At 62.0% G+C, this 55998-nt stretch carries 56 protein-coding genes, 1 tRNA gene, 1 pseudogene and 3 riboswitches; of the genes and pseudogenes, 31 read left to right on the top strand and 27 right to left on the bottom strand.

Translation table 11 applies throughout. The features are described from left to right. The first annotated feature begins 61 nt into the window (after window positions 1-61). Both GVL52_RS30320 and GVL52_RS30315 read left to right on the top strand, forming a co-directional pair. Entirely contained in the window at window positions 62-238 is a 177-nt protein-coding gene (locus tag GVL52_RS30320; protein WP_200847764.1) for a hypothetical protein, read from the top strand. 158 nt (window positions 239-396) lie between these two features. Continuing rightward, on the top strand, window positions 397-552 hold the full coding sequence (locus GVL52_RS30315; RefSeq protein ID WP_200847763.1) for a hypothetical protein: 156 nt from the start codon (window positions 397-399) through the stop codon (window positions 550-552). Window positions 553-822: 270 nt separating this feature from the next. Here GVL52_RS30315 and GVL52_RS03700 read toward each other — a convergent pair whose 3' ends face one another. Genes GVL52_RS03700 through GVL52_RS03680 form a run of 5 tightly spaced genes read right to left on the bottom strand, consistent with a single transcriptional unit; the run spans window position 823 to window position 5397 of the window. Next, entirely contained in the window at window positions 823-1311 is a 489-nt protein-coding gene (locus GVL52_RS03700; protein ID WP_160004052.1) for a GNAT family N-acetyltransferase, read from the bottom strand. A 47-nt stretch (window positions 1312-1358) separates the two neighbouring features. Then, window positions 1359-1973 carry an ABC-type transport auxiliary lipoprotein family protein gene (locus GVL52_RS03695; protein WP_160004051.1) on the bottom strand — a complete coding sequence of 205 codons (615 nt, stop codon included), beginning with the start codon at window positions 1971-1973 and terminating at the stop codon, window positions 1359-1361. A gap of 16 nt (window positions 1974-1989) precedes the next feature. Next, window positions 1990-3360 (bottom strand): MlaD family protein, encoded by a 1371-nt coding sequence (locus GVL52_RS03690; protein WP_160004050.1) that lies wholly within the window; start codon window positions 3358-3360, stop codon window positions 1990-1992. A 9-nt stretch (window positions 3361-3369) separates the two neighbouring features. After that, the gene (locus GVL52_RS03685; protein ID WP_160004049.1) at window positions 3370-4218 is read right to left on the bottom strand and encodes an ABC transporter ATP-binding protein; all 849 of its coding nucleotides are present in this window, start codon (window positions 4216-4218) and stop codon (window positions 3370-3372) included. A gap of 9 nt (window positions 4219-4227) precedes the next feature. Beyond that, a complete protein-coding gene (locus GVL52_RS03680; protein WP_200847762.1) occupies window positions 4228-5397 on the bottom strand; it encodes an MlaE family lipid ABC transporter permease subunit in 1170 nt (389 codons plus the stop codon). A gap of 98 nt (window positions 5398-5495) precedes the next feature. Here GVL52_RS03680 and dgcA point away from each other — a divergent pair, with 98 nt between their 5' ends. Next, a complete protein-coding gene (gene dgcA, locus GVL52_RS03675; protein ID WP_160004047.1) occupies window positions 5496-6479 on the top strand; it encodes an N-acetyl-D-Glu racemase DgcA in 984 nt (327 codons plus the stop codon). Here the strand turns inward: dgcA and GVL52_RS03670 are convergent. After that, window positions 6431-7651, bottom strand: coding sequence for an MFS transporter (locus tag GVL52_RS03670; protein ID WP_160004046.1), 1221 nt, complete (start codon window positions 7649-7651; stop codon window positions 6431-6433). The genes dgcA and GVL52_RS03670 overlap by 49 nt on opposite strands. A gap of 160 nt (window positions 7652-7811) precedes the next feature. Beyond that, window positions 7812-8627, bottom strand: coding sequence for a UDP-2,3-diacylglucosamine diphosphatase (locus GVL52_RS03665; protein ID WP_160004045.1), 816 nt, complete (start codon window positions 8625-8627; stop codon window positions 7812-7814). A 262-nt stretch (window positions 8628-8889) separates the two neighbouring features. On the opposite strand from GVL52_RS03665, the gene GVL52_RS03660 reads away from it, so the two are divergent. After that, complete coding sequence (locus tag GVL52_RS03660) at window positions 8890-11202, top strand: NADP-dependent malic enzyme (RefSeq protein WP_160004044.1); 2313 nt, start codon at window positions 8890-8892, stop codon at window positions 11200-11202. A 127-nt stretch (window positions 11203-11329) separates the two neighbouring features. Further along, on the top strand, window positions 11330-12436 hold the full coding sequence (locus tag GVL52_RS03655; RefSeq protein WP_160004043.1) for a DUF2865 domain-containing protein: 1107 nt from the start codon (window positions 11330-11332) through the stop codon (window positions 12434-12436). A 9-nt stretch (window positions 12437-12445) separates the two neighbouring features. Here GVL52_RS03655 and bluB read toward each other — a convergent pair whose 3' ends face one another. After that, entirely contained in the window at window positions 12446-13132 is a 687-nt protein-coding gene (gene bluB, locus GVL52_RS03650) for a 5,6-dimethylbenzimidazole synthase (protein WP_160004042.1), read from the bottom strand. A 39-nt stretch (window positions 13133-13171) separates the two neighbouring features. Continuing rightward, a riboswitch (cobalamin riboswitch) is annotated at window positions 13172-13355 on the bottom strand. A 63-nt stretch (window positions 13356-13418) separates the two neighbouring features. Beyond that, complete coding sequence (locus tag GVL52_RS03645) at window positions 13419-14252, bottom strand: PD40 domain-containing protein (protein WP_160004041.1); 834 nt, start codon at window positions 14250-14252, stop codon at window positions 13419-13421. A gap of 287 nt (window positions 14253-14539) precedes the next feature. On the opposite strand from GVL52_RS03645, the gene GVL52_RS03640 reads away from it, so the two are divergent. The 4 genes from GVL52_RS03640 (at window position 14540) to GVL52_RS03625 (ending at window position 19471) form a co-directional block, all read left to right on the top strand. After that, the gene (locus tag GVL52_RS03640; RefSeq protein ID WP_244619090.1) at window positions 14540-16435 is read left to right on the top strand and encodes an LTA synthase family protein; all 1896 of its coding nucleotides are present in this window, start codon (window positions 14540-14542) and stop codon (window positions 16433-16435) included. A 98-nt stretch (window positions 16436-16533) separates the two neighbouring features. Further along, a complete protein-coding gene (locus GVL52_RS03635; RefSeq protein ID WP_160004039.1) occupies window positions 16534-17058 on the top strand; it encodes a DUF1003 domain-containing protein in 525 nt (174 codons plus the stop codon). A gap of 254 nt (window positions 17059-17312) precedes the next feature. Then, entirely contained in the window at window positions 17313-17735 is a 423-nt protein-coding gene (locus GVL52_RS03630) for a TadE/TadG family type IV pilus assembly protein (protein ID WP_160004038.1), read from the top strand. Between the two features lie 8 nt (window positions 17736-17743). Further along, entirely contained in the window at window positions 17744-19471 is a 1728-nt protein-coding gene (locus GVL52_RS03625; protein WP_160004037.1) for a pilus assembly protein TadG-related protein, read from the top strand. Window positions 19472-19608: 137 nt separating this feature from the next. Here GVL52_RS03625 and GVL52_RS03620 read toward each other — a convergent pair whose 3' ends face one another. Further along, window positions 19609-20982 carry a class II 3-deoxy-7-phosphoheptulonate synthase gene (locus GVL52_RS03620; protein WP_160004036.1) on the bottom strand — a complete coding sequence of 458 codons (1374 nt, stop codon included), beginning with the start codon at window positions 20980-20982 and terminating at the stop codon, window positions 19609-19611. A 322-nt stretch (window positions 20983-21304) separates the two neighbouring features. Between GVL52_RS03620 and GVL52_RS03615 the strand changes: the two genes are divergently transcribed. Continuing rightward, complete coding sequence (locus tag GVL52_RS03615) at window positions 21305-22633, top strand: TadE/TadG family type IV pilus assembly protein (RefSeq protein ID WP_160004884.1); 1329 nt, start codon at window positions 21305-21307, stop codon at window positions 22631-22633. Between the two features lie 42 nt (window positions 22634-22675). On the opposite strand, the gene gor is transcribed toward GVL52_RS03615, so the two are convergent. From gor to rpiA, 3 genes are all read right to left on the bottom strand, one after another. Next, the gene (gor, locus tag GVL52_RS03610; protein WP_160004035.1) at window positions 22676-24061 is read right to left on the bottom strand and encodes a glutathione-disulfide reductase; all 1386 of its coding nucleotides are present in this window, start codon (window positions 24059-24061) and stop codon (window positions 22676-22678) included. A gap of 110 nt (window positions 24062-24171) precedes the next feature. Continuing rightward, window positions 24172-24738, bottom strand: a complete 567-nt coding sequence (locus tag GVL52_RS03605; protein ID WP_160004034.1) for a DUF2059 domain-containing protein — start codon at window positions 24736-24738, stop codon at window positions 24172-24174. A 16-nt stretch (window positions 24739-24754) separates the two neighbouring features. Next, complete coding sequence (gene rpiA / locus GVL52_RS03600; RefSeq protein WP_160004033.1) at window positions 24755-25453, bottom strand: ribose-5-phosphate isomerase RpiA; 699 nt, start codon at window positions 25451-25453, stop codon at window positions 24755-24757. 194 nt (window positions 25454-25647) lie between these two features. On the opposite strand from rpiA, the gene GVL52_RS03595 reads away from it, so the two are divergent. From GVL52_RS03595 to GVL52_RS03585, 3 genes are all read left to right on the top strand, one after another. After that, window positions 25648-26343, top strand: coding sequence for an HAD family hydrolase (locus tag GVL52_RS03595; RefSeq protein ID WP_160004032.1), 696 nt, complete (start codon window positions 25648-25650; stop codon window positions 26341-26343). A 272-nt stretch (window positions 26344-26615) separates the two neighbouring features. Then, a complete protein-coding gene (locus tag GVL52_RS03590) occupies window positions 26616-26993 on the top strand; it encodes a hypothetical protein (RefSeq protein ID WP_160004031.1) in 378 nt (125 codons plus the stop codon). 197 nt (window positions 26994-27190) lie between these two features. Next, the gene (locus GVL52_RS03585; protein ID WP_160004030.1) at window positions 27191-27370 is read left to right on the top strand and encodes a hypothetical protein; all 180 of its coding nucleotides are present in this window, start codon (window positions 27191-27193) and stop codon (window positions 27368-27370) included. Window positions 27371-27392: 22 nt separating this feature from the next. Here the strand turns inward: GVL52_RS03585 and GVL52_RS03580 are convergent, their stop codons facing one another. From GVL52_RS03580 to lipB, 3 genes are all read right to left on the bottom strand, one after another. Then, window positions 27393-29039 (bottom strand): penicillin-binding protein 2, encoded by a 1647-nt coding sequence (locus tag GVL52_RS03580; protein ID WP_244619089.1) that lies wholly within the window; start codon window positions 29037-29039, stop codon window positions 27393-27395. A gap of 257 nt (window positions 29040-29296) precedes the next feature. Then, window positions 29297-29914, bottom strand: a complete 618-nt coding sequence (locus GVL52_RS03575; RefSeq protein WP_160004028.1) for a TetR-like C-terminal domain-containing protein — start codon at window positions 29912-29914, stop codon at window positions 29297-29299. 102 nt (window positions 29915-30016) lie between these two features. Continuing rightward, window positions 30017-30730: a lipoyl(octanoyl) transferase LipB gene (gene lipB, locus GVL52_RS03570; protein ID WP_160004027.1), complete on the bottom strand. Its 714-nt coding sequence runs from the start codon at window positions 30728-30730 to the stop codon at window positions 30017-30019. Between the two features lie 183 nt (window positions 30731-30913). Here lipB and GVL52_RS03565 point away from each other — a divergent pair. Next, window positions 30914-30998: transfer RNA gene (locus GVL52_RS03565), tRNA-Leu, on the top strand. A 323-nt stretch (window positions 30999-31321) separates the two neighbouring features. On the opposite strand, the gene GVL52_RS03560 is transcribed toward GVL52_RS03565, so the two are convergent. Further along, window positions 31322-31840, bottom strand: a complete 519-nt coding sequence (locus GVL52_RS03560; protein WP_160004026.1) for a DUF992 domain-containing protein — start codon at window positions 31838-31840, stop codon at window positions 31322-31324. A 326-nt stretch (window positions 31841-32166) separates the two neighbouring features. Between GVL52_RS03560 and GVL52_RS03555 the strand changes: the two genes are divergently transcribed. The 10 genes from GVL52_RS03555 to fghA all read left to right on the top strand — a co-directional run bounded on the left by GVL52_RS03555 (window position 32167) and on the right by fghA (window position 42619). Continuing rightward, window positions 32167-33273 carry a hypothetical protein gene (locus GVL52_RS03555; RefSeq protein ID WP_160004025.1) on the top strand — a complete coding sequence of 369 codons (1107 nt, stop codon included), beginning with the start codon at window positions 32167-32169 and terminating at the stop codon, window positions 33271-33273. Between the two features lie 184 nt (window positions 33274-33457). Further along, window positions 33458-34384 (top strand): DMT family transporter, encoded by a 927-nt coding sequence (locus tag GVL52_RS03550; protein ID WP_160004024.1) that lies wholly within the window; start codon window positions 33458-33460, stop codon window positions 34382-34384. Window positions 34385-34481: 97 nt separating this feature from the next. Further along, a complete protein-coding gene (locus GVL52_RS03545; protein ID WP_160004023.1) occupies window positions 34482-35189 on the top strand; it encodes a hypothetical protein in 708 nt (235 codons plus the stop codon). A 138-nt stretch (window positions 35190-35327) separates the two neighbouring features. Then, on the top strand, window positions 35328-37337 hold the full coding sequence (locus GVL52_RS03540; protein WP_160004022.1) for an acetyl/propionyl/methylcrotonyl-CoA carboxylase subunit alpha: 2010 nt from the start codon (window positions 35328-35330) through the stop codon (window positions 37335-37337). A 122-nt stretch (window positions 37338-37459) separates the two neighbouring features. Beyond that, window positions 37460-38728 carry a hypothetical protein gene (locus GVL52_RS03535; protein ID WP_160004021.1) on the top strand — a complete coding sequence of 423 codons (1269 nt, stop codon included), beginning with the start codon at window positions 37460-37462 and terminating at the stop codon, window positions 38726-38728. A 135-nt stretch (window positions 38729-38863) separates the two neighbouring features. Then, the gene (locus tag GVL52_RS03530; protein WP_160004020.1) at window positions 38864-39991 is read left to right on the top strand and encodes an S-(hydroxymethyl)glutathione dehydrogenase/class III alcohol dehydrogenase; all 1128 of its coding nucleotides are present in this window, start codon (window positions 38864-38866) and stop codon (window positions 39989-39991) included. Beyond that, the gene (locus GVL52_RS03525; RefSeq protein WP_160004882.1) at window positions 39991-40455 is read left to right on the top strand and encodes a GNAT family N-acetyltransferase; all 465 of its coding nucleotides are present in this window, start codon (window positions 39991-39993) and stop codon (window positions 40453-40455) included. The genes GVL52_RS03530 and GVL52_RS03525 overlap by 1 nt, the downstream gene beginning before the upstream one ends. A gap of 189 nt (window positions 40456-40644) precedes the next feature. Continuing rightward, the gene (gfa, locus tag GVL52_RS03520) at window positions 40645-41223 is read left to right on the top strand and encodes an S-(hydroxymethyl)glutathione synthase (RefSeq protein WP_160004019.1); all 579 of its coding nucleotides are present in this window, start codon (window positions 40645-40647) and stop codon (window positions 41221-41223) included. A gap of 99 nt (window positions 41224-41322) precedes the next feature. Next, window positions 41323-41784: a YaiI/YqxD family protein gene (locus GVL52_RS03515; protein ID WP_160004018.1), complete on the top strand. Its 462-nt coding sequence runs from the start codon at window positions 41323-41325 to the stop codon at window positions 41782-41784. A 1-nt stretch (window position 41785) separates the two neighbouring features. Further along, a complete protein-coding gene (fghA, locus tag GVL52_RS03510) occupies window positions 41786-42619 on the top strand; it encodes an S-formylglutathione hydrolase (protein ID WP_160004017.1) in 834 nt (277 codons plus the stop codon). 106 nt (window positions 42620-42725) lie between these two features. Here the strand turns inward: fghA and GVL52_RS03505 are convergent, their stop codons facing one another. The 7 genes from GVL52_RS03505 to crcB form a co-directional block, all read right to left on the bottom strand. Beyond that, the gene (locus tag GVL52_RS03505) at window positions 42726-43121 is read right to left on the bottom strand and encodes a DoxX family protein (RefSeq protein WP_160004016.1); all 396 of its coding nucleotides are present in this window, start codon (window positions 43119-43121) and stop codon (window positions 42726-42728) included. A 127-nt stretch (window positions 43122-43248) separates the two neighbouring features. Beyond that, a complete protein-coding gene (locus GVL52_RS03500) occupies window positions 43249-44781 on the bottom strand; it encodes an acyl-CoA carboxylase subunit beta (protein ID WP_160004015.1) in 1533 nt (510 codons plus the stop codon). A gap of 33 nt (window positions 44782-44814) precedes the next feature. Continuing rightward, window positions 44815-45291, bottom strand: coding sequence for a hypothetical protein (locus tag GVL52_RS03495; RefSeq protein WP_160004014.1), 477 nt, complete (start codon window positions 45289-45291; stop codon window positions 44815-44817). Window positions 45292-45359: 68 nt separating this feature from the next. Beyond that, window positions 45360-46145, bottom strand: coding sequence for an ATP12 family chaperone protein (locus GVL52_RS03490; protein WP_160004013.1), 786 nt, complete (start codon window positions 46143-46145; stop codon window positions 45360-45362). A gap of 8 nt (window positions 46146-46153) precedes the next feature. Then, on the bottom strand, window positions 46154-46807 hold the full coding sequence (locus GVL52_RS03485) for an HAD-IA family hydrolase (RefSeq protein WP_160004012.1): 654 nt from the start codon (window positions 46805-46807) through the stop codon (window positions 46154-46156). Then, window positions 46804-47799 carry an RluA family pseudouridine synthase gene (locus GVL52_RS03480; RefSeq protein WP_160004011.1) on the bottom strand — a complete coding sequence of 332 codons (996 nt, stop codon included), beginning with the start codon at window positions 47797-47799 and terminating at the stop codon, window positions 46804-46806. The genes GVL52_RS03485 and GVL52_RS03480 overlap by 4 nt, the downstream gene beginning before the upstream one ends. An 89-nt stretch (window positions 47800-47888) precedes the next feature. After that, entirely contained in the window at window positions 47889-48266 is a 378-nt protein-coding gene (crcB, locus tag GVL52_RS03475; RefSeq protein ID WP_160004010.1) for a fluoride efflux transporter CrcB, read from the bottom strand. 232 nt (window positions 48267-48498) lie between these two features. On the opposite strand from crcB, the gene GVL52_RS03470 reads away from it, so the two are divergent. Next, entirely contained in the window at window positions 48499-48879 is a 381-nt protein-coding gene (locus GVL52_RS03470; RefSeq protein ID WP_160004009.1) for a hypothetical protein, read from the top strand. A 26-nt stretch (window positions 48880-48905) separates the two neighbouring features. Here the strand turns inward: GVL52_RS03470 and GVL52_RS30310 are convergent, their stop codons facing one another. After that, window positions 48906-49064, bottom strand: a complete 159-nt coding sequence (locus GVL52_RS30310) for a hypothetical protein (protein WP_200847761.1) — start codon at window positions 49062-49064, stop codon at window positions 48906-48908. Window positions 49065-49329: 265 nt separating this feature from the next. On the opposite strand from GVL52_RS30310, the gene GVL52_RS03465 reads away from it, so the two are divergent. From GVL52_RS03465 to GVL52_RS03440, 6 genes are all read left to right on the top strand, one after another. Beyond that, the gene (locus tag GVL52_RS03465) at window positions 49330-49599 is read left to right on the top strand and encodes a hypothetical protein (RefSeq protein ID WP_160004008.1); all 270 of its coding nucleotides are present in this window, start codon (window positions 49330-49332) and stop codon (window positions 49597-49599) included. Between the two features lie 103 nt (window positions 49600-49702). Further along, window positions 49703-49790: riboswitch (glycine riboswitch) on the top strand. A 3-nt stretch (window positions 49791-49793) separates the two neighbouring features. Then, a riboswitch (glycine riboswitch) is annotated at window positions 49794-49875 on the top strand. Between the two features lie 73 nt (window positions 49876-49948). After that, the gene (gcvT, locus tag GVL52_RS03460) at window positions 49949-51085 is read left to right on the top strand and encodes a glycine cleavage system aminomethyltransferase GcvT (RefSeq protein WP_160004007.1); all 1137 of its coding nucleotides are present in this window, start codon (window positions 49949-49951) and stop codon (window positions 51083-51085) included. Between the two features lie 256 nt (window positions 51086-51341). Further along, complete coding sequence (gcvH, locus tag GVL52_RS03455; protein WP_160004006.1) at window positions 51342-51704, top strand: glycine cleavage system protein GcvH; 363 nt, start codon at window positions 51342-51344, stop codon at window positions 51702-51704. Further along, window positions 51704-54583, top strand: coding sequence for an aminomethyl-transferring glycine dehydrogenase (gene gcvP, locus GVL52_RS03450; protein WP_160004005.1), 2880 nt, complete (start codon window positions 51704-51706; stop codon window positions 54581-54583). The genes gcvH and gcvP overlap by 1 nt, the downstream gene beginning before the upstream one ends. A gap of 331 nt (window positions 54584-54914) precedes the next feature. Next, entirely contained in the window at window positions 54915-55097 is a 183-nt protein-coding gene (locus GVL52_RS03445) for a hypothetical protein (RefSeq protein ID WP_160004004.1), read from the top strand. A 40-nt stretch (window positions 55098-55137) separates the two neighbouring features. Beyond that, complete coding sequence (locus GVL52_RS03440) at window positions 55138-55410, top strand: DUF982 domain-containing protein (protein WP_160004003.1); 273 nt, start codon at window positions 55138-55140, stop codon at window positions 55408-55410. Between the two features lie 25 nt (window positions 55411-55435). Here the strand turns inward: GVL52_RS03440 and GVL52_RS30770 are convergent, their stop codons facing one another. Together GVL52_RS30770 and GVL52_RS30765 are read right to left on the bottom strand one after the other, a co-directional pair. After that, window positions 55436-55735, bottom strand: coding sequence for a cupin domain-containing protein (locus GVL52_RS30770; protein ID WP_244619088.1), 300 nt, complete (start codon window positions 55733-55735; stop codon window positions 55436-55438). Further along, window positions 55723-55998: pseudogene (locus GVL52_RS30765) on the bottom strand (hypothetical protein); the annotation flags it as partial. The pseudogene GVL52_RS30765 and the gene GVL52_RS30770, both read right to left, overlap by 13 nt.

Here is a 55998-nt window from a genome sequence, read left to right as displayed (position 1 = left end):
TATCAGGATGCATCAACGCCGCCGATGCCATCCCGGTATCGGTTCACCCCTGGAAACCTCGATGCTGATCCTTCTCGTCATCACTGCCGTCGCTGTCTCGCTCGCTGGCGAGTTTCTCTACGCCTACATCGCCGAACTTCGCGACGGCACATGGGTACGGTCCGACGTGAAGGAGCATCATGAGATCGTCCGCGTTATGGGTCGTGTGTCGTTTAAACCGATTAGAGACGACGCATAAACCGATTTAGATAAATGAACGCCAGATGAACGAGGCATTCAAACAGGCTTCAGATCGGCGTTGGTAAACGAGTAGTCAATGTCCTGCGGAACCATTTCCAACCGGACGCGTTCTTTCAATCGAAGCGTTGCGCAAATAGGCGCTACAAGGAAGATGATATGCCAAACAAGATTACCATGATTAATGCAGTATGGATGGTAATGATGACGGGTATGCTTGCAGCAACTATCGCGCTTTACGACCAGAAAGTTGATGCGTCCAAAGTATATGGCCCTTATGCGTCGGCCCGCGCGGCTGTTATGAGCCAATACTGAGGGACGTGAAAGCAAAATCCTGGAGGATTGCTTATGTTCACGATCTTGACTGTGCTTACCGCCCTTATCAGCATCATGTTTATCGTATCTGTGGCGTCAACCGTGACCGCTCTGCGGCGCGAGAACGAAGAAGATAAGAGATTGCAGGGAAAGCATAGCGTCTTTTGATCAGGGCCAATCAGCTCCGCCAGTTACACTGCTGGAAATCGCACTGGAAGAAGAAAGCCGGAGGTCTCGCATCGTCCGGCTTTTTTCATGGGATAAAGGCCATCAGGCAATTCGTCTGACCATGATCAGATCATCGATCTCCCGACCTCCGTCAATGACGCCCGCCGGGATCAGCCCGACGTCCGCAAATCCGGCATTGCGATAGAATTGGATCGCCCTGGTGTTTTCAACACTGGCGGTCAGCTCAAGCTGCCTGATGCCATTTTCCCGCGCATAATCGACAACAAAATCCAGCAGGCTGCCTGCAACGCCGGTGCCACGCATCTCTTTGCGGACATAGACCATGATGATCGTCGCGCGGTGCACCATCTTGCTGGCACGCTGCCTCAGCAACCCCATGATCGCCACCGGCTCGCCGCCATCGAACGATACGAACACCGGATCATCGAGCAGTCGCTGCCGCCAGGCGTCTTCGGACATCTGCTGCCAGTCGGATGTACTGCTGGCAAATGCGGCGGGCTCGGCGCTCAGGGCCTCCATACGGATCTGCCGGAACACATCCACATCGTCTGTGCCAAGCAACCGGATCATCGCACCTCCACGCTGCCGATATTTGTTATCTCAGGCGACGAAGGCGATCAGATCGACTTCAGCGTCCAGTCGACGATCTCGCCGGTCACGCCGGCAAAAGCGCGGTCGAGCGCCTTTACGAAGGCTTCGTTGGAGCCGCCACCGGTAGGAACCGTCTGCGAAAACACCTTTTGCGCCCGCACCGAGCCGTTGCGATCGTTGAGGATCTTGGCTGAAATCTCGACCACCGCCTGGCTGCCGCCACCGGCGCGGATTTCGAAGGCCCTGATATCGGTGACGACCTGATAGTCGATTGCCAGCCCCTGCCCCGGAATGCCGACGCCGCCGAGCTTGCCGGAGTTCTCGAAGGCTTCGACCAGCTTTGCCTGAACCATGCGCGGAAGCTTGTCGCTCCACTGCGCCTTGGCCAGATACTGGATCTCCGACGAAGAGACCTTGATGACGATCTGGTCGCTGCTCAGCGCCTGCAGGGCGGTCGGCTGCTGCACCAGGATCTGCCGACCCTTCATCTGTGGTCCGCTGCCGCTGACCGGCGCGGAAAGATCAAACGTATCGTTCTTGGCTGCCGTTCCGCAGCCGGAAAGCGCCACCGCAAGCAAGGGCATGGCAATCATGGTCTTCAGCAGCCACGAACGACGCACCAACAAATCCGACACAGCCATATGCTGACTTCTCCCGTTAACGCCTGGTCCGGCCGTCATATTGTTTCACTGTGTCCCCGCCGAAGATCAATCGCTGCGGGTCCTTGTCGAAATTGCTGATCGCATCGTTGAGGTTCTGCACGGTCGTGCGCGCATCGTTGATCAGCGCCTGCACGTTCTGCAGGCCACCGCTGGAGAACTTCTGCAGATTGTCGGCAATCGGCCCGATGCGGGCGTTCAGATTGTCGGCGACCTTCTTGAAGGAATCGAGCGTATCGCGCGCCTGGCTGAACATCGATTGCGTGCTGTCGTCGCCGAGCAGCGTGTCGAGCTTGGCGAGGATGCCATCGACGCGGGTCGAGGCGGCATTCAGCTTGTTGGCCATCTGCGTCACGTTCTGGATCGTCGAATCGATGTCCTTCTGATGCGCATTCACCGTGTTGGCCACGTCCTTGATGGAGGCCACGGCCGTACGGGCATCCTTGGTCGCCTGCGAGATGTCCTCGACAGAACCCTTGACCTTGGCCGGATCGATCTGCGCCACCAGCGTATCGACCTTGTCGAGCGTCGCCTGCGCCTTCTTGCCGAAGTCGTTGTAGGTGGCCGCGGTTTCCTCGAATTTCTGGATGGCGCTCTTCAGGCCACCGGAGGCATCGGCAACATTCTTGCTCACCGTCTCGGCATTGGTCAGGATCGTGTCGACCTTCTTGGCATCCACCGCCTTGACCAGCGCCTCGACCGCCTCAAGCGTCGAGTTGACCCGACCGGACACGTTGCGAACGGTCTCGGACAGTTGCCCGACGCTCTGCAGGAACGCATCGATATTGCCGGAATTCTTCGCCAGCGCGTCCGAGAAGGTCTCGGCATTCTGCAATGTCTTGGTCAGCGGCCCGCGGGCGTCCTTGACGAAGCCCTGCACCTGGCCGACCGCATCATTGGCGCGGTCGAGGATCTTGTCGGCGGTCGCCAGCAGGTTGGTGACGCTCGACTGGTCGGCGACGATCACCGCCCGTTTGCCTGAGTCCATCGCCTCCTGCAGGATATTCTTCTCGCCCACACGGCCACCCGACAGTTCGATATAGGCAGCGCCCGTCAGGCCCTGGATCTCGAGGATGGCTTTGGTGGTCGGATAGATCGGCGAATCCACCCGCACCTCGGTAAAGGCCAGCGAGAATTGCGGATCGTCGGCGTCGATCGATAGCGATTGCACCGCGCCGACCTGAATGCCGTTGAAGCGCACCGGCGAGCCGACGCTGAGGCCGTTAGCCGAGCCCGGAATGCGGACGATCAGCTCGGCCATCGGGCCGCCACGACCATACTCGGCCATCCAGTAAACGAAGCCGAATGCAGCCGCGATGACCAGGACCGTGAAGAAGCCGACGATTGTGTAGTTCGCTTTGGTTTCCATCTTATCCGCTCACTTCCCGCGGCTATCTTGCGCCAGCCTGTAGTCGGCTGTGGCGTGGCTATGCTGCGGCACGATCGAACGTGCCCGCTTGCCCTTGAAATAAGCCTGAACCCAAGGGTCGTCATAGGCCAGCATGTCTTCGATCGTCCCCTCGACCATCACCTTCTTCTTGCCCAGCACCGCAATGCGGTCGCAGACGGAAAACAGGCTGTCGAGGTCGTGTGTCACCATGTAGACCGTCAATCCCAGCGTATCGCGGAGCTTGGCGATCAGGTCGTCGAATTCGGCGGCGCCGATCGGGTCGAGGCCCGATGTCGGCTCGTCGAGGAACACCAGTTCCGGATCGAGCGCCAGGGCGCGGGCCAGTGCCGCGCGCTTGATCATGCCGCCCGAGAGCTCCGAAGGATACTTGTCGGCAGCATCCGCTGCCAGTCCCACCAGCCGGATCTTCAGATGCGCCAGTTCGTCCATCAGCGACGTCGGCAGATCGAGATACTCGCGCATCGGAACCTGGATGTTTTCCTTGACGGTCAGCGACGAAAACAGCGCGCCCTGCTGGAACAGAACCCCGAGCCGCATATCCAGCGCGTTGCGCTGCGGCTCGTCGAGTTCGTCGAAATCCTGGCCGAGGATCTTGATCTGGCCGGAGCGGCGCGGCAGCAGGCGCAGCACGGTGCGCATCAGCACCGACTTGCCGGTGCCCGATGCGCCGACGAAGCCGAGGATCTCGCCCTTGTAGATATCGAGGTTGAGATTATCGAGAACGATCTTCGACCCAAAGCCAACGGTGACGTCGCGCGCCGAAAGCACGATGTCTCGCCCTGCCTCATCCCTGGTCGTTGTCTGCTGTTCGTCCACGCAAAATCCCTAAAAATTAATAGCGGCATAGAACATGGCGAAGAGCCCGTCCATGAGAATGACGACGAAGATCGCCTTCACCACCGCCGACGTCACATGCTGTCCCAGCGATTCGGCGCTGCCACCTACCTTTAAGCCTTCGACGGCCGCGACGATACCGATAACCAGCGCCATGAACGGCGCCTTGATCATCCCGGAGAGTACCGTCGACAGCGTGATGGCTTCATGCAGGCGGGCGATGAAGTTGGCGAAGGTGATGCCCGAATAGCCCCAGGCGACGACGGCTGCGCCAAACAGCGAGGCGAAGTTCGCCAGCACCGTCAGCAGCGGCAGGGCCACGGTCAGCGCCACCAGGCGCGGGAAGATCAGCACGCCGATCGGGTTCAGACCCATCACCTTCAGCGCATCGACCTCTTCGCGCATCTTCATCGAGCCGATTTCGGCGGTGATGGCGCTGCCGGAGCGGCCGGCGATCATGATGGCGGTCAGGAGCACGCCGATTTCGCGCAATTGCAGGATGCCGACCAGATCGACGACAAACACTTCGGCGCCGAAGTAGCGCAGCTGGAACGCCCCCTGCTGCGCGATGATCGCGCCGATCAGGAACGACATCAGCAGAATGATCGGCACGGCGCGAACGCCCATATGGTCGATCTGGTTGATGATCGAGGCCGGCGACACGCCGCTGCCCCGACCGAATTTCATCTGCGCGCCGCGCACGGCAGAGCCGAGAATATACATCGCCGCCGAGATGTTGTCCCAGAGGTCGTAGATCAGCTTGCCGATCGGCGCGAACAGCCTTTCCTGCAACGAGCGCGCCCGCGCCGGCTCGACCTCCGGCTTGGCAGGCTCTTCGGAAAACGTTTCGATCAGCTCGTCGATATGCGGATTGCTGCCCTCGATCTTCACCGCGCCGCCGGCATCCTCGACCTGCTTCTTCAGCCGGCACAGCAGCCAGACGCCAGCGGTGTCGATATCCGTGATGCTGGAGAGATCGAGCGTCAGGTCGCTGCCGCTGTGCGCGGAAAGCTTGTCGAAATCCTTGAGGACGAGATGGATGTTGGCGCTTCGCCAGTTTCCCTCGAGATGCACGCGCGTATCCGAGCCATTTGCCTGGTCGTCCACATGCAGTGAGGCGGCGTTACGGTTTTCGGACTTCAAAATGCTTGTGTCTCTCAAGGCTTACGGCGACATTGCCGACTCGCGAACCAAGGTTCGCCGCTCGCAACCAATATAACGATACCGCGCCAGATTTCCATGCGTGGAGGATTGCAATTATGCCACGGTCGCTCGAAATTCAGACGGACTCATTTCCGATTGCAGGCACATTCACGATTTCGCGCGGCACCAAGACCAGCGCCGAGGTGATCGTCTGCGTCATCCACGAGGCTGGTTTCACCGGCCGCGGCGAATGCGTGCCCTATCGTCGCTACGGCGAAACCATGGAAAGCGTCGGCGCCCAGATCGAGGCTGCCCGTCCGCTGATCGAAGCCGGGCTCTCCCGGCTCGATCTCCTGCACGCCATGCCACCGGGCGCCGCCCGCAATGCCGTCGATTGTGCATTGTGGGATCTCGAAGCCAAGCGCGCCGGCACCTCGGTCGCCGCCCTGCTCGGTCTCGACACGCTGCATGCGCTGACCACCGCCTTCACGATTTCGCTGGGCGAACCCGCGGTGATGGCCGAACAGGCCCGTGCCAATGCCGGCCGCGCGCTGCTCAAGGTGAAGGTCGGTACCGGCGACGACGAGAGCCGGATCCGCGCCGTGCGCGCCGCCGCCCCCGACACATCGATCATACTCGACGCCAACGAAGGCTGGCCCGAGGAAACGCTGGCGCATCACCTGCGCGTTGCGGCCGACGCCGGCATTGCCCTGGTGGAACAGCCGCTCCCGGCAGGCAAGGACGAGATGCTCGCCGAGATCGAACGCCCGATCCTGGTCTGCGCCGACGAAAGCGTCCACCACACCGGCGATCTCGCCAGTCTGCGTGATCGCTACGACGCCATCAACATCAAGCTCGACAAGACGGGCGGCTTGACCGAAGCGCTGGCGATGAAGCTGGAAGCGCAGCGGCTCGGCTTCCAGATCATGCTCGGCTGCATGGTCGGCACCTCGCTCGCCATGGCGCCGGCGGTTCTCCTGGCCCAGGATGTGGAATTCGTCGATCTCGATGGCCCGTTGCTGCTGGCGCGTGATCGCCAGCCCGGCCTGCGCTATGCCGGCTCGCTCGTCTGGCCGCCGGAAGCGACGCTCTGGGGCTGAAGATAGTAGGCGACGATGATCAGCCCCAGGCCGACCACGGCAGCCAGCGCCATGACGTAATAGCTCGCCATGCCGAGGAAGGCATAGAGATAGCCCGATGCAATGGTCATCAGGCCCATGAACATGCCGTTGTAGAAGAAATAGGCCCCCTGCGCCGACGATTCCTGTGTCGCCTGCACCGAGGCAATGATCCGGCGCTGCACGCCGGTGTGCACGAAGGCGAAGCTGAAGGCATGCAGACATTGCAGCAGGAAGAAGCCGGCAAAGCCCCAATGCATCGGAAACAACAGCCAGCGGCAGACGCAGACACCGGCGCCGAAGCGGATCAGCGTCCACGCATCGAAGTGCCGGCTGATCCGTTTCGACAGGAAGAACACCGTCACCTCGGCCGCAACGCCCGCACTCCACAGCACCGCAATCTGCGTCCCCGAGAAGCCGAGCTCGTGCCAGTAGATCGACGCGAAGGCATAGAGCAGGCCATGGCTCGATTGCTGGATGGCGACACCGATCAGGAGCACCAACAGATGCGGCTGCCGGAGCGAACTCCCGGTTGCCTGCTGCAGATCTACAGGCGTGCCGCGCCGCCGCGTCGGGCCGATGCGCGGACAGTAGATCGCCATCACCATGGTCATGACGAAGCCGAAGATCATCACCGGCAGCACCATCTGCCCGCCCCAGCGGCCGATCAGCTGTCCGCCAACGAGCGTCGAGGCGATGAAGGCGACGGAGCCCCAGACGCGCATCGATCCGTAATCGAGGCCCCAGCGCCGAACACCTGAAATGACGATCGATTCGACCACCGGAATATAGGGAGAAAAAGTGGCGCCCTGGATGGTGTAGACGATCAGCACCGGCCAGAACGTGTGGGTCCAGTAGAGCGCAATGGCGGTCAGCAGCGACAGACCACCGGAGAACACAAGCACATCCGCCCGCTCCTTCATCCGGTCGGCATACATGGCAACGATAGGCGCCACCAGCACCCGCACCACCATCGGCACAGCAAGGAGGATGCCGATCTCGTGGTCGTTGAACCTGTGCATCGCCAGCCAGACCGGGAAGAACGGCAGCACAACGCCGTTGACCAGCAGCGGCGCACAATAGGAGAGCGCACTGAGCAGCCTGAAATGCGCGGGCGCGGCCTCGGAAAAGGAGGCATTCTGGGCGGGAATCATCGGTGTGACCTGAAGGAAACTTGCGTGTTGCCTAACATGTCGCCCGAAGGCCGACTATGGCGAGATATAGCCTTCCAAACCGATTTCAAAAATAAACGAAAACTGTCGCGCTAGGGCAACGACAGCAGGCGCAACATCGATCTCGCACCCGCGAGATCGATCAGGCGGCCTGCTGTGCAAGCTCCCGCTTCGGATGATGCTCGAGGGCCAGAGGCGCCTGCTGTTCGACCACACCGCCGATGGTGCGCCATTCGATCAGTTCGAAGGTGCCGTCCTCATGCTCGGCAATCGCCGTGCAGCTTTCGACCCAGTCGCCGGTATTGATGTAGCGGATGCCTTCCATGTCCTCCATGACGGCATGGTGGATATGGCCGCAGATGACGCCGTCGGCGCCGTGCTTGCGGGCTTCTTCGGCAACGATCTTCTGGAACTCGCCGATGAAGTTGACGGCATGCTTGACCTGCAGCTTGGCCCAGGCGGAGAACGACCAGTACGGCATGCCGAGCTTGCGGCGGACCGCTGCCAGGCCGATATTGATCACGATCGCCATGTCGTAGGCCCAGTCGCCGAGATAGGCGAGCAGCCGGGCATTGCGCACCACGACGTCGAATTCGTCGCCATGCAGCACCAGGTATTTCTTGCCGTCGGCGGCTTCGTGCATCATCCGCTCGGCCACTTCGATGCCGCCGAAATGCATGCCGGGAAAGTCGCGCAGGAATTCGTCGTGATTGCCGGGGATATAGACGATCCGCGTTCCCTTGCGCGCCTTGCGCAGCAGCTTCTGGATCACGTCGTTGCAGTCCTGTGGCCAGTACCAGCTGCGCTTCAGGCGCCAGCCATCGACGATATCCCCGACCAGAAACATCGTGTCGGCCTCATGATACTTCAGGAAGTCGAGCAGGAAATCGGCCTTCGCGGCTTTGGAGCCGAGATGCACGTCGGAAATGAAGAGCGTCCGGAAGTGGCGGGTATCCATATTATCCTTCACAGGCATTTCGCCCGTGCCCCATGCTTCATCTATGCCCCTGAAAACCAGACTCGTGTTTCAGGAAGATGACATGGCCGTGATCACCGGAGATTCTGTCACAAATGCCGGGCGCGCGCCGCTCCCCGGCAGCAGTCGCGTCACATTCGCACTGATTTTGCAAATGTAACCGAAATTCTCACTGTTACCGCCTTTCGATTGATGTATTGAAAGCGCTCCGAAGACAGCATGTGCGGCAGCCCGGAGGCTTATGATGGATCACAGCGACAAACCGAAGACGGACAACAACGCGGCAGGCGGAAGCCTCGATGAGCAGGCGCTGTTCTTCCACCGCTATCCCCGTCCCGGCAAGATCGAGATCCAGGCAACCAAGCCGCTCGGCAACCAGCGCGATCTGGCACTGGCCTATTCGCCCGGCGTCGCCGCCCCCTGTCTCGCCATCCGCGACAACCCGGAAACGGCAGCCGACTACACGTCGCGCGCCAATCTGGTGGCCGTGATTTCCAACGGCACGGCCGTTCTCGGCCTCGGGAATATCGGCCCGCTGGCCTCCAAGCCTGTCATGGAAGGCAAGGCGGTCCTCTTCAAGAAATTCGCCAACATCGACGTCTTCGACATCGAAGTGGATGCATCGACGGTCGAGCAGATGGTGTCCACCGTCGCCTCGCTGGAACCCACCTTCGGCGGCATCAACCTTGAGGATATCAAGGCGCCGGAATGTTTCGAGATCGAGCGCCAGCTGCGCGAGAAGATGAAGATCCCGGTCTTCCACGACGACCAGCACGGCACCGCGATCATCGTCGCCGCCGCGATCCTGAACGGCCTCGAACTGGCCGGCAAGAAGATCGAAGACGTCAAGATCGTTGCCTCTGGCGCTGGCGCCGCGGCACTCGCCTGCCTCAACCTCCTCGTCACGCTGGGCGCCCAGCGCAAGAACATCTGGGTCCACGACCTCGAAGGCCTGGTCTATGAAGGCCGCGTCGAGCTGATGGACGAGTGGAAGAGCGTCTACGCCCAGAAGAGCGACAACCGCGCGCTGGCCGACAATATCGGCGGTGCCGACGTCTTCCTCGGCCTGTCTGCCGCCGGCGTCCTGAAGCCGGAACTTCTGGCGCAGATGGCCGAAAAGCCGCTGATCATGGCGCTCGCCAATCCGAACCCAGAAATCATGCCGGATCTCGCCCGCGCCGCCCGCCCGGACGCGATGATCTGCACCGGCCGCTCGGACTTCCCGAACCAGGTCAACAACGTCCTCTGCTTCCCGTTCATCTTCCGCGGCGCGCTCGATTGCGGAGCCGTGACGATCAACGAGGAAATGAAGATGGCGGCCGTGCGCGCCATCGCATCGCTCGCCCGCGAGGAACCATCGGACGTTGCCGCCCGCGCCTATTCCGGCGAGACGCCGATCTTCGGACCCAACTACCTGATCCCCTCGCCGTTCGATCCGCGCCTGATCCTGCGGATCGCCCCGGCTGTTGCCAAGGCCGCTGCAGAGAGCGGCGTCGCGCTTCGCCCGATCGCCGATTTCGACGCTTATCTCGATGAGTTGAACCGCTTCGTCTTCCGCTCAGGCTTCGTCATGAAGCCGATCTTTGCGGCAGCCAAGAATGCCGAGAACAAGCGCGTGGTCTTCTCCGAAGGCGAAGACGAGCGCGTGCTGCGCGCCGCCCAGGTGCTGCTCGAAGAAGGCATCGCCAAGCCGATCCTGATCGGCCGCCCGCAGGTCATCGAGACCCGCCTGAAGCGCTACGGTCTGCGCATCCGGCCGCTCGCCGATTTCGACGTGATCAACCCGGAAGACGATCCGCGCTTCCGCGAATATGTCGATCTCTATCTGTCGCTGGTCGGTCGCCGCGGCGTCATCCCGGAAGCGGCCCGCACCATCGTCCGCACCAATGCCACCGTCATCGGCGCGCTGGCGCTGAAGCGCGGCGAAGCCGATGCGCTGATCTGCGGTCTCGAAGGCCGTTATGAAAAGCACCTGCGCGACGTTCGACAGATCATCGGCAAGCGCAAGGACGTCCGCGATTTCTCGGCTCTCAGCCTGCTGATCTCGCAGCGCGGCGCGACCTTCTTCACCGATACCTATGTCACCTTCAACCCGACCGCGGAGGAAGTGGCGGAGTCCGCTGTTCTGGCGGCGGAAGAAATCAAGCGCTTCGGCATCACGCCGCGCGCCGCCCTCGTCTCGCATTCGAATTTCGGTTCGCGCGAATCGGAAAGCGCCACCAAGATGCGCAACGCCCTGCAGCTGGTTCGCGACGCGGCGCCCGATCTGGAGGTCGATGGCGAAATGCACGGTGAAAGCGCCATCTCCGACGCCCTGCGCAAGCGCGTCATGCCGAACACCACGCTGCACGACGAAGCCAACCTGCTGGTGTTCCCGAACCTCGATGCGGCGAACATCACGCTCGGCGTCGTCAAGTCGATGACCGATGGCCTGCATGTCGGCCCGATCCTGCTGGGTGCAGCGATGCCGGCCCATATCCTGGCCCCGTCGGTCACGTCGCGCGGCGTCGTCAACATGGCAGCGCTGGCGGTGGTCGAGGCATCACAGCCGGCGTGATTTGCCAGAAACGCTGAGAATGCGTTAGGCTTTCAGCGGCAGCTTGTTAAGACAAGCAGGTTATATCAAGGGGCGGGCCACGGTCCGCCCTGATCCATTGGTATTTGCTCATCCGCGGGACGATGCCTTGAAACGCCGGAATTTGGCCGCAGCACTCCTGATTGCCCTATCGGCCCCTGCCTATGCGCAGGTCGCGCCGATCTGCGGCGACCTGCGCGCCCGGTTGGCGACGATGCCGGAAACAATCGGCAGCACCCCCGAAGTCCGCAAATTCGCCGGCGCCATCACCGAACAGAACCTCGAGCTTCGCAAGCTCCGCAGCGACATGCGCCGCAACGGCTGCACCAGCGGCAGCATGGTGGTGATCGGCGGCGACAATGCGGGCTACTGCGGCGAACTGGAGCAGGCCGAATCGCGGATGCTCGACAACATCACCGATCTGCAGATGCGCCGCGACCAGATGCGCTCCGACAGCGCCGATGCAAGGGTGCGCAACCAGCTGCTCGCAGCCCTCGACGAGAACAACTGCAACGCACCGGTCCAGTATGACGACCCGCAATATGCCGAGCCACCCAGCATCAACGACCAGGCGATGCGCGACGACACCTTCATTCCGCTCGACGGCGGCGAGGGTCGCCGCTCCTATTATGCAGCACCCGGTTACGCAGCGCCGGGCGGCCAGACCCTGTCGCACCTCAATACCGTCTGCGTGCGCACCTGCGACGGCGGCTTCTTTCCGATCCGCTCGAATGCCACCTCGTTCGACTTCGCCCGCGACGCCAGCACCTGCCAGCAGATGTGCCCTGGGATCGAGACCGAGCTGTTCTATCACGACGTCTCCAGCGGCGAGACGGAGAGCATGACTTCGGCATCGACCGGTGCGCCCTACAGCGCCATGCCGAACGCCTTTGCCTACAAGAACCGCAAGCCCGGAGAAAAGACCTCCTGCAGCTGCAACCTGCCCGCCTATTACGAACAGATGCGCAGGAACCAGTCGGCAAGCGCGCCGCCGCCACAGGGGTCGATCACCACGATCGAAACCAGCAAGCCCGACACACCGGTCGCGACACCCGAACCGGCGCCACAGGCGCAGGTCCCCGATCGCCCCTATGACCCAGCGGCCGGCAAGGTGCGCCAGGTCGGGCCGCAATTCCTCGCCGGCGAGCAGGGCGCCATCGACCTGAAGAACCCCGCCACGCAGGGCGCCCAGCCGCAGCAGCCGCAAAAGCAGTAGTTTTCCGCGCTATTCGCCATTGCCCCAGCGATCGGCAAACACCAGTTCCTCCAGCGGCAACCGTTGCCGCCAGCCTTTGACGGCGAGTTCAGGCTGATCGTAAAGCTGGTCGACATAGCCGATGCACAACCACGCAACGATCTCGATCCGCTCGGGTACGCCAAGCACCCGCTTCAGGTCTGCCTCGTGGAAGATGCTGACCCAGCCGACGCCGATGCCCTCGGCCCGGGCTGCCAGCCACAGGTTCTGCACCGCGCAGACGGTCGAGTAGGAATCCATCCGCGGATTGTGCGTTCGCCCCAGAACCACATCGCCGCAGCGATCCGGATCGCAGGTGACGCAGATGCCGACAGGTGCGGTGCGGATGCCCTCGAGCTTCAGCGATCGATAGGTTTGTTGCTGGTCGCCGGAAAACATCTCCGTTGCCTCGGCATTGGCACGGCTGAACGCCTCCCATACCTGCGACCGCACAGCAGCATCTCGCACCACGATGAAATTCCACGGCTGCATGAAGCCGACGGACGGCGCGTGATGCGCGGCCTCCAGCAACCGGCCGACGACATCGTCGGGCACGGGATCGGAGAGAAATTCCGAGCGCACGTCGCGCCGGGTTTCGATGGCTCGGTAAACGGCTTCGCGTTCGCTGACCGAAAAGGCACCGGCTCTCGTCAGAAAGCCAGATTGGTCTGGTCGCATCGTCAATCCCCAACAACACAACCGGCCGCTGTCCAGGCGGTCAGTCTATGAGTGTCGGGCCGGTCTTCTGACTTGGCGTCGTCCGTCTGCCGCACCTTCCCGGCAAAAAGCCAGTGGCATCAAGCGGCAGTCGTCAGCCTTACAGCGTTGGGCACGTTTCGGTCTTGCACCGAATTCCCGATTCTCCCGCAAGCCTGCGGGCACCCGACGCGCCACCTATGCCGCCAAAAGCGATGAGATGCAATCACTCAGCCAAGGACGAGGTGCTCAGCCAAGGACGGGGTACTCAGGTCTCCACCGGAAAATAGCGGACATAGGCGAACTCGTCACCATCAGGTGACCAGTTGGGCACATTGATCGACCCCTGCCCGCCGAACAGCTCGAACAGCGTCCTGATATTGCCGCCGTCCATGTCCATCATCCGCATAAGGACGTGCTTGTCGCGCGGATGATCGAACACATCGGGATCATAGGAGATCAGCAGCACCTTGTCGTTGTCGGGCGACGGATGCGCAAACCAGTTGCCGTGATTGTCGTGGGTCACCTGCTCCAGCCCGGTGCCGTCAGGATGAATGCGCCAGATCTGCATCAGGCCGGTGCGGCTGGAATTGAAGTAGATCCACTGCCCGTCGAACGAGTAGTCCGGCCCGTCATTGCGCCCCTCGCCATGCGTCAACCGCCGCTCTTCGCCGCCTGTCACATCGATCGTGTAGAGGTCGAAGAGGTCGCCGCGGATGCCGCAATAGGCGAGTTCCTGGCCGTCGGGCGACCAGCCGTGCCAATAGGACGGGTGGTTGGTGGTGACCAACTTGGGCGTGCCGCCGTCGATCGGCAGCGTATAGATCGCCGACTTGCCGAACTCGACCTTGTCGGAGATGACAATCTGCGTTCCGTCAGGCGAGATGCCGTGGTCGTTGTTGCAGGCCGTTGCAAAACCGGTCTCGACCTTCTCCACCGCCGTCGAGCCATCCAGCGCCAGCCGGTAGAGAAGCCCTTCGTCGTTCAGCAGCAGATAACTGCCATCAGGCGCGAAATTCGGCGCTTCGACCAGCCTTTCGGTCTGCCAGATGATCCGGGCCTCGCCTGTCCTGATGTTGTAGATCTCGACGGAACTGCGCATGCAAACCCTCCTGAAACGCGGACGCGGTCCCTGACCTACGCCACCCGGCAGGAGCGTGCAAGGATGCGCAGTCATCTCGTCGCGCGGTCGGTTTTGGCGGGCGCGGTGCGATGCCCGGCCGCCGCAGACAACCTGACGCTGAAAACAGTGTGATCAAAAAAGCGTTAACGGCACGAAACAACTGTGGTTCATCTGGCGTTCATGACGGAGATGTGACAGTTCGGTGACGTTATGATGACACTGGAGTTCCGCCGTTGATCGCGCAAGTTTTGAGGTCCGGAGCGGCAATGCGCGTCGCGGCGCTGTATGGCGGCGCCGGTGCGGATGCACGCCCATCCATCCTGCGTGGCGCAACCGCCATTGGGCTGACCGTTGCAATGGCGCTGCTTGCAACCTTCTCGGTCGAAGTGATCGCCCGCGGCGGCGTGGCCGATGTCGGCGACTTCCTGACATCGACGGCACGCCCGGGGATGACAACGGTGTTGATGCTGACGGTGCTCATGCTCTGCGTCGATGCGGCGCTTGGCCGCCGTTTCCTGTCGGCCCTGATCGTCGTGCCGCTGGTGCTGGTTCCGGCGCTGGTCTCCAACCAGAAACAGCACTATCTCTCCGATCCGCTCTATCCCTCCGACATGCTGTTCGGCCGCCAGATCCTCGAACTGCTGCCGGTGATGGTGCGCGATCGGCCGTTCACCGCCGTTGCGGTCGCAGCAGGCATTGTGCTCTCCGTCGCCGGTCTGGTGCTGGCATGGCGCTATGCCTGGCGCCGCCTGCCTGCAATGGCAACCCGCAATCGCCTGCGCAATCTCTGCCTGACGCTGCCTATCATTGCCGCCTTCGGCTCGCTGATGGATTACTCGCAGTATTCCTATATCCGCGACCGCCTGCAGGTGGTGCCGATGATGTGGGACCAGAAGGAAAACTACCGCAGCAACGGCTTCATCCTGGCCTTCATCTTCAACGTGCCGATGGCCGATGTCGCCTCGCCGGCCGGTCTGAATGCGCAGGCCCTCGACGCCATCCCGTCGCGCAATTACGGCTATCTCACGGGCCCAAGCGAAAAGCCTGACGTCATCATGCTGATGAGCGAATCCTTCTGGGATCCGACCCGTCTGAAGACGCTCAAATTCTCCGAAGATCCAATGCCGAATATCCGCGCGGCCCAATCCGGCCATGTCTTCTCACCGGAATTCGGCGGCATGACCGCCAATGTCGAGTTCGAGGCGCTGACCGGCTTCTCCAACGCCTTCCTGCCCTACGGCAGCATTCCCTACCAGCAGTATATCCGCAACGACGTGCCGTCGCTTGCCACCTTCTTCCGTGGCGAAGGCTATGCGGCCCGCGCGCTGCATCCCTTCAGCGGCTGGTTCTGGAACCGCAACGAGGTCTACAAGGATTTCGGCTTCGAGGAGTTCCGCACCGAAGAGACCATGCCGACCATGGAAAAGCGCGGCATCTTCGCCTCCGACGACAGCCTGATGAAGGAGATCATGCAGGAGGCTGACGGCATGGATCGGCCGTTCTTCTTCTTCGCGGTCACCCTGCAGGGACACGGCCCCTACGAGGCCAACCGCTACGCCAACAACTCGATCGACATCAAGGGCAATCTGACCGATGCCGATCGCGCCACGCTCGCGACCTACACCCAGGGCGTCAAGGAAGCCGACGAGAGCTTCAGGATGCTGACCGAGTGGGCGTCAAAGCGCGAGCGCGAAACCATCATCGTGCTCTGGGGCGACCACCTGCCGCCGCTCGGCAATGTCTACATGGATACCGGCTACATGCCCGATCAGGTCGCCACCCGCCGGGCGTCCGTCAGCGTCATGAAGCAGGAGCACGAGACGCCGCTGGTGATCTGGTCGAACAAGAAGGGCGTGAAGCAGAATGTCGGCACCATCAGCCCATCGCAGCTGCCTTATCACCTGCTGAAATTTGCCGGCTACGAGCATCCCTATTACACCGGCTTCCTCGGCCGCGTGCAGAAGAAGTACCCGATCGTCGATCGCTACCAGCTGGTCGCCCGCGACAACACCGCGTCGCCCGACTGGCTGCGCGACGCCAAGAGCATCGATCCGCTGGTGCGTGACTATCGCTATCTCCAGCACGACATCATGTTCGGCAAGGCGCAGACCGTCGAGCGGTTCTTCCCGCAGCATTCGTGGCTGCACCACGAAGGCTCATAGGATCGCGCGCATATTGTGCGATGCGGCAGCTGTCGCATTGCTTTTTGAGCGCAGACCAGAATACTCCCGATCGAACAAAGCCATTCGGGAGTCGCGCCATGAACAATCTCTCCAGTCTCGTCCACCTGCATTTCGACAAGCAAGCCAGCGAGCTTGGCGATATCGAGAAACGCGTGCTCGCCAAGGCGCATGAGCGCAAGATCATCTCCACCGACATCAACGCCGCCCTCAAGGCCGAAGCCTCGGTGGGCGAACGCATGGCCGACGGCATCGCCCGCATCGGCGGCTCCTGGGGCTTCATCACCACCTTCCTGGTCTTCCTGGTGGCCTGGTGCGCGGTCAACACCGTGGTGCTGGCCACCCGCGCCTTCGATCCCTACCCGTTCATCTTCCTCAATCTCATTCTGTCGATGATAGCCGCCATCCAGGCGCCGATCATCATGATGTCGCAGAACCGGCAGGCCGAGCGCGATCGCTTCGAGGCTGCGAAGGATTACGAAGTCAATCTGAAGGCGGAACTGGAAGTGCTGTCGCTGCACCAGAAGATCGACTTGCAGGTGCTGACCGAGATCGCGGCATTGCGCGACGATATCGCCAAACTGACGCGGAAAGTCGGGAGCTGAGCCGCGCCGCGGCATTCGCCCGGCGTCCAGAGCCCGAGACTGCATCGCACGCGTCCATTCCACACCCTAAAGCGCTACCATTGATTGCCTTTTTTTAAAATCACCTTGCGGATGCACGGTGTATCAACTTTGTACAGACGAACATCTCACAGGTACACGTCTGGAGTTCATTAGGTAAGCAAAAATTAAGTGAACAGAATGTATCCTTTGGTTGTCTTCGCTTCGGTGGAGACCCTCGCAAGGGAGTGCAGTGAATGAAGAACGTCCGACGTTTTCTCGCAAATCGGCGCGGCGCTGCAGCAATAGAATTCGCGATTATCGCTCCCCTGTTCCTGCTCGTCCTTCTCACCCTCATTGCTTACGGGATCTACCTCAGCGCGTCGCATGCCCTGCAGCAACTGACCGCGGATGCAGCGCGTACCGCCGTTGCCGGCCTTTCGGAGCAGGAACGCACGCAGCTGGTGAACAACTACATCGCCGTGTCGACCATGAACGATCCGTTGATAGACCGCACCAAGCTTCAGGTGACCGTCGCCACCGATCCACAGAACGGCAATCAGTTCACGGTCACGACGGTATACGACGCCAGCGCGCTACCGATCTGGAATCTATACACGTTCCCACTTCCCGACACAAAGATCAGGCGCTTCGCGACAATCCGCATGGGGGGCATATGAAACGGAGTATGCGTGCATATCTGGCCGACCTTGCTGTCGCCCGCAATGGCAATATTGCGATCACGGCGGCACTCTGTGCGCCGCTGGTCATCTATACGCTGGCGCTTGGCGTCGACTTCGGGATGATGACATTGCAGCAGCGCCGGCTGCAGCAGCTAAGCGATATCGGCGCGATCGTTGCCGCGTCCGATATCAGCAATGCAGCGAACAACCTTGTTTCCAACTTCCAGCAGAATGGCCTGAAGGTGGCGGTAAAGTCAGGCGTCGCTTACGCAACGCCGAACGGAACCAAGCTGCTGAGTGCAGCGCAGCTCGCCGCCTATGACGCCGTGGTTCAATACACGCCAGGGGTTTACATTGCCGATCCGAGCGTCGCGCTGAGCCAGCGGTTCGTCACCGGCACCCAGCCATACGACGCCGTCAAGGTTGCAGTGCAGCAGAAAGCCGAGATGACTTTCGCCGCGGCCCTGATGTCACCGCCGACGCTGAGCGCGACGGGAACAGCGTCGGCCTCCAAGGTCGCGGCATTCTCGGTCGGCTCGCGTCTGGCCAGCCTGAATGGCGGCGTCCTCAACGCCGTCCTCGGCGGGCTGCTCGGCACCACCGTCTCCCTCAAGGTGGCAGACTACGACGCACTGGTGTCCGCCAATGTGGATTTGCTCTCCTATCTCGATCTTCTGGCGACCAGGCTCAACCTGACCGCCGGCACCTATGACGACCTGCTGGAGACCGATATCGCCTATCCCCGCCTGCTCGACACCTTGGCCGTCATGCCGGGCCTGACGCCAACGGCGACGAAGGCCATAACATCGATCTCGAAGGGTCTCGGAACGACGCAGCTGAAGGTCAAGCTGCAGAACCTCGTCAGCCTCGGTTCCGTTGGCGAGCGCGCGATCGGCACCGGAACGCATCTGCTCGTCGAAGCCAGCGCCCTCGACATCATCTCGACCACCGCCTTTGCCGCAAACCAGAACAAGCAGCTCTCGGTCAACCTGGCGGCCACGATACCGGGCCTCACAAACGTCACGCTCAAACTCTCGGTCGGAGAACGACCGAAGGGGCTGGCCTCCAACGCCATCGGCGCGACCGGATCAGCCGTCAGAACAGCGCAGATCCGCCTCGCCATCGAGGCCACCGTCCCGGGCCTTGGCACCATCGCCGGCATCAAGGTTCGCGTGCCGCTCTATGTCGAAGCAGCCTATGCAGAGGCAAAGCTGGCGAACTTCGCCTGCCTCGGTGGCGGTGCCAAGAATGCCAGCATCGGCGTGGACGTCGTGCCCGGCGTTGCTGAAATCGCGCTCGGCGATGTCGATCCGACGGCGATGGCGAATTTCGGCAGCAAGCCGCGCGTCACTGCCGCGACGATTATCGACGCCCTGCTCTTGAAGGTGACGGCGCGATCCGATGTCAATCTCACCAACACCAGCAAGACGCGTCTGACATTCCAGCCCAACGACATCACCAACAAGACCGTCAAGAACGTCTCGACCCGCGACACACTCACCTCGGCCACCCAGTCGCTGATTGCCGGCACCGACCTGCAGATCCAGCTTCTGATCCTGACGCTCGGAACCAACAAGGCGGTGATGTCGGCAATCGCCGATACGCTCTCGGGTGTCACGGCGCCGCTCGATGACGTGCTCTACAATACCCTGCTGATGCTCGGCATCAAGATCGGCGAGGCCGACGTTCGCCTCACCGACGCTCGCTGCCAGCAATCGGTGCTGGTGCAATGAAACTCTGACGCTGAGCCGCCAGCCTCGTTCTCCGCCTCGTGGCGGCAGACCGGCACGCCGGGCGAACGTTTTAAGCAGAAAGCCCGGCACTGTGGCCGGGCTTTCTGTCAATCCATCGGTCTTGCAGTTGGCCGCGGTCAGCCGTTGACGGCCATCCGCTTTTCGTCGCGGCCACCCTTCATCCGCTCGGCCAGCAGGAAGGCCAGCTCGAGCGCCTGGTCGGCATTGAGACGCGGGTCGCAATGGGTGTGATAGCGGTCGTGCAGGTCTTCGGCCGTCACGGCGCGCGCACCACCGGTGCATTCGGTCACATCCTTGCCGGTCATCTCGATATGGATGCCGCCCGGATGCGTACCCTCGGCGCGATGGATCTGGAAGAAGCTTTCGACTTCCGACAGGATCCGCTCGAACGGACGGGTCTTGTAGTGGTTCAGCGTGATCGTGTTGCCATGCATCGGGTCGCAGGACCAGACGACCTTGCGGCCTTCCTTCTCGACTGCACGGATCAGGCGCGGCAGATGCTCGGCAACCTTGTCATGACCGAAACGGCAGATCAGCGTCAGACGACCGGCTTCGTTGGCCGGGTTCAGCACGTCGATCAGGTTCAGCAGATCGTCCGCCTGCAGTGTCGGGCCGCACTTCAGGCCGATCGGGTTCTTGATGCCGCGGCAATATTCGACATGCGCATGGTCGAGCTGACGCGTACGGTCGCCGATCCAGATCATGTGGCCAGATGTGGCGTACCAGTCGCCGGAGGTCGAATCGACGCGGGTCAGCGCCTCTTCATAGCCAAGCAGCAGCGCTTCGTGGCTGGTGAAGAAATCCGTCTCGCGCAGCGCCGGCTGGTTCTCGGAGGTGATGCCGATCGCCGTCATGAAATCCATCGTCTCGCTGATGCGATCGGCAAGCTTGCGGTAGCGCTCGCCCTGCGGGCTGTCCTTGACGAAGCCGAGCATCCACTGATGCACGTTCTCGAGGTTGGCATAGCCACCCATCGCGAAAGCGCGCAGAAGGTTCAGCGTCGCAGCCGACTGGCGGTAAGCCATGGCCTGGCGTTCCGGGTTCGGAATGCGCGCCTCTTCGGTGAACTCGATGCCATTGACGATGTCGCCGCGGTAGCTCGGCAGGGAAACGCCATCGAGCGTTTCGATACCGGAGGAGCGCGGCTTGGCGAACTGTCCGGCAATGCGGCCGACCTTGACGACAGGCAGCTGCGCACCGAACGTCAGAACGACTGCCATCTGCAGGAAGGCGCGGAAGAAGTCGCGGATGTTGTCGGCGCCGTGTTCGGCAAAGCTTTCGGCGCAATCACCGCCCTGCAGCAGGAAGCCATTGCCTTCCGCCACATTGGTAAGGTGCTTCTTCAGGCGGCGCGCTTCACCGGCAAAGACCAGCGGAGGATAGGATGCGAGCTGGGCTTCCGTCGCCGCAAGCGTTGCCTGATCCGGATAATCCGGCACCTGCTGGATCGGTTTTTGCCGCCAACTGTTCGGAGTCCAATTCTGTGCCATCTCGTTCACCTGTCCAGTATCCGGTACCGGCCGGATATCCCGTCTTGAAAATATGGGGCGGCTTATAACCGTTTAGCGTCGGCTTGCATAGCGGGCCTCTGGCGAGCTTTCACCGGCCGGCAAAGACCTGCCGAGGGCGCCGGTTCAGCTGTTGGCCGGGCGGATCGGAAACCTTCGCTGCAATGTTAACGGCGAATACACCAAGACGCTTTGTATCTAATTTAGGCATCGCGGGTATAAATACCCAAACGCAAACGGCAAAGCATGATGCTCCTGCCTTTTCACCGATGCATGGTGGGACTTTGGGAGCAGTCTTGTGCGTATGTTAAACCGTCTTGTTTCAAACCGTTCCGGTAATTTCGGCGTGCTCACCGCGCTGCTGATGGTGCCCATCATCGGCGCCGGCGGGCTGGCGATCGATTTCACCCATGCGCTGAGCCTGCGGACCCAGCTGCAGGCGGCAGCCGATGCGGCGGCGGTCGGTGCGGTCGCACAGAAATCCGCGGCAATGACCCAGGCGCAGGCGATGACCGGAGACGGCGCCATTGCCCAGGGCAAATCGGACGCGCAGGACATCTTCCGTGCGCAGTTGTCCGGCGAACTGCTGGACTTGCCCGTCAACGTCCAGGTCAACGTGGCAAAGACAGGCGGCGTCCTGACCTCGTCGGTAACCTTCAACGCACGCGTCTCCACCACCTTCATGCAGGTCCTCGGCCAGACCAGCATGCCGATATCGGGCGCAGCCACGGCACGCTACGAGACACCGTCCTACATGGATTTCTACATGCTGCTCGACAACACGCCCTCGATGGGCGTGGGTGCAACGGCCAGCGACATTGCCACGATGAAGACTGCCACCGCTGCAGGCCATGACGGCGGCAAGGACAAGAGCTGTGCGTTTGCCTGTCACATCGTCTCGACATCCGGTGTCGAGGACAAGAACAGCTACTATAACGTCGCGCGCAACAATGGCGTGACCATCCGCATCGACGTCGTCGCCGCCGCCGTCAAGGCGCTGATGCAGAAGGCGCAGGACACCGAGACGGTCGCCAGCCAGTTCCGCGTCGCTGCCTACACCTTCGGCAAGACCGCGCAGGATGCCAAGCTCTACAAGGTTGCCGATCTCAGCGACAATCTCAAAGGCGTCGGTTCGGCCACGACAGGCATCGAACTGATGAGCATTCCGTACCAGAACTACAATAGTGACCAGCAGACCAGCTTCGACACCGCCTTGAAAGGCATCTCGGCAGAGATCAGCGGCACTGTCGGCCAGGGGACGAGCAATGCAGACCGACAGAAGATCGTCTTCTTCGTCGCCGACGGCGTCGGCGACAGTTACAAGCCCGTCGGCTGCACCAGCCCGAAGGGTGCCAGTTCCGGCCGCTGCATCGAACCGATCGACACCACCAACTGCACGACGTTGAAGAACCGCGGCGTCAAGATCGCCGTACTCTATACGCCATACCTTCCCTTGCCGGAAAACAGCTTCTACACCACCTGGGTCGCCCCGTTTGCGGCCAGCATCCCCACCAGGATGCAGGAATGCGCCACCCCGGGCCTCTACTTCGCCGTCAGCCCGACGGACGGTATCGCCGACGCCATGAAGGCGCTGTTCCTGAAGATCGTCAGCACCCCCCGCATCACCAGCTGAGGGCATCACCAGCTGAGGGGCATCAACCCTTGGCGCGCAGGATCAGACCCGCACGCCGTTGCGCAGCCGGTAGCTCGGCGCATACATGGTGACCAGCTCTTCGGCGGCCGTCGGATGGACGGCCATGGTCCGGTCGAAGTCATCCTTGGTGGAGCCGGCCTTCAGCGTGATGCCGAGCAGCTGCGCCATTTCGCCGGCATCGTGGCCGAGGATGTGGGCGCCGATCACCTTGCGGCTGGCCGCATCGACCAGCAGCTTCATGATCATCTTTTCCGTCCGCCCTGAAAGCGTCGCCTTCATCGGCCGGAACTGCGCCCGGTAGACCTCGACCTCGCTGTAGCGCTTGCCGGCCTCTTCCTCGCTCAATCCCACCGTGCCGATTTCTGGCTGCGAGAACACGGCGGTGGCGATCGTCTCGTGGTCCGGCTTGGTCGGGTTGTTCTTGTATTCGGTCTCGATGAAGCACATCGCTTCGTGAATGGCGACCGGCGTCAGCTGTACCCGGTCGGTGACATCGCCCAGCGCATAGATGTTGTCGACACTGGTGCGCGAGTAGTCATCGACGATGATGGCACCATGCTCGTTGGTCCTGACGCCGGCAGCCTCGAGGCCGAGCCCATGCGAGTTCGGCACCCGGCCGATTGCCAGCATCACCACATCGGCGTCGAGCATCCCGTTGTTCAGCGTCTCGACCTTCAGACCGTCCTCACCCTTCGCCACGCTCTTCAGCATGTCGTGGCAGAGGATGCGGATGCCCTTGGCGGCCATCGCCTCATGCAAGCCACGGCGCAGGTCGTGGTCGAAGCGCGAGAGGATCTCGGCGCCACGATAGACCAGCGTCGTCTCGACGCCGAGGCCGTGGAACACGTTGGCGAACTCGACGGCGATGTATCCACCGCCGACAATGACGATCTTGCGTGGCAGTGCTTCGAGATCGAAGGCCTCGTTCGAGGTGATGCACAGATCATGTCCCGGCAGCGCGCCGTGATGGTTCGGCTCGCCGCCGGTGGCAATCACGATGGTCTTGGCGGTCACCGTCTTTCCCGAGCTCACCAGCCGCACCGTATGCGCATCGACGAGTTCGGCCCGCGTCTCGAATATCTCGGCATTGGCGCTTGAAAGGCCCTTCTTGTAGAGGCCTTCCAGCCGGGTGATTTCCGCATCCTTGGCGGCAATCAACTTTTTCCAGTCGAACGTGCTTTCGCCCACGGTCCAGCCAAAGCCTGCCGCATCCTCGAAATGCTCATGATACTGCGATGCATAGACGAACAGCTTCTTCGGGACGCAGCCGCGAATGACGCAGGTACCGCCGTAGCGATACTCTTCCGCAATCGCGACCTTCTTGCCGAGTGCCGCGGCAACACGCGCGCTTCGCACCCCACCGGAACCGCCACCGATGACAAAGAGGTCGTAATCATAGGCTGTCATGGGGATCTCCGGCAGGAATCGTCTGGAAGGAAGCTTTGATATAGTACCGATCGCCCAAAAAACAAAAGCCCGGACGATGCCGGGCTTTCGTAGAGGCGATGGTGAAAGCCTTACGGCTTCGGGGCAGGCTTGGCCGCAGGCGCCGCAGCCGGTGCCACTTCGGCGGCCGGTGCAGGCTTGACGATCTTGGCAAGCTCGGTGCTGGCGCCCTTCTGCAGGTCACGCGAAATGCCCTGCGCCCAGATGTCGGCTGCCTTGACGGTTTCGCGCGATGCGATCGGACCGTCCTTGAGCAGCTTCTGACCGACCGGCGAGCCGTAGAAGGCGGCAATGGCGTTCAGCTCTTCGACCGTGAATGCCTTGGCATAGGTCAGTGCCGCTTCCTTTTCGAGGTCGGCGCGGCGTGGTGCCAGCGCCAATGCCTGCTTGTCGACTTCCGACGTGATCTGATCCTGGTAGTTCGGCGAATCCTGGATCAGGTCGGCCTTCAGGCGTTCTGCAAGGCCCGGCAGGATATTGTCGAACTGGGTGGTGGCGCCGATCGCGTCGATGGCCGCGCGCGCTGCCTTCAGCTGTTCGGGCGATGCTTCCTGGGCATGGGCCACGGAGCCCAGCGCAACGGCCGAAAGAATGACGGTCGCAGCAGCAAAACGGCCAAAACCTGCAAATTTACTCATGAGTTCCATGCTCCTGTTACCTGGTTGCCCGCAGCTCGCGCGCGCCCGCCGGACCTGCGATAATCGCAAGCGCGGCCATATTGAGAAAGAGTCCGTGTTCCACGACGCCTGGGATTGCGTTCAATGCGCTTGAAAGCGCCTCTGCATCAGGAATGCGGCCAAAAGATGCGTCGATAATATAGTGTCCGCCATCCGTGGTGAAATCGCCGTCGCCGGACTGGCGAAGCGTTAGTCCACCCGTCAAACCAAGCTTGGCAGCGGTTTTCTCGATGGCAATCCGCGTCGATACCAGGCCGAACATGTTGACCTCGATCGGCAGCGCAAACGCGCCGAGGGTTTCGACCAGCTTGCTCTCGTCGGCGATCACGATCATCCGCGCCGAGGTCGCAGCAACGATCTTTTCGCGCAGCAGCGCCCCGCCGCCGCCCTTGATCAGCCGCAGCCCGGCATCGAGCTCATCGGCGCCGTCGATGGTGAGGTCCAGTTCGGGCAACTCGTCGAGCGATTTCAGCGGAACGCCAAGCTCGACGCACAGCCGGGCCGTGCGCTCGGACGTCGGAACGCCCTCGACCTTGAAACCGTCGGCAACCTTTTCCGCAAGCAACCGCACGAATTCCTCGGCAGTACTTCCAGTGCCGATTCCAAGACGCATCCCATGTTCGACATGGGCAAGTGCTGCCGCGGCGGCTTTGATCTTCATTTCGCGGGCATCCATGCGCCGCTTACTCCAAATGTTGCGTTGGTTGCGTTGTTTACACGCCCCGCCTGCCAAACGAAAGCCAAAATAACGTGGCGCTTTCGAAATCCGAAACAGAGGACGGATCACGGCCGCAACCCGGTCAAAGCGTTGCTTTTGCGGGCTCCATCGCTTAACCCGGCATCACCCCAACAGCAAACAGGCGAACTCCATTGACCCCTGCCCTTGTCGTCTTCGATCTCGACGGAACGCTGCTCGATACCCATGTCGATCTGGTCGAGAGCCTCAACCACACCATTGCAGCCCTCGATCTGGCGCCCGTCAGCTACGATGACCTGACCCATCTGGTCGGCCACGGCGCCAAGGTGATGATCGAGCGCGCCTGCAAGCTGCAGGGCCATCCGCTGGAGCCGGAAGCGCTGCCTGTGCTGCTCGACCGTTTCATCGTCCATTATACCGAGAGCATGCCCGGCAAGACCGTCCCCTATCCCGGCCTGATCGACGCGATGGATCAGTTGAAGGACAAGGGATACCGGCTCGCGGTCTGCACCAACAAGCTGGAGGGCCTTGCCCGGACGCTGCTGGAGCGGTTGCAGCTCACCCATTATTTCGACGCGATCACCGGTGGCGACACATTTGCCGTGCGCAAGCCCGATGCGGCCCATCTGCTCGGCACCATCGAAAAGGCGGCTGGCGACGCACGCCGTACGATCATGATCGGCGACAGCGCCAACGACATTCTCGTCGCCCGAAACGCCGGGATCCCCTCGATCGCCGTTCCCTTCGGCTATTCCGATGTGCCGATCGAAACGCTGGAGCCGGGCCTGATCATCGCCGATTTCAGTGAACTGACGCCGGAACTGGTCGAAACGCTGCTCGGCCGCGTCACCCCGATCCCATCAGCATAAGTCAGCCTGGCGTAACAAAACAAGGTTGTTTATCACGAAAAAAGTGTCCTCAGATTGTGATAAATAGCCTGTCTCGTCCTCAAGTTTAGAGAAGCGCGACCGCGATCAACAGCCGATCAAATCCGGTCGCGAGGCCGTGATTTCATGTGATAAAACGTGGGTAAATCCAGCCATTCCTCTTCACATTCCCGCCTCAATTCGAGCGCGAACTGGCTCTTGCCGAGGGTAAGGCTCGTAACGTTGTCTGCAACGATGGATTGAGGAGATCTACTATGCGCATTCAATTATCCGCCGCTATTGCGGTTCTCGCCCTTGGTATGGCCGGTTCGGCCCTCGCCCAACCGCTCTATTCCGATGATTACACCAATGACAGCGACGGCTTTGCTCCCGTGAAGGTTGCGCCTGCCAAGCCCGTTCACTATGCCGCCCACAAGGCACCGGAATATTCGAACGACTACACCAATGACAGCGACGGTTTCGCTCCCGTACGCGTGTCGCAGGCAGCACCGAAGGTCGACAGAATGGCGACCGCCAGCATCAGGAAGCTTCCCGCCTGCGATGATTCGCCGATAGGCCACGGCCTGCACACGATGGGTGGCGACAGCGGCGCTTCGCACACCGACGCCTGCCGCGACATCGGCATCAAATAGCCAGATCGCATCATGGGCGGGCCGGCGTCTTCTCCGGCCCGCCCACGCATCTTCTCCCCCCTGCAGACCCCCGATACCATTCGCCCGCGCTTATGCCGCATTGGCAATCCACAGGCCATGCATGATAGGATGCCGATATCCCCGGCAAGCAGCATCGCAAGGCAGCATCGGCCGGGGGCATGGAGGCGGAGGAGCAGATGGCAGAGGCACAGAAGCGCATGTCGCAGACAACGCTCAAGCGGCGGCAGAAATTTCACCCCAGGCGAGACGTCAGGCCTGCGGTGTTATTGCAGGCCAATCGGCTGGCGGTCCGGGTCGCCGCGATCGTGATCGTCGCATTTCTTGCCGTCGTCGCGCTTCAACTCGCCTTCGGCTAGGCGACGGCGCCAACATCTCGGCTCAATAGCCGACCAGCAGGTTGTTGCCGAAATCCGGCTGGACGCCGAGCATCGGTGCCACGCGCTTGACGATATCAGCCACCATTGGTGCCGCATTGTTGGTGGCGAACGTCATGCCGTGATCGCCCTTGCGCGGCTCGTCGCAGAAGGAGAGCACCACATATTGCGGACTCATGATCGGGAAGGCCGCAAGGTAGGCGTTGAAACTCAGGACATGCGAGTATTTGCCGTTGATCACCTTGTTCGCCGTGCCGGTCTTGCCGCCGACATGGAAGCCCGGCACGTCGGCGCTGCGCCCGGACCCTTCCTCGCCATTGAGCTTGAACAGCGCGCGGATCGTGTCGCTGGTGCTCTGCTTCACCACCACCTCGGCGACATTGTTGGCCTCCTCGGCGGTGCGCGGCAGGAAGGTCGGCTCGATCAGCTTGCCGCCATCGACAAGCGCCGCCCCCGCCACCGCAGTCTGCAGCGGCGTGGTGGCCACGCCGTGGCCGAAGGAAACGGTGATCGAGTTGATCTTCTTCCAGACTTTCGGCTGGCTCGGGGTCTTCACCTCGGGCAGTTCCGTCTGCATCCGTGTCAGCAGGCCGAAGCGCTTCAGGTATTCGCGCTGCAGGTCCATGCCGACGCTGTCGATCATTCTCGCCGTTCCGATGTTGGACGAATATCGGAAGACCTCCGGCACGGTCAGCCAGCGGCGCGGCACATAGGCATCGTCGTGAATGGTGAAGCCGCCCATATGGATCGGCTGCGTCGCATCGAACGTGTCGCTGAGCTTGACCAGGCCGCTATCGAGCGCCAGCGCCATGGAAAACGTCTTGAAGGTCGAGCCCATCTCGAAGGTGCCGTTCGACATCCGGTTCAGCCAGCCGTCGTTGCTGCCAGCCGCATTCGGATCGTTCGGGTCGAAATCGGGCGCCGAGGCCATGGCCAGCACTTCGCCGGTATGAATGTCGAGAATGACCGCACCGGCGGCCTTGCTTTCATAGCGGGTGATCGCGTCTGCCACCACGTCGTGAACGACGTTCTGCGCCCGCAGATCGATCGACAACCGGACCGGCGCCAGACTGTCCGACGCGGTCAATCCGGCAGACGCCAATGCCGACAGCCCTTGCTCGTCGAGATATTTCTCCATCCCGGCAACGCCGTGATTGTCGATATCGACGTAGCCGAGAATATGCGCCGCAGTCCGCCCGCCCGGATAGAACCGCTTCACCTCCGGCCGGAACCCGATCGCCGGAATGCCGAGCTTCAGCACTTCGTTCTGCTGCTTGGGCGACAACTGCCGCTTCAGCCAGGCGAAATGCGAGCGCTTGTTGGAGAGCTTTTCGTACATCGATTTCCGGTCGAGATCGGGAAACACGCTCGAGAGCTTTTCGACGGCATCATCGACATCGACGATCTTGATCGGCTCGGCAAACATCGACACCGTGCGGATGTCGGTGGCCAGCACCTGGCCGTTTCGGTCATCGATCTCTGGCCGCGAGGCCACATTCGAGGGCCCGGGCGGTATCGACGCCATATCGACGCCAGCCTGCTCCGCGTAATAGACGAGCTTGCCGAAAATGACCGTATAGGCAACGACGATGGCGCCGCCGACGATGACCAGCCGTGATCGCGAACTGGGTGATTTCCGGCGTGGCTTCATCAACCGTCTGCCGCCGCCGCGAGCCCCGAAATCAAGGCTCACGAGCCGGCCGCTTCTGGCTGCAAGAGTTTGAATAATGGACATGATTGCACAGCTTGCTGGATGATGATCGATCAACGATCGCTCGCATCGTTAATGCAATTCATCTAGCGTTAAGATCGTTAACGCGACATTAACGATGCGCGTCGGCCTGTGCGATCGGTGCCTCATCAAAGCAACGTGATCGCCTGCACCTCCATCAAGCTGCAAGCTGCCGCCTACTCCGGATCGTTCTCGAAGATCGCGTACTCACGAACCGATGTCTGGCCGTCGAACGGGATTTGCAGGGCGCCGGATGAAATCGCCATATCGACGAGTTCAAGCTGGTACGCCTTGGTGATGATCTGGCCGGTGAAGAAGATCCGGTAGACGATCGGCGCGAACACCAGATCGATAATCCGGTCCGCGTCCGGCACCGGCTCGCCACGCCCTTGGCATCGGTCGCAGAGATAGAGCAGGTTCATATAGGTGTAGCCGGCGCTGATCTGGGCGATCTTGACGTTCGTCAGTCGCTCGCGAAACAGCGCATGCATCGGCCCCGACGAGAAATCATCGACCGCCTGCTCCACCCACACCGCGAGATCGCCGCGGAAGCTTCCGGTGTCCGGCGGGATCGCATCCGGAACGAAGTGATGATTGGCCACATCGGCCAAAAGCTGCGGCAGTGTCTGCCAGCGCCGATAGATGGTCGATGGTGGAACCTCGGCGCGCGCCGCGATCAGGGCGATGCTCAACTCCTGCCCCGCCTCTTCCGCCATCAGATCCCTGACGGCGCCATGCACCGCGATCTGAATACGCTCGCTTCGGCCCCCCGGCCGGATAAGTGTTCTCGCCATTCTGCCCCCAGACTGATCTGCGGAGCGACTAGCATGAACAGCCAGGTTCTCCAAGGTGCAGAACCACCGGGTTGGGGAGGACGCAGCACGACGCCGTCTTGCTCAGCCGTCGTTGACGGTCTCACCGAAAATCGTCTCGAACGCCGCGCGCAGCCTGATATCGACATCGGCCATCATCACCGGCAACCCGAGATCGACAAGGCTGGTCACGCCATAGGCCGATATCCCGCAGGGAACGATGCCGCCGAAATGGTCGAGATCAGGCTCGACGTTCACCGACAGCCCGTGGAACGTCACCCATTTGCGCAGCCGGATGCCGAGCGCGGCGATCTTGTCTTCCGCCACCGTTCCATCCGGCAGCGGCGGCCTGTCGGGACGACAGACCCAGACGCCGACGCGATCCTCGCGGCGCTCGCCACGCACGTTCATCTGATCGAGGGTGCGGATGATCACCTCTTCCAGCGCCGCCACGAAAGCCCGCACATCCTGGCGCCGGCGCTTCAGATCGAGCATCACATAGGCGACCCGCTGGCCCGGGCCATGATAGGTATATTCCCCGCCCCGCCCGGTGGCGAACACCGGAAACCGATCCGGCTGCACCAGATCTATGGCATTGGCGCTGGTGCCCGCGGTATAAAGCGGCGGATGTTCGAGCAGCCAGACGAGCTCGTCGCCGCCCTCGGCGATCTCTGCCACTTCCCTCTCCATGATATCCACAGCCTCCTGATAGGGCACAAGCCCGTCGGAGATGCGCCAGCGCACGGGGCGCGAACCGGCCTGCGGAAACATGGAAAACTCGAGATCTGTGCGTAACATGGCCGTTCCTTGTCGCCTGGCCCGTGTTTTCCGGCCGGCAGCTGCGAAGGTCTATATGGCCTCGTTTCGGCTCCGATTCAAACGCTGTCATCTATTTGAAAAAATCTGTGATAGCGCCCTTGTGTCCCCGGAATCCTTTTGCTACATGCTGCGTCGCCGGCACAAACCGGCACCTACCACGATGCGGTCGTGGCGGAATTGGTAGACGCGCAGCGTTGAGGTCGCTGTGGGGCAACCCGTGGAAGTTCGAGTCTTCTCGACCGCACCATCCCCTTTTCAGGGGCAATCACATCACATGTGATTTTGACTTGGCCCACAAGTCACGCGGCATAAGACATGCCCCATCTTCGACAAGTCCACTTCGATGCCTCGGTGCAATATCCAGGCTGGACATCCATCCCCCGACATCGTCAAACAATCGTCATCGTAACCCTGTCGATCGCCCTGCCGCACAACGGCTCTTGAGAAAAACAAGGGTGCATCGCGATTCGCGTGGTGTCATCCGCGAATCACTCGCCACCTGCTCTCGCCCAACAACAAGGCCGAGGCTCCGCGACATCGATATCGCTCGGCCTCGGCTGTGGTGACTGATTATCGGACAGCCTTCAGCTGAAGCCGCGAAACGCCGGCCGCGACGTTGAGGCCCGTTCCCGCCTCGCCGCTCAGCGGCTGCAATGCGAAATTCTTGGCGTTGCCACCGACCAGCGCGTTGGCGCCGAGGCCGACACCGACAGATGCCGCTGCCGAAGCACCGACATAGGTGCCGGCAAGCGCACCATCGCCGACGCGGGTCGGCGCGGTATTGACCACCACCCAGCTCAGATAGCTCTTGCCGGTGACGCCGACATCGAGACCCAGCTTTCCGATATTGCCGGCGTAACGCTCGACCCTGCCGGTGCTCTGCTTGAACTGGCACTCGACGGCCTTGCTGGAGCCGATAAGCAGACCGACACCGCCGGCGACCTCGCAGGAAAGCGTTCCAAGGCGCTGCTTCGGCTCGGTGGCCACCTGTTGCGCCGGATGCTTGCTGTGCTTGGGGGTGGAGGCCGCGTTGGCGACAGGCACGACAGCCAGGCTTGCAGCGGCTGCGATCAACAGAATCTTGTTCATGGATGTTTCCTTCTTTTCTTTTCTCGCAGCTCTAAACGCGCCGAAACCGAGTTCGTTCAAATTCAGCGCTGAATTGCGTTCTGACCTGTCGCAAGGCCACGCTGGGCTCGTCTCGCTTGCACCCACACCCTGCCGATCAAGCGATCAGGCCACAGATGAAAAAGTCAGTGGATTGATTTCATTCAGCTATTGAGAATATGGCACGACAACCTATTGTCGCACGCTCTTCGCGCGGGTGCGAAACGGATCGGGTTTCTCGTCGTCTGGCACGGCCCTTTTTCGCGACCTCCCGCTTTATATTTCAGTGATATCCATCAAGGCAGCTCATGACATTTCCGACTGTAACATTGCCATCGCGCCCGCTTGCGCTCGCTTGCGGCGTGCTCTCCATGCCGAAGGCCTATTATCTCTCGACCCCTGTCCTGCTGTTGATCGTGGCATTGATGGTGATCGCGGAAGCGCCGGGGATTCTGCGCGATTACAAGATCAGCGGCAATCCGGTTGTCGTCGAGGATGGCAGCATCCGCGATGGAAAATGCACCACCCGCAAGGCCATATTCACCACCTGCAACGCCAAGCTCGGCTATATCTACAACGGCCAGAGCTACGAGAGCGACGTCGAGATCATGTTCGTCGATCTTCACAGTGGCGACTACGAGACCAATCTGGTGATCTCGGGCGAAGAGCCGGCCCTTGCCACGCTCAGCCTCGGGCTGGACATGCTGTGGAACCGGATCATCACATTGGCCATCTTTGCGGCTCTGCTGACCGGCGCCTGCGTGATGATGATGTTTCTGGCCCTGCGCCTGCTATTGGTCTGGAGGCATCTGCGTCATCCGGCCCGGCTCGTGGCGCTGCCGGTGGAAATCACCTCTGTGAATAACAAGGGCAACCGCTTCACCATCAACTACGCCGACAAGCTGAGCGACAGGAAGACCGGGCGTACCGCGCTGACACGGTTCGAGCGCGGCCAGGAGCCGTTGATCGTCGGCGAGAGCGGCGGCAAGGCCGTGGCGCTGGCGGTCTGGCACGGCGATACCGCACTCCCCGTTCTGCTCGACAGTCGCCTGGAGCGCATTGCCTTGACCGACGAAGAGCGTGCCGCGGCACTTGCTCCGCTGACCGAGGAACTGACGGCAATCGAGCGGCAGCAGGCGTCCGATTTGGTCGATCCGGCGAAGAAAGGCCCGTCCCTCAAGAAAAGACTGACGATGATTCTGCTTGTCATCCTGCTGATCGTCGGTGGCTTCCTCGGCTACTGGCTGTGGTACGTCACCAGCGCCGCCTCGCAGTTCAACTCGCCGGGTATGGACTTCAACAACATGATGCCGGCACCGTTGAACCGCTGGGGTTGCGACCAGCTGAAAAGCCGGTTCGGCAACGATCGCGCACCATTCGGCTGCGTCGCCGGCGATTATACCAGCTGGAAATAGCCCCTTCTTGCATCAGGTCAGAGGACGTCCGCCCAGGGCGCCCTCTGACAGCTGCAACACGGCCGATCCGCCATGGCCATTGTCAACCGACAGGAGAATCAACGATATCAACGCGCTCTCTATCTTTCCGCGGGATAATGTGATCGTTTGACGCTGCCCTCCAGCCCAATGAAATCTCTCCTCGATGTCTGATCAATCCGACCTGCACAATCCCCTGCAAGGCATGGCCCTGATGGCCGGCGCCATGATCGTCCTTCCGGCCATGGACGCGATTGCCAAGTACATGGCGACCTTCGAGGGCATGTCGCCGGCACAGATCACGTTCTACCGCTTCTTTTTCCAGCTCGTCTGCACGCTGCCGATCCTGTTCGTGATGTTCGGATGGGGCGCGCTGTCGGCCAAGCGCCCGTGGATGAACCTTTTGCGTGGCGTCCTGCATGGGGCTGCCAGCCTGCTGTTCTTCATGGCGGTCAAATACATGCCGCTCGCCGATGTCTTCGCCATCTATTTCGTCGAACCGTTCATGCTCGCCGGCCTTTCGGCGGTGTTTCTGGGCGACAAGGTCGGCTGGCGGCGCTGGGCCGCGATCGTCGTCGGCTTCGCAGGCGCGATGATCGTCATCCAGCCGAGCTACGAAGTCTTCGGCCTGAAGGCGCTGCTGCCGGTCTGCTGTGCCTTTCTCTATTCGCTCTACCTGTTTCTCAACCGCGCCATCGGCAATGCCGATTCGCCGCTGACGATGCAGACCATGGCCGGCATCGGCGGCACGCTCTTCATGTCCGGCGCGCTCGTGGTGGGAAACGGCATGGGCATCGGCGATTTCGACGTCTCCCTGCCCACCTCGCTGCTCGGCCTCGTGCTGCTTTTGATCCTCGGTTCGATCTCGGGCTACGCCCACATGATCGTCGTCCGCGCCTTCCGCATGGCGCCGTTGTCGCTGCTGGCGCCGTTCCAGTATTTCGAGATCATCTCGGCCACCATCCTCGGCTATGCGCTGTTCGGCGATTTTCCGAACTTTTCCAAGTGGGTCGGGATCATGATCATCGTCGCCTCGGGGCTGTTCATCATCTGGCGTGAGCGCGTGCAGGCGCGGTCGCTAAAACAGGCCTGACTGCATCAACCTCCTGTTAACCCCGCCCGTTGAGGGAACATCAATTCGCTGGCGCTAGAACAAACTTCGGCTTCATGATGAAGCCTGGAGAGAAAAGATGAGCGAAATTCGACTCGCTTTTCCGGCATGTGTCATCGCCGGAAAGCATCGGCTTGCCGTGGAGGACATCAGTCTTCTGCGCAAACACAGTTTTCCGGATGGAATCCGGACACCTGACGACGTGGTCGTCATGCTGGCACTGAACAATTCCTGCCGCCAGAAATGCCCCGAATGGAATAGCTACTTCGTCGAGCAGCTTGCGGCCTTCATCGTCCATTACAGTTATCCACAGGGTTCGCTCGACGAAATCAACGTCGCATGGCTGATGCGCATGGTGGCAACCGATGGCGTCGTCAACTCGCCGCTGGAGCTGGAACTCGTGCTGCACGTCATGGAGATTTCCGCCCATGTGCCCGACGAGCTGCGGGCCTTTGCGCTTGACCAGCTCAGGTTCGCCATTGCCGAAAACGTCGGTGCCTATCATCTCGATCGCCCGCTTTCCCGCAAAGGCATTACCCGCCAGGATATCGACTACATCATGCGGATCCTGCGCAACGTCAGCGATGGCGGCGTCATCACCGTCCAGCCGCTGACCTGGGGCGTGATGATGCGCATCGGTGAGGAGACGCTCCCGGCGTCGAATCATCCGCGCTGGGCGGCCATCACGGCCGCGCTCCGGCTGGTGGAATATGCCGAGGCCCCGCGCCGCAGCCGCTGGCTCCGCATCGTTGACGACAGCCTCGGCGGTGAATCGGCCGTCGCCTGATCACCGGCTCGTGCCCATCCTGCCCGTGCCCGCCCCGATCTTGCCTGCCCCGCCTTGCCCGTGCCGATCTTGCCCATGATTGTGCGTTCCGGTCTTTATGCTTAAGACTCCGGAGCGCATGTCACGGGTGGAGTCTTCATGTTCGAGAAAATCCTGATCGCCAACCGCAGCGAGATCGCTTGCCGCGTCATCAAGACTGCGCGCCGCATGGGCATCGCGACGGTCGCCGTCTATTCGGATGCCGATCGTGATGCGCTGCATGTCGAAATGGCCGATGAAGCCGTCCACATCGGCCCGGCGGCCGCAGCCGACAGCTATCTGGTGGCCGAAAAGATCATCGCCGCCTGCAAACAGACCGGCGCCCAGGCCGTCCACCCCGGCTACGGTTTCCTCTCCGAGCGCGCCTCCTTCTGCGAGGCGCTGGAGAAGGAAGGCATCGTCTTCATCGGTCCCAAGCCGAAGGCGATCAAGGCGATGGGCGACAAGATCGAATCGAAGAAATTCGCCAACGCCGCCAATGTCTCCACCGTCCCCGGCTATCTCGGTGTCATCGACAGCGCCGAACAGGCCGAAAAGATCGCCGGCGAGATCGGCTACCCCGTGATGATCAAGGCGTCGGCCGGCGGCGGCGGCAAGGGCATGCGGATTGCCTGGAGCGAGGCCGAGGTCCGCGACGGCTTCGACCGCGCCCGCTCGGAAGCCAAGAGCTCGTTCGGCGACGACCGTGTCTTCATCGAGAAATACGTGGTCGATCCCCGCCACATCGAGATCCAGGTGCTGGCCGACGCCCACGGCAACGTCGTCTATCTCGGCGAACGAGAATGCTCGATCCAGCGCCGCAACCAGAAGGTCGCAGAAGAAGCGCCCTCGCCCTTTCTCGACGAAGCCACCCGCGCCGCCATGGGCGAGCAGTCGGTGGCGCTGGCCAAAGCCGTGGACTACCAGAGTGCCGGCACCGTCGAATTCATCGTGGACGGCAACCGCAATTTCTACTTCCTCGAAATGAACACCCGCCTGCAGGTCGAGCACCCGGTCACCGAACTCGTCACCGGCGTCGATCTCGTCGAGCAGATGATCCGCGTCGCAGCGGGCGAAAAGCTGCCGTTCCAGCAGTCGGACATCAGGCTGAACGGCTGGGCCGTCGAAAGCCGCATCTACGCCGAAGACCCCTACCGCAACTTCCTGCCCTCGATCGGCCGCCTGACACGCTACCGGCCCCCTTCTGAAGGAAAGACCGGCAACGCCATCATCCGCAACGACACCGGCGTCTTCGAAGGCGCCGAGATCTCGATGTATTACGATCCGATGATCGCCAAGCTCTGCACCTGGGCACCGACCCGTCTCGACGCCATCGAGGCGATGGGTCAGGCGCTCGACGGTTTCGTCGTCGATGGCATCGAGCACAACGTCCCCTTCCTCGCAGCCCTGATGAAACACCCGCGCTGGCGCGAGGGGCGGCTCTCCACCGGCTTTATCGCCGAGGAATACCCTGACGGCTTCCAGCCGGTCACGCCCGATGCGCACCAGCAGGCGATCCTCGCGGCAATCGCGCTCTCCGCGTCGCTGATCGACGCCAATCGCCGCGAGAATTTCGCCGACCGGCTGCGCAGCGCCTCCGATGCGCTTCGCGACGTCTGGAGCGTCAGGCTCGGCGACGCGTATATCGATGTCCGCCTGCTCGACGGCCTCGTCACCCTCCCCTTCGAGATGGACATGGAGATCGCAGGCGAGACGCTCTCCGTTGTCACCGACTGGAGACCGGGTGATCCCGTCTGGCGTGGCAAGATCGGCAGGCAGCGCATCACCGCGCAACTGCGCCCTATCCTCAACGGCATGCGGCTCGACTGGCAGGGCCTGTCGGTGAAATCGAGAGTGATGACGCCGCGCCACGCCGAACTCGATCGGCTGATGCCGGTCAAGCTGCCGCCTGATACCTCCAGATTGCTGCTCTGCCCGATGCCGGGCCTCGTCGTCTCGATCGCCGTCATCGAAGGCCAGGAGGTCAAGGCCGGCGAAACGCTTGCCGTCGTCGAGGCGATGAAGATGGAAAACGTGCTGCGCGCCGAGCGCGATCTCACGGTCGGCAGCATCAATGCCAAGGCGGGAGAAAGCCTCGCCGTCGATGCCGTCATCATGGAATTTGCCTGACCCGTTAAGGCACAGTTTGTTGGTCCGCAGCCGCCTTTCAGCACCAGCCGCCACCCACCTTTGTTAACGCGCAGCCTTTAACATAAGGGAAATCCGGCATCGACGCCGGACCGGAGCGTGCCATGAGCGTGATGCAATCTGCCCTGCTGTTGCTGCTGATCAATCTCGGTCTGCTCTGGCTGCTGATGCGCATGCCGGTGGGCCTCAGAACGCTGCGGCTGCGCCGGACCTTTGCCTGCTCGCCGGAGACGCTGTGGAGCGCCATGAACCCGTCGGGCAGTGCCGCCAACTGGCATCACTCGATGATATCGAGCACCCCGCGTGCCGATGGCACCAATGTCGTCGAACAGACCTTCACGCTTCCCGACCGGCACGGCGAACCGCTGCGCCGTCTGCTGGCGCTGGAACCGGTGCTTGCGGTTGCCGGCAATGCCCGCGGCTTTCAATCCTCGATCATCGACGACAGCACCCTCGACGTGTCCTTCTGGCAGGATTTTCGCGAACGCCGCATCGTCCGTCCGACCAAGGATGGCGCAATCCTTGAGATCGACCAGACCGACCGCTATCGCGGCCTCGCCTTCCTGATCTTCCGCTATTTCGCGCTCCGTCGTGAAATGCAGGCGCTATCGGGATGGCTGAAAACCGGCCAATCGCAGCCGCAGGGCTATTTCGAGCATCCGCTCGTGCAGGTCGCGCTCGCCGTTCTGTCGACGCTGCTGCTTTGGCCCTTCCTCGGCCTGACGCAACAGGGCCTGATGATCTCGACCTTCCTGACCGTCGTCATCGCCCTGCACGAACTCGGCCACATGGCAGCCTACCGGATGTTCGGCCACACCTCGGTGAGAATGATCTTCATCCCCTTCCTCGGCGGCATCGCCATCGGCAGCAGGCCTTACCGATCGCTGTTCGAGGTCGCCACCTGCGCGCTGATGGGATCGGGCATGTCGGCCTTCTTCGTGCCGATCCTCATCCTCGGCAGCCATCTGACCGAACAGGACATCCTGCCGCCGGCCACCCGCGCGCCGCTCTTGGTCTTCCTGCTTATTCTCGGCACCTTCAACCTGCTCAACCTGCTGCCGATGCACCGCTTCGACGGTGGCCAGGTGCTGCGGCAGATCTTCCGCACCCGCAAGTCGCAGATCGTCGCGAGCTTCATCGTCACGCTCTGCATCCTGTCGATCGGCTTCGAGATCGGCCTTCCCGCCCGGTATCTCGTCGTCGGCCTGCTGGTCTTCACCCTCGTCAGCCTGATCGGCGGCGGCTCGTTCAAGCCGCGCCAGAAGCTCGACGAGATGAACGGCGGCGAGCGCATGCTGGTCTCCTTCGGGCTCTACGCGGCGATTGCCATGCACGGCTATGCCGTCATCACCGCGATCGACAAGCTGTTCTGACGCAGACGGCACAGCGACCGGCGCAAGCCGCTCATCTGACAACGAATTTATCCCATCCGACGGGTTTTCCCTTGAGCCTGACTTGCCCCGCGTGCAAAAGTCCGCGCAATCAAATCAGCATTGGAGAATCCGAAGATGGACGTTCGCGCCGCCGTTGCCGTACAGGCAGGAAAACCGCTCGAAGTCATGACCGTACAGCTCGAAGGCCCGCGCGCCGGCGAAGTGCTGATTGAAGTCAAGGCGACCGGAATCTGCCATACCGACGATTTCACCCTGTCGGGCGCCGACCCGGAAGGTCTGTTTCCGGCCATTCTCGGCCATGAAGGTGCTGGTATCGTCGTCGATGTCGGCCCCGGCGTCACCTCGGTGAAGAAGGGCGACCACGTCATTCCGCTCTACACGCCGGAATGCCGCGAATGCTATTCCTGCACCTCGCGCAAGACCAACCTCTGCACCTCGATCCGCGCCACTCAGGGCCAGGGCGTCATGCCTGACGGCACCTCGCGCTTCTCGATCGGCAAGGACAAGATCCACCACTACATGGGCTGCTCGACCTTCGCCAACTTCACCGTCCTGCCCGAGATCGCGCTCGCCAAGGTCAACCCTGACGCGCCGTTCGACAAGATCTGCTACATCGGCTGCGGCGTGACGACAGGCATCGGTGCGGTCATCAACACCGCCAAGGTCGAGATCGGCGCCACGGCCATCGTCTTCGGCCTCGGCGGCATCGGTCTCAACGTGCTGCAGGGCCTGCGGCTTGCCGGCGCCGACATGATCATCGGCGTCGATATCAACAATGATCGCAAGGCCTGGGGCGAACGCTTCGGCATGACCCACTTCGTCAACCCGAAGGAAGTCGGCGACGACATCGTGCCTTATCTCGTCAACATGACCAAGCGCCACGGCGACCTGATCGGCGGCGCCGACTATACGTTCGACTGCACCGGCAACACCAAGGTGATGCGCCAGGCACTCGAATCCTCGCACCGCGGCTGGGGCAAGTCGGTCATCATAGGCGTCGCCGGCGCCGGCCAGGAAATCTCCACCCGTCCGTTCCAGCTGGTCACCGGCCGCAACTGGATGGGCACCGCCTTCGGTGGCGCCCGCGGCCGCACCGACGTGCCGAAGATCGTCGACTGGTACATGGACGGCAAGATCCAGATCGATCCGATGATCACCCACACCATGCCGCTCGACGACATCAACAAGGGCTTCGAACTGATGCATTCGGGCGAGAGCATCCGCGGCGTCGTGGTCTATTGATCCCTTCGCCCACCTACACGGTCGATGTGCGGGGGCTCGATGAGTTCTCCGCCATCGACCTCTACGCCATGCTGAAACTGCGGGTGGACGTCTTTGTCGTCGAGCAGGCATGCGCCTATCCCGAGCTCGACGGCAACGACGCCGCCTGCCTGCATCTGCGCCTGCGCGATGGCGCGGAGCTGCTCGCCTGCGCCCGCTTGCTGCGCCCGACACCGGACGCCCACCCCCGCATCGGCCGCGTCGCCGTCTCGCCGGATCATCGCGGCAAGCGCCTCGGCGAAGCCCTGATGCGCGAGGCGATCGCCGCCTGCGAAAAAGCCTATCCCGGCCAACCGATCGAAATCTCCGCCCAAGCGCATCTGGAGACATTCTACGGCAGCCTCGGCTTCGTCAGGATTTCGGACGAATATCTCGAGGACGGCATTGCCCATGTCGACATGCTGCGCCAGACCGACGCTGCCTGAGCGCCATACAGCTTGATCACATCAGCAACGGTTGCAAGCGGATGCATTCGAGCGAAAGCATCCGGGGCGTGGTAGTGTCGGCTGCGAGAAACACCACGCAATGCGGTACGACTTTGAAATCGCCTGCGGCTTTTTCACAAATTGATCCTGATTTGGGAGCCGTCGGCAGCTGAGGAGGAGACGCTGACCATGGCATACCAGGTATCGATCCATCCCGCCCTTGATGGCGGCGTGAAGAAGGGCCAGGCAAATTTCAACGGCGGTACGCTGGTCTGCGCCTGCGCCGACCGACCGGTCAAGGTCGCGGTCAAGGGAACCGTCGCCCACAATCACGCCTGCGGCTGCACCAAATGCTGGAAGCCCGACGGCGCTGCTTTTTCGGTCGTCGCCGTCGCGTCGACCGACAATGTCACCGTGCTGGAGAATGGTGACAAGCTGCAGATCGTGGACAAGGCCGCGCTGATCCAGCGCCATGCCTGCAGGGCGTGCGGTGTCCACATGTATGGACCGGTCGAGCGTGACCATGCCTTCAAGGGGCTGGCCTTCGTGCATCCCGAGCGCTTCCGGGAAACCGGATGGCCCGAACCCACCTTTGCCGCCTTCGTCTCTTCGGTCATCGAGGCAGGTACGCCGCCTTCGGCGATGACATCGGTGCGCAGCCGGCTCGGCGAACTCGGCCTCCACCCCTACGATTGCCTCAACCCGACGCTGATGGATGTGATTGCAACCTGGGTGGCGAAGACAGCAGGCACGCTGAAGGAGGCCTGACGGCTTGAATATCAGGCAGAAGACGGACTATGAGTCACCAGACAAAAGCCGCTACGCGTCCGATGACGCGTGGCGTTCAGACAAAACAGATGGATATGAATGATCTACGTTGACGCCGATGCCTGCCCGGTGAAGCCGGAAATACTCAAGGTCGCCGAACGCCTCGATATCGAGGTGACCTTCGTCGCCAATTCCGGCCTGCGCCCGTCGCGTGATCCGATGGTCCACAATGTCATTGTTTCCAATGGCTTCGACGCTGCCGACGACTGGATCGCCGATCATTGCGGCCCCGGTGACGTCGTCATCACCGCCGACGTGCCGCTCGCCGTGCGCTGCGTCGCCACCGGCGCCCAGGTCACCGGCCCGACCGGACGCATCTTCGACGACACCAATATCGGCATGGCCAGCGCCATGCGCGATCTCGGCGCCCATCTGCGCCAGACCGGCGAGAGCAAGGGCTACAATGCCGCTTTCAGCCCCAAGGATCGCTCGCGTTTTCTCGAAACATTCGATCGCCTGTGCCGCCGCGCCAAGGCGGTCACGCCAAAATCCGGAGAATAGAATGAACATCCTTTCCCAGGCGACCGCCTTCGGCGGCATGCAGGGCGTCTTCACGCACACCTCCGACGCCTGCAAGGTCGACATGACCTTCGCGGTCTTCGTCCCCCCGCAGGCGATCGAAAAGCCCTGCCCGGTGCTCTGGTATCTCTCCGGCCTGACATGCACCCACGCCAACGTCATGGAAAAGGGCGAATACCGCCGCATGGCCGCCGAACTCGGGCTGATCATCGTCTGCCCCGACACCAGCCCGCGCGGCAACGACGTGCCCGACGAATTGACCAACTGGCAGATGGGCAAGGGCGCCGGATTCTATCTCGACGCCACCGAAGAGCCCTGGGCCGAGAACTACCAGATGTATAGCTACATCACAGAAGAGCTGCCGGCTTTCGTCAGTCAGCACTTCCGCGTCGACATGGACCGGCAGGGTATTTTCGGCCACTCGATGGGCGGCCACGGCGCCATGACCATCGCGCTGAAGAACCCCGACCGCTTCAAGAGCTGCTCGGCCTTCGCCCCGATCGTCGCGCCATCGACCGCCGACTGGTCGGCACCGGCGCTGGAGAAATATCTCGGAGCCGACCGCGCTGCATGGCGGCAGTACGACGCCTGCGCGCTGGTAAGCGACGGCGCACGCTTCCCCGAATTCCTGATCGATCAGGGCAAGGCCGACGGTTTCCTGGAAACGGGCCTCAGGCCCTGGCTGTTCGAAGAGGCGATCGAGGACACCGGCATCAAGCTGACGCTGCGCACCCACGAGCGCTACGATCACTCCTACTACTTCATCTCGACCTTCATGGACGATCACCTGAAGTGGCACGCCGAGCGGCTCGGCTGATCGCACCGATGGCCTGAAACACGATCGGCCCCCGAAAGGGCCGATCGGTTTGCGTTCGTCCCCAAACGCATATCAGACATCGCGGGACAGGCCCGCGGCAGCAGCGTCACGCCTTGGCGCGATTGTCCACCGAAAACGCACCGGCACCTGCAAACACCAGGAACAGGAAGACGAAGCAGTAGAGGATCGCTTCGCCGCCGCCGTTGACAGCCGGGAAGAAGCCGTGCGGGAAATGCGCCATGAAGTAGGCGACAGCCATTTCACCGGACAGGATAAAGGCAACCGGGCGGGTCAGGAAGCCGACGAGGATCGCCAGTCCGCCGATCACCTCGAGCAGGGCTGCCGTCAGCGCCATCGCCGAAAGCGGGCCGCCGGCGCCCTGCGGAATCGGGAAGGCAAACAGTTTCATGGTGCCGTGCTCGATGAAGAGCAAGGCGGTAATGATCCGCAGCGCAGCGAGCGCGTAGGGCTGGTACGCGCTGAGGCGTTCGAAACTTGGCATTAGGACTCTCCATTGGTCAAAAGACAGTCGAGCGTTAGCCGGTTGCCAGGCCACAAAGAAGTCACGATTTCCTTAACTCCGATCACATCCACTTGATTTTCATCGGTTTTCCCCATTTTTTTCCACATCAGAGTGGAATATTATCGTGTTTCTTCCACGGATTGGACAGATCCTTGTTGCGCAGCATCTTCAAGCCGCGCGCCAGCCGCCGCCGCGTCGAGTGCGGCATGATCACCTCGTCGATATATCCGCGCTCTGCCGCAACGAAGGGCGAGAGGAAGCGATCCTCGTACATCTTGGTATGCGCGGCGATCTTCTCGGCGTCGGCAATGTCCTTGCGGAAGATGATCTCCACCGCCCCCTTGGCCCCCATCACCGCGATCTGCGCCGTCGGCCAGGCATAGTTCAGGTCGCCGCGCAGATGTTTTGACGCCATCACGTCGTAAGCGCCGCCGAAGGCCTTGCGGGTGATCACGGTCAGCTTCGGCACGGTCGCCTCGGCATAGGCGAACAACAGTTTCGCCCCATGCTTGATCAGCCCGCCATATTCCTGTGCCGTGCCCGGCAGGAAGCCCGGCACATCGACGAAAGTCACGATCGGAATGTTGAAGCAATCGCAGAACCGCACGAAACGGGCCGCCTTGCGCGACGCATCGCTGTCGAGCACGCCGGCCAGCACCATCGGCTGGTTGGCAACGAAGCCGACCGTCGATCCCTCGATCCGCCCGAAGCCGCAGACGATGTTTTTCGCAAAGCTCGCCTGGATCTCGAAGAAGTCGCCTTCATCGACGGTTTTCAGGATCAGTTCCTTGATGTCGTAGGGCTTGTTGGCATTGGCAGGCACCAGCGTATCCAGCGAGCCGTCCGCCTCGGTCACCGACTGGTAGCAATCGATCTCCGGTAGCGCCGAGGTGTTGGATTGCGGCAGCAGGTCGATCAGCCGGCGCACCTGCAGCAGCGCCTCGACGTCGTTGTCATAGGCGCCGTCGGCAATCGACGACTTCGTCGTGTGCACCGAGGCACCGCCGAGTTCCTCGGCCGTCACCGTCTCGTTGGTCACCGTCTTCACCACGTCAGGCCCGGTCACGAACATGTAGGAGGTATCGCGCACCATGAAGATGAAATCGGTCATCGCCGGCGAATAGACGTCGCCGCCGGCGCAAGGGCCCATGATCACCGAGATCTGCGGAATGACGCCCGAGGCCAGCACGTTGCGCTGGAACACCTCGGCATAACCGCCAAGCGCCGCCACACCTTCCTGGATGCGGGCGCCACCGGCATCGTAGATCCCGATGATCGGCGCGCGGTTCTTCAGCGCCATGTCCTGGACCTTGATGATCTTCTCGGCATGCGCCTCCGACAGCGAGCCGCCGAACACGGTGAAATCCTTGGCGAAGACAAACACGGTGCGACCGTTGACCGTGCCCCACCCGGTGACCACGCCATCGCCGGCCACCTTGCTCTTCTCCATGCCGAAATCGCTCGACCGGTGTTCGACGAACATGCCGAACTCCTCGAACGAGCCTTCGTCGAGGATCAGGTCGATCCGCTCGCGCGCCGTCAGCTTGCCGCGCTTGTGCTGCGCATCGATCCGCACCTGCCCGCCGCCCTTGCGGGCGACCTCGCGGCGACGCTCGAGCTCTTCGAGAATATCCTTCATCGGCTCCCCCCGCCTCCCGTGCAAAACTCTGGATTATTCGGAACCAGCGTTCAGCGTAAAGATCGACCGTATCCGCGCCGCGATGTTTTCGGCGAGAATCTCGTCGGACGATTCCGAACTGTTCGACCGGCTGATTACTTCGAACGACGAGACGGCAATGACAGTGCCCTCATCGACGGAAGCCGCATCGACCGTCACCTTGGCCGAACTCTGGCTCTTGTCGAAGCCCTGTTCCTTCAGCACCGAGACGATGCGGATCGTCAGAACGACGCGCGGATAGACCTCGGTGCGCACCGTCGCGTTGATCGCCTTGTTGATCCGGTCGCCGACGCCCGAAAGCACCACGGCCGGTATATTCGGTCCCGACAGAACGACGACGCTGCGCACGTCATAGACCGGGCCCGCCGGCTCTTTCGAAAACATCGAACCGCAGGACGCCAGTGCGAAACCCGAAAAAAGCGCGAGAGATAACAATAGAACTTTGGAAATAGCCGACTGAAACACATTCATGATGAAAAACCGCATCCACCCACTGAGAGTCGCGATCTTCGCCATAAAGGCGTTCAAGGCAATATGATTCAGCTCTTGATCGCCAAAAAAGCGCGCGTCGCGGCCTGGAAATCGACCAACCGCAGCGCCCGGCGCTCTTCGGCCTCTTCGTCGCTGCCCCAGTGCTCGGTCGTCCAGTCCTCGTCGAGATGCGCAAGCGACCAGACCGCCTCTTCGTCGAGTTCACCCTCGGCAAAGGCCAGCGCCAGCAGCGCCGATCCGGTCAGCGTCGTGATCGTGTGGAGAACGGCAAGCGCCGTCGCATTGTCGTGCTTGCGCAGTGCCGACGAATACGCCGCAATGGCGCTCTGCGGCTGCTGCTGATGGACGATGCCTTCAGCCAGGATGAAGCGCGCGCCGAGCGCATTCGACGCCCAGTCGAGCACCGGGTCCCAGCGCTCGGTCTGCCGCGCCACCAGCTCTTCCGGGCTGTCGGCGCGGTAGCAGAGCAGGTCGGTGCCGGAAAAGCGCAGGATATCCTCGAACACGGCCTGCGTATCGGTGGCAACGCCGTCGATCGCCGTGTTCACCAGCTTGGTCACCGGCATCGAGGCCGGATCGATCACGTCTGCCTGCGCCTGCCACTCTGCCGCCATCAGGTCGGCCAGCTTTCGGGTCGGAGCCGCCAGCTGGTTGCGCGCCGGCGTGCGCACTGCCTTGCCGTCGAGCTCGATGGTAAAGCCGCCCTCGCCTTCGCCAACGGCGACCTCTTTGTAGAAGCGCTTCGGCAGCGGCTTCTTCATCTGGATCTGCGCCCGGCGGATCGGGTCGGGATGGCTCAACCCTTCGGTCAGGTCGTTCAACAGATCACGCATGGCTCACCTCAGGAAAAATGCTTCAGAATATCGTCTGCCCGGTAGGCGATGCTATCGGCGCCGGCAGCCAGCAGCTCGTCTATGGCGGCATAGCCCCAGGACACGCCAACGGCGGTGGCACCGGCTGCCTTTGCCATCTGCATATCGTAAATCGCGTCCCCGATGACAATGGTATCGGCAGGATTCATTCCGGTCTCGCTGCAGCACTCCGTCACCATCGCCGGATGCGGCTTCGACGGGCAATCGTCTGCGGTGCGCGTCACGATGAAATCGGGCGTAAACCCATGCTTCTCCAGAACATGCACCAGCCCGCGCCGCGACTTGCCGGTCACCGCCCCGATCAGCACATTGTCGTTGGCCGCCAGCGTCCCGATCAGCTCCGCGATACCGGGAAACAACGGCACATCGACGCCGGCCTCGTCTCTGACACCAGGATAGATCGCCTTGTAATGCGCCGTCATCGCCACCGCCTCGTCATCGACATGCGGCTTGCCCTGCATCCGGGCAATGGCGATATCGAGTGTCAAGCCGATGATCGACTTGGTCTGCGACAGCTCCGGCCGCGCATGGCCGAAATCCACGAAGGTCCGCGCCATCACCGCATGGATCAGCGCCGCACTGTCGACCAGCGTTCCATCGCAATCAAACAGCGCCAGCTTCATTCGTAGTCTTCCCGGTCGGCTTCAGCGAGATCGAGGCCGAGCAGGTTCCAGGTCTGGACCATGTGCGGCGGCAGAGGTGCGGTCACGCGCAGGCGCCCGCCGTTCGGATGCGGAACATCGATCTTGCGCGCATGCAGATGCAGCCGCTTCTGGATGCCGCCAGGGAAATCCCAGTTGTGGTCGTCGTCGAAATACTTCGGGTCGCCGATGATCGGGTGGCCCATGTGCAGCGCGTGAACGCGCAGCTGGTGGGTACGGCCCGTATAGGGCTCCATCTCCAGCCAGGCCAGGTTCTGCGCCGCCGTTTCGCGCACCTTGTAATATGTGATCGCGTGGTCGGCGCCGTCTTCGCCGTGCCGCGCCACCCGCATCCGGTCGCCGTCGGGGGTCTGTTCCTTGACCAGCCAGCTGGAAATCTTGTCCTCGTGCTTGCGCGGCACGCCCTTGACCAGCGCCCAGTAGGTCTTCTTGGTGTCACGCTCGCGAAACGCCGCCGTCAGCTTCTGCGCCGCACCGCGGGTACGGGCAATCACCAGCACGCCTGATGTGTCGCGGTCGAGCCGATGCACCAGCCGCGGCTTCTCGCCCTTCGGGCTGGTCCAGACTTCGAGCATCTTGTCGATATTGCGGGTGACGCCGGAGCCGCCCTGCACGGCAAGGCCGGCCGGCTTGTTGAGGACGATCACCTTGTCGTCCTCATGCAGCACCATGCGCTGCAACAGTTCGTAGTCGCCGCCATGCTTCAGGTCGTGGCTGGCGATCGGCGTGTTCTTCGACTTGGCATCGACGTCCATCGGCGGCACGCGCACCACCTGGCCGGGCTGCACGCGCGCATCGGTCTTGACGCGGCCGCCATCGACACGCACCTGGCCGGAGCGCAGGAGCTTCTGTAGCGGCCCGAAGCCGAGGCCCGGAAAATGGATCTTGAACCAGCGATCGAGCCGCATGCCCGCCTCATCCGGTTCAACCGTAATATGTTCAATGCCAGCCATGAAAGTACTTTCGGAAAGAGTTGCCGGCGCCAGGCGCGGCCTTTGCCGGTGGCTTTAGAGCATTTTTGACAAAAACGGAAACCTGAATCTCAGAACACGGCGCGGGTGATCGCTAGTCCGGCAAACACCGCCAGCATCGACAGCCCGACACTGGCAATCATATAGACAGCACCCGAGGCCAGATCGCCACGCTCGAACAGCGAGATCGCATCCAGCGAGAACGCCGAAAACGTCGTGAACCCGCCGAGAAACCCGGTGATCAGCAGCAGCCGCAGATCCGCCGACGCCCCGAAGCGCCGCGCGATCATCTCGGCGAATACCCCGATGACGAAGCAGCCGACGACATTGACCGTCAGCGTCCCCCACGGAAACCCCGGCCCCATGACGCGAAGCGCCCACTGGCCGACGAAATAGCGCAAAACAGAACCGATGGCGCCACCGAAGGCGACGAGAAGAACTTGAGTCATGCGAGGTGTTTAGCGCAAGGCGGGAAGGTTGCCAATTGGAGCGCGGCGCGCTTTTGGCTTGCTGCGCCGGGTCCAAGTTTATTCACCTTAAGGCAGCTTTCGAATTGATCGTTGACGCCCAAGTTGCAAAACATGTTCGGACCATGCAAACCGAACCGAAAGCCGAGAGACGTCGAGGATGGCGATAAGACGAAAATGGATATACGCCGGCCTCGGTTGGGCAGCACTCGTGGTGGCATCGATCACCGCGATCTCCCTCTACGACACGCCGGCGAGGACACTGCGGTCCGTGTTGCAGATTGAGGAACTTCCCGCATCGGTCAGCAACGTCAAATGCGTGGTTCCGCTGGTCATGACGGACGATCTCGCGTCCTGCAGCTTTCAGGTCGAACCGTACGACATGGTCTCGACGCTGGTTGGCTGGCGTTTCTCCGGTGAGAACGAGCGCGGCAACAGCCTGGACTTTGCTTATGACCCTGCCGATCTAACCCAATTCAAGGTCGATTACATCTATCGCGCCGACAAAGATCAATTCGGCCCCGCTGGAGGACATGTGATCGTCGTTATCGACAAGGACAGGCGCAACGCGCTGGTAGATCTCTATATCGAGTAGCTTTCAAGTCAGTCGCCCTCCCGCCCTCAATAGCTGCAGGGGCGGTCATTGTTGAAACCCAGCGCACAGGCCGAATTCAGCGGCAGATTGGGGTCGCGGCTTGCGGTCGTCGACGTGCACGCCGAGACGATGCAAGCGGGAAGGATGAAAGCGCCAACAAGAACGAGGATGCGAAATCGGTTCATCTGAATTGTTCCTTCCAAGACCGATGTGCGGGTTTGAGCGACCTGCCGCAATTGCAGCCATTCATCGCGCCGTTGATGTTACCAACAATCAGCTGTTTGTCTTGCAGTACAGCGAGAGATGTCAAAGTCGTGCGGCAGAATTCCCTTCGCTATACAGGCGACATGGCACACAATACTCCAAATCCGCCCCACAAATCATCAATTCCATAAAATCCTAATATTTTTATTAGCGAGAGGCGAACCCCCGCCGGACTAAGCCTGTCCTATGACAGTTCTCGTTGGTACCATTTCGGCAAGCACGGCGGCCTCAGCGTTCGAAGCGTTGCGCATCGCGCCGCGCGTGTCTGCGAGCACGGCAGCCAAGGATGCCCGCAAGGTCGCCGACAGGAAAAGACAGGCGGATGCCGGTCAGATCACCGATGAGACCGCCGCCGTCATCAATTCCACGGAAGTCGCGCTCGACCTGATGACCATGGGCCAGAAGCAGCCGCAGGCCAGCCTCAAGCAGGCTCTCAAGCTCTACGAAGAGGACTGAGCAGACGCCTCGCGCGTCGCTTGCTAGCCGAAGGCCGCGACAAAAATTTGTTCGCCGGCGACATTCCCCCTTGCCAACACCCACGATGGCCAGATAATTGCGCTCAACCTTGTTGGGAGAAGTCGGTCGTTGGCGACCGGTGCCGAAGGAGCAACCGCCCCGGAAACTCTCAGGCAAAAGGACCAGCAAGGGGCAGACGGAACTCTGGAGAGATGCGTTCTTCGAAACGCGCGCCGAAGGGATAACAATCTCAGGCAAAGGGACAGAGGGGGCTCGAAAGACAAGGCGCAACTGCGCCTGAACGTTTGAGCCCGCGCTTGGTATCCACGCGCAAACCCCGGAGGCGTCCTTGGACGATACTGCTGCCCTGAAGAAAACCCCGCTGCATCAGCTGCATGTGTCGCTTGGTGCCCGTATGGTGCCGTTCGCCGGATACGACATGCCGGTGCAATATCCGGCCGGCGTCATGAAGGAACACCTGCAGACCCGCGCCGCCGCCGGCCTGTTCGATGTCTCCCATATGGGCCAGGTGATCGTGAAGGCGAAGTCGGGCCGTTATGAGGATGCAGCGCTTGCGCTGGAGAGCCTCGTCCCCGTCGATATTCTCGGTCTTGCCGAAGGCCGCCAGCGCTACGGTTTCTTCACCGACGACAATGGCGCCATCCTCGACGACCTGATGATCGCCCATCTCGACGACCACCTGTTCGTCGTCGTCAACGCCGCCTGCAAGGACGCCGATCTCGCCCATATGCAGAAGCATATCGGCGACCGCTGCGACATCACCCTTCTCGACCGCGCGCTGATCGCGCTGCAGGGCCCGCGCTCGGTGGACGTGCTGGCCGAACTCTGGGCCGACGTCGCCGCCATGAAGTTCATGGACGTCCGCCACTGCCGCCTGCACGACGTCTCCTGTCTGGTCTCGCGCTCCGGCTATAGCGGCGAGGACGGCTACGAGATCTCGGTGCCATCCGACATGGCCGAAGACATCGCCAAGCGCCTGCTCGAGCACCCTGATGTCGATCCCGTCGGCCTCGGCGCCCGTGACAGTCTGCGCCTCGAAGCCGGTCTCTGCCTCTATGGCAACGACATCGACACGACCACGACGCCTGTCGAGGCAGCGCTCGAATGGGGCATGCAGAAGGCCCGCAAATCAGGCGGTGTCCGCGCCGGCGGCTTCCCCGGTGCGACCCGCATCCTGTCGGAACTCGACAATGGCGCCACCCGCCGCCGCGTCGGCCTGAAGCCCGACGGCAAGGCGCCGGTGCGCGGCCATGCCAGGCTTTATGCCGATGCCGAGGGCAAGACCGAGATCGGCGAAGTGACATCGGGCGGTTTCGGCCCGAGCGTCGAGGGTCCGGTGGCCATGGGCTACGTGCCGGTCAGCCATGCGGCTGTCGGAACGGTGGTTTTCGCCGAGGTGCGGGGCAAGTATCTGGCCGTCACGGTCTCGGCCCTGCCCTTCGTCACGCCAACCTACAAGCGCTAGGACAAATGATGGCTGTGCCGGGTCGCTCCCCCTCTGGCCTGCCGGCCATCTCCCCCACAAGGGGGGCGAATACCAGTGGCCAGATCAAAGCCCCACAACGCCTTCATCAGCATAGTCTACGGATCGAGCTGGCACCGAGGCGCACCACGAATTTTCTCCCCCCTTGTGGGGGAGATGTCCGGCAGGACAGAAGGGGTCATTGCCCCGACCACAAACCATTCAAACAATCCACCCATTCCCCAGAGAGGACCGTCCCATGCTGAAATTCACCGAAGAACACGAATGGCTGCAGATCGAAGCTGGCGTTGCCACCGTCGGCATCACCAACTACGCCGTCGAACAGCTCGGCGATCTCGTCTTCGTCGAACTGCCTGAAGTCGGCGCCACCTTCGGCAAGAACGACAACGCCGCCACCGTCGAATCCGTCAAGGCAGCCTCCGACGTCTACTGCCCGCTCGACGGCGAGATCACCGAAGTGAACCCTGCCATCGTTGCCGATCCGTCGCTGGTCAATTCCGATCCGCAAGGCGCCGGCTGGTTCTTCAAGCTGAAGCTTGCCAACGCTGCCGACGCCGACGGCCTGCTCGACGAGGCAGCCTACAAGGAGCTCACCGCGTAATGACCACGCCGACAGAATTCCAGTTCACCGACTACCAGCCCTACGACTTCGCCAACCGTCGTCACATCGGCCCGTCACCGGCCGAAATGACCGAGATGCTGAAGGTCGTCGGCTATGCCTCGCTCGACAAGCTGATCGACGCCACCGTGCCGCCATCGATCCGCCAGAAGGCACCGCTCGTCTGGGGCGCGCCGATGACGGAGCGCGAGGCGCTCGACAAGCTGCGCGAGACCGCCAACAAGAACAAGCTTCTGGTCTCGCTGATCGGCCAGGGCTATTACGGCACCATCACCCCGCCGGTGATCCAGCGCAACATCCTGGAGAACCCCGCCTGGTACACGGCCTACACACCCTACCAGCCGGAGATCTCGCAAGGCCGCCTCGAGGCGCTGCTGAACTACCAGACGATGATCTGCGACCTCACCGGTCTCGACGTCGCCAACGCCTCGCTGCTCGACGAAGCGACCGCTGCTGCCGAAGGCATGGCGATGGCCGAGCGCGTCTCCAAGTCGAAGGCCAAGGCCTTCTTCGTCGACGCTGCCTGCCATCCGCAGACCATCGAGCTGATCAAGACCCGCGCCGAGCCGCTCGGCTGGACGGTGATCATCGGCGACCCCTTCACCGATCTCGACCCGGTCGACGTCTTCGGCGCCATCTTCCAGTATCCGGGCACCCATGGCCACGTCCATGATTTCACCGGCCTGATCTCGCGCCTGCACCAGACCGGCGCCATCGCCATTGTCGCCGCCGATATCCTGGCGCTGACGCTGCTGAAGTCCCCGGGCGAAATGGGCGCCGATATCGCCATCGGCAATTCGCAGCGCTTCGGCGTTCCGGTCGGCTACGGTGGCCCGCACGCCGCCTACATGTCGGTCAAGGATGCCCACAAGCGCTCGATGCCCGGCCGTCTGGTCGGCGTCTCGGTCGATGCCCGCGGCAACCGCGCCTATCGCCTGTCGCTGCAGACCCGCGAACAGCATATCCGCCGCGAAAAGGCGACGTCGAACATCTGCACCGCGCAGGTGCTGCTCGCCGTCATGGCCTCGATGTACGCCGTGTTCCACGGCCCCAAGGGCATCAAGGCGATCGCCCAGCAGGTCCACCAGAAGGCCGTGCTGATGGCCAAGGGGCTTGAAAAGCTCGGCTACACCATCGAGCCGGAAACCTTCTTCGACACCATCACCGTCGATGTCGGCCACATGCAGGCCGTCATCATGCGCGCCGCCGTTGCCGAAGGTGTCAACCTGCGCAAGGTCGGCGCCACCAAGATCGGCATGAGCCTTGACGAGCGCACCCGCCCGGCAACGCTGGAAGCCGTCTGGCGCGCCTTTGGCGGCAACCTCGAGGTTGGCGCGTTCGAGCCGAGCTATCGCCTGCCGAAGGGGCTCGCCCGCACCAGCGAGTACCTGACGCATCCGATCTTCCACATGAACCGCGCCGAAAGCGAGATGACCCGCTACATCAGGCGTCTGTCCGACCGCGATCTGGCGCTCGACCGCTCGATGATCCCGCTCGGTTCCTGCACGATGAAGCTCAACGCCACGGCGGAAATGCTGCCGATCACCTGGCCGGAGTTTTCCGACATCCACCCCTTCGTGCCCGCCGACCAGGCGCTCGGCTATCGCGAGATGATCGACGACCTGATCGAAAAGCTCTGCGCCGTCACCGGCTACGATGCCTTCTCGATGCAGCCGAACTCCGGCGCGCAGGGCGAATATGCCGGCCTCTTGACGATCCGCAACTACCATATCGCCAACGGCAATGGTCACCGCGACGTCTGCCTGATCCCGACATCGGCCCACGGCACCAACCCGGCCTCGGCCCAGATGGTCGGCATGAAGGTCGTGGTCGTCAAGGTGCGCGAGAACGGCGATATCGACCTCGACGATTTCCGCGCCAAGGCCGAGCAGCACAAGGACAACCTCTCCTGCTGCATGATCACCTACCCCTCGACCCACGGCGTCTTCGAGGAGACCGTCCGCGAGATCTGCGATCTCGTCCATGAGCGCGGTGGCCAGGTCTATCTCGACGGTGCCAACATGAACGCCATGGTCGGCCTGTCCCGCCCCGGTGACATCGGCTCCGACGTCAGCCACCTCAACCTGCACAAGACCTTCTGCATCCCGCATGGCGGCGGCGGTCCCGGCATGGGCCCGATCGGCGTCAAGGCGCATCTGGCCCCCTTCCTTCCCGGTCACCCGGAGGGCGACGGCCAAGCCGATCAAAAGACGTCGGGTGCAGTGTCTGCGGCAGCCTTCGGCTCGGCCTCGATCCTGCCGATCTCGTGGAGCTACTGCCTGATGATGGGCGGCGAAGGTCTGACGCAGGCGACCAAGGTGGCGATCCTCAACGCCAACTACATCGCAGCCCGCCTGAAGGGCGCCTACGACGTGCTCTACAAGTCGGAAGCCGGCCGCGTTGCGCACGAGTGCATCATCGACACCCGTCCGCTGGTCGATAGCTGCGGCGTCACCGTCGATGACGTTGCCAAGCGCCTGATCGACTGCGGCTTCCATGCGCCCACCATGAGCTGGCCGGTCGCCGGCACGCTGATGATCGAGCCGACGGAATCCGAGACGAAGGCCGAACTCGACCGCTTCTGCGAGGCCATGCTGGCGATCCGCCAGGAAGCCCGCGACATCGAAGAAGGCCGTTCCGACAAGCTGAACAACGCGCTGAAGAACGCCCCGCACACGGTCGAGGACCTGGTCGGCGAATGGGATCGTCCCTATTCGCGCGAACAGGCCTGCTTCCCGCCCGGCGCCTTCCGCGTCGACAAGTACTGGTCGCCGGTCAACCGCGTCGACAACGTCTTCGGCGACCGCAACCTGATCTGCACCTGCCCGCCTCTCGAAGACTACGCGGAAGCGGCCGAGTAACGACAACGAACACGAAACGCCCGGCACCGCCCGGGCGTTTTTGCGTCCGCGCACTGCCATCCACCGCGCTCCGTTTTCCGAGACGCAGTCAGATCCCCGGCACAAGGCCTGCGATGACATCGGAGGCAGCCAAGCTGGCGGAAGACGCCCGGTTAAGCTTGGTCAAAGTTCTGTTTTTATTGATAAATTCTCTCTCTCCCGTCATCCTCGGGCTTGTCCCGAGGATCTCCAACGGTCACCAAAGTCTCGAGTTCAATGGCTCGAACCCACCTCCCGCAACACCGCAGCAGAAGGAAGCCAACAACCACATGCCACATCTAAAGGGCTTCCGATGACAGCCGCGCCCCTGAAGACGCAATCCGCGCGGCACGTCAGTTCGAAAGCGCCGGCGCAGACGTCACAACGCGCAATCGCCCCATCGGCCACCGACCTTCACCAGACCGAACCCGCGATCATCCGCCGATGGCTGCAGCGCGACATCTTCCCCCTTGTGACCGAGCAGCCGCATCGCTAAGGATCACCCAATATCCGCGAACACACAGGTCACCGAGACAATGGCAAAATCCGACAGCGATCTCACCCTGGCACTCTGGCCGAAGCCGGTGCTGCTCGCGCTGGAGGAGCCCGGCCAATACGTGACCATCGCAACGACGCAGGCCGCCTCCTGGGCGATGATCGAGGATTGGCCGATGGAAGACGGCCCGGAGCTCGACAAGGCGCTGCTGATCTGCGCCGACGTCGTCAAGGGCAAGCGCAGCAACGAGGACGCCCGCAGGGCCTTCCTCGCCGCAGCAAAGGAAGCCGGCATCGATATCAAGGCCGACTGACGGCGGCCAACGGTCATGACCGTGGTCAGCCCTTTCCCGGCACCGTCAACGGCGGCCCGAGAAACTCGACCTTCCACGCCTGCGCAAACAGGTTGAGCGCCGCTTCATCCGGCCGCCCGTCGCGCATCACTCCGGCAAGTCCGGTGAAGAAGGCCTTGGCGTCGAGCCCCGGCGCGATCAGGATATATTGCCGCGCCGGCCTGTCGGTCACGTTGACGAAGGCATGCACCGCACCGCCGGGCACGGTCACCACATCGCCCTCCTCCGCATAGAACTGCGCGCCATCGACCTCGAACAGATAGCGCCCCTCCATCACCCGGAACACCTGGTCTCCTCGTGCCGATGCCGAGGTGGCCCGAAGCCCGGCGCATTGACCGTGTCGATGAAGCAGAATTCACCGCCCGTGGTCGCCGGATCGACGCGCACGCTGAGCTCCAGCCCGATCGCCGGGATGTGTATGACCTCCTCGGTCGCCTTGGAATGCGATATCTGAATAACCACGAATGATAGCCTCCCGATCGACCTTCGCCCGGCCCGACAGCAGAACACCGAACCCTGCTCTACGCAAGTCACCACCCACCCCCAGTC

The sequence above is a fragment of the Rhizobium sp. 18055 genome (genome assembly GCF_902706285.1).
GTDB lineage: Bacteria > Pseudomonadota > Alphaproteobacteria > Rhizobiales > Rhizobiaceae > Rhizobium.
The sequence above is the reverse complement of the archived record's forward strand: the minus strand, read 5'-3'. Positions and strand labels throughout refer to the sequence as shown.

Coding starts and splice junctions, on each gene's coding strand:
- bluB (WP_160004042.1), bottom strand. CDS start 13,132: ATGCGACCAGACCAATCTGGCTTTCTGACGAGAGCCGGTGCCTTTTCG.
- GVL52_RS03485 (WP_160004012.1), bottom strand. CDS start 46,807: ATGAAGCTGGCGCTGTTTGATTGCGATGGAACGCTGGTCGACAGTGCG.
- GVL52_RS03560 (WP_160004026.1), bottom strand. CDS start 31,840: ATGAACAAGATTCTGTTGATCGCAGCCGCTGCAAGCCTGGCTGTCGTG.
- lipB (WP_160004027.1), bottom strand. CDS start 30,730: ATGTTACGCACAGATCTCGAGTTTTCCATGTTTCCGCAGGCCGGTTCG.
- GVL52_RS03490 (WP_160004013.1), bottom strand. CDS start 46,145: ATGCGTGATCTGTTGAACGACCTGACCGAAGGGTTGAGCCATCCCGAC.
- GVL52_RS03625 (WP_160004037.1), top strand. CDS start 17,744: ATGCGTGCATATCTGGCCGACCTTGCTGTCGCCCGCAATGGCAATATT.
- GVL52_RS03515 (WP_160004018.1), top strand. CDS start 41,323: ATGATCTACGTTGACGCCGATGCCTGCCCGGTGAAGCCGGAAATACTC.
- GVL52_RS03640 (WP_244619090.1), top strand. CDS start 14,540: ATGCGCGTCGCGGCGCTGTATGGCGGCGCCGGTGCGGATGCACGCCCA.
- GVL52_RS03665 (WP_160004045.1), bottom strand. CDS start 8,627: ATGGATACCCGCCACTTCCGGACGCTCTTCATTTCCGACGTGCATCTC.
- GVL52_RS03575 (WP_160004028.1), bottom strand. CDS start 29,914: ATGGCGAGAACACTTATCCGGCCGGGGGGCCGAAGCGAGCGTATTCAG.
- fghA (WP_160004017.1), top strand. CDS start 41,786: ATGAACATCCTTTCCCAGGCGACCGCCTTCGGCGGCATGCAGGGCGTC.
- GVL52_RS03590 (WP_160004031.1), top strand. CDS start 26,616: ATGCGCATTCAATTATCCGCCGCTATTGCGGTTCTCGCCCTTGGTATG.
- gfa (WP_160004019.1), top strand. CDS start 40,645: ATGGCATACCAGGTATCGATCCATCCCGCCCTTGATGGCGGCGTGAAG.
- GVL52_RS03505 (WP_160004016.1), bottom strand. CDS start 43,121: ATGCCAAGTTTCGAACGCCTCAGCGCGTACCAGCCCTACGCGCTCGCT.
- GVL52_RS03440 (WP_160004003.1), top strand. CDS start 55,138: ATGGCAAAATCCGACAGCGATCTCACCCTGGCACTCTGGCCGAAGCCG.
- gcvP (WP_160004005.1), top strand. CDS start 51,704: ATGACCACGCCGACAGAATTCCAGTTCACCGACTACCAGCCCTACGAC.
- GVL52_RS03695 (WP_160004051.1), bottom strand. CDS start 1,973: ATGGCTGTGTCGGATTTGTTGGTGCGTCGTTCGTGGCTGCTGAAGACC.
- GVL52_RS03615 (WP_160004884.1), top strand. CDS start 21,305: ATGTTAAACCGTCTTGTTTCAAACCGTTCCGGTAATTTCGGCGTGCTC.
- GVL52_RS03630 (WP_160004038.1), top strand. CDS start 17,313: ATGAAGAACGTCCGACGTTTTCTCGCAAATCGGCGCGGCGCTGCAGCA.
- GVL52_RS03550 (WP_160004024.1), top strand. CDS start 33,458: ATGTCTGATCAATCCGACCTGCACAATCCCCTGCAAGGCATGGCCCTG.
- GVL52_RS03495 (WP_160004014.1), bottom strand. CDS start 45,291: ATGAATGTGTTTCAGTCGGCTATTTCCAAAGTTCTATTGTTATCTCTC.
- GVL52_RS03530 (WP_160004020.1), top strand. CDS start 38,864: ATGGACGTTCGCGCCGCCGTTGCCGTACAGGCAGGAAAACCGCTCGAA.
- GVL52_RS03535 (WP_160004021.1), top strand. CDS start 37,460: ATGAGCGTGATGCAATCTGCCCTGCTGTTGCTGCTGATCAATCTCGGT.
- GVL52_RS03465 (WP_160004008.1), top strand. CDS start 49,330: ATGACAGTTCTCGTTGGTACCATTTCGGCAAGCACGGCGGCCTCAGCG.
- GVL52_RS03635 (WP_160004039.1), top strand. CDS start 16,534: ATGAACAATCTCTCCAGTCTCGTCCACCTGCATTTCGACAAGCAAGCC.
- GVL52_RS30310 (WP_200847761.1), bottom strand. CDS start 49,064: ATGAACCGATTTCGCATCCTCGTTCTTGTTGGCGCTTTCATCCTTCCC.
- GVL52_RS03580 (WP_244619089.1), bottom strand. CDS start 29,039: ATGAAGCCACGCCGGAAATCACCCAGTTCGCGATCACGGCTGGTCATC.
- GVL52_RS03620 (WP_160004036.1), bottom strand. CDS start 20,982: ATGGCACAGAATTGGACTCCGAACAGTTGGCGGCAAAAACCGATCCAG.
- GVL52_RS03670 (WP_160004046.1), bottom strand. CDS start 7,651: ATGATTCCCGCCCAGAATGCCTCCTTTTCCGAGGCCGCGCCCGCGCAT.
- GVL52_RS03445 (WP_160004004.1), top strand. CDS start 54,915: ATGACAGCCGCGCCCCTGAAGACGCAATCCGCGCGGCACGTCAGTTCG.
- GVL52_RS30320 (WP_200847764.1), top strand. CDS start 62: ATGCTGATCCTTCTCGTCATCACTGCCGTCGCTGTCTCGCTCGCTGGC.
- dgcA (WP_160004047.1), top strand. CDS start 5,496: ATGCCACGGTCGCTCGAAATTCAGACGGACTCATTTCCGATTGCAGGC.
- GVL52_RS03660 (WP_160004044.1), top strand. CDS start 8,890: ATGGATCACAGCGACAAACCGAAGACGGACAACAACGCGGCAGGCGGA.
- GVL52_RS03690 (WP_160004050.1), bottom strand. CDS start 3,360: ATGGAAACCAAAGCGAACTACACAATCGTCGGCTTCTTCACGGTCCTG.
- GVL52_RS30315 (WP_200847763.1), top strand. CDS start 397: ATGCCAAACAAGATTACCATGATTAATGCAGTATGGATGGTAATGATG.
- GVL52_RS03700 (WP_160004052.1), bottom strand. CDS start 1,311: ATGATCCGGTTGCTTGGCACAGACGATGTGGATGTGTTCCGGCAGATC.
- gcvH (WP_160004006.1), top strand. CDS start 51,342: ATGCTGAAATTCACCGAAGAACACGAATGGCTGCAGATCGAAGCTGGC.
- GVL52_RS03555 (WP_160004025.1), top strand. CDS start 32,167: ATGACATTTCCGACTGTAACATTGCCATCGCGCCCGCTTGCGCTCGCT.
- GVL52_RS03480 (WP_160004011.1), bottom strand. CDS start 47,799: ATGGCTGGCATTGAACATATTACGGTTGAACCGGATGAGGCGGGCATG.
- GVL52_RS03645 (WP_160004041.1), bottom strand. CDS start 14,252: ATGCGCAGTTCCGTCGAGATCTACAACATCAGGACAGGCGAGGCCCGG.
- GVL52_RS03540 (WP_160004022.1), top strand. CDS start 35,328: ATGTTCGAGAAAATCCTGATCGCCAACCGCAGCGAGATCGCTTGCCGC.
- GVL52_RS03605 (WP_160004034.1), bottom strand. CDS start 24,738: ATGAGTAAATTTGCAGGTTTTGGCCGTTTTGCTGCTGCGACCGTCATT.
- GVL52_RS03500 (WP_160004015.1), bottom strand. CDS start 44,781: ATGAAGGATATTCTCGAAGAGCTCGAGCGTCGCCGCGAGGTCGCCCGC.
- GVL52_RS03545 (WP_160004023.1), top strand. CDS start 34,482: ATGAGCGAAATTCGACTCGCTTTTCCGGCATGTGTCATCGCCGGAAAG.
- crcB (WP_160004010.1), bottom strand. CDS start 48,266: ATGACTCAAGTTCTTCTCGTCGCCTTCGGTGGCGCCATCGGTTCTGTT.
- GVL52_RS03585 (WP_160004030.1), top strand. CDS start 27,191: ATGGCAGAGGCACAGAAGCGCATGTCGCAGACAACGCTCAAGCGGCGG.
- rpiA (WP_160004033.1), bottom strand. CDS start 25,453: ATGGATGCCCGCGAAATGAAGATCAAAGCCGCCGCGGCAGCACTTGCC.
- gor (WP_160004035.1), bottom strand. CDS start 24,061: ATGACAGCCTATGATTACGACCTCTTTGTCATCGGTGGCGGTTCCGGT.